49 protein-coding genes (2 of these 49 cut by a window edge) are annotated in these 57,671 nt (G+C 57.6%); 28 read left to right on the forward strand and 21 right to left on the reverse strand.

Features of this window, described 5'->3' with window-relative positions; genetic code table 11:
* Positions 1 to 460, forward strand: the 3' end of a protein-coding gene (locus HNQ64_RS21740) for a sialate O-acetylesterase (RefSeq protein WP_184212753.1). It extends 1,253 nt beyond the left edge of the window; only the last 460 of its 1,713 coding nucleotides appear in the window; its start codon lies beyond the left edge, outside the window; its stop codon occupies positions 458 to 460.
* Between the two features lie 47 nt (positions 461 to 507).
* A complete protein-coding gene (locus HNQ64_RS21745) occupies positions 508 to 1,011 on the forward strand; it encodes a hypothetical protein (protein ID WP_184212754.1) in 504 nt (167 codons plus the stop codon).
* Here the strand turns inward: HNQ64_RS21745 and bioF are convergent.
* Together bioF and HNQ64_RS21755 are read right to left on the reverse strand one after the other, a co-directional pair.
* Entirely contained in the window at positions 1,000 to 2,142 is a 1,143-nt protein-coding gene (gene bioF / locus HNQ64_RS21750; protein WP_184212755.1) for an 8-amino-7-oxononanoate synthase, read from the reverse strand. The two genes, HNQ64_RS21745 and bioF, sit on opposite strands and share 12 nt — an antisense overlap.
* On the reverse strand, positions 2,139 to 2,933 hold the full coding sequence (locus HNQ64_RS21755; protein ID WP_184212756.1) for a tetratricopeptide repeat protein: 795 nt from the start codon (positions 2,931 to 2,933) through the stop codon (positions 2,139 to 2,141). The genes bioF and HNQ64_RS21755 overlap by 4 nt, the downstream gene beginning before the upstream one ends.
* Positions 2,934 to 3,068: 135 nt before the next feature.
* On the opposite strand from HNQ64_RS21755, the gene lexA reads away from it, so the two are divergent.
* On the forward strand, positions 3,069 to 3,698 hold the full coding sequence (lexA, locus tag HNQ64_RS21760; protein ID WP_184212757.1) for a transcriptional repressor LexA: 630 nt from the start codon (positions 3,069 to 3,071) through the stop codon (positions 3,696 to 3,698).
* A 5-nt stretch (positions 3,699 to 3,703) separates the two neighbouring features.
* On the opposite strand, the gene HNQ64_RS21765 is transcribed toward lexA, so the two are convergent.
* Genes HNQ64_RS21765 through HNQ64_RS21775 form a run of 3 tightly spaced genes read right to left on the reverse strand, consistent with a single transcriptional unit; the run spans position 3,704 to position 11,141 of the window.
* Positions 3,704 to 4,336: a thermonuclease family protein gene (locus HNQ64_RS21765; protein ID WP_184212758.1), complete on the reverse strand. Its 633-nt coding sequence runs from the start codon at positions 4,334 to 4,336 to the stop codon at positions 3,704 to 3,706.
* A gap of 38 nt (positions 4,337 to 4,374) precedes the next feature.
* On the reverse strand, positions 4,375 to 4,962 hold the full coding sequence (locus tag HNQ64_RS21770; protein ID WP_184212759.1) for a hypothetical protein: 588 nt from the start codon (positions 4,960 to 4,962) through the stop codon (positions 4,375 to 4,377).
* A complete protein-coding gene (locus HNQ64_RS21775) occupies positions 4,959 to 11,141 on the reverse strand; it encodes a tetratricopeptide repeat protein (protein WP_184212760.1) in 6,183 nt (2,060 codons plus the stop codon). Before HNQ64_RS21775 ends, HNQ64_RS21770 begins: the two co-directional genes overlap by 4 nt.
* A 274-nt stretch (positions 11,142 to 11,415) precedes the next feature.
* On the opposite strand from HNQ64_RS21775, the gene HNQ64_RS21780 reads away from it, so the two are divergent.
* The 6 genes from HNQ64_RS21780 to HNQ64_RS21805 all read left to right on the forward strand — a co-directional run bounded on the left by HNQ64_RS21780 (position 11,416) and on the right by HNQ64_RS21805 (position 16,240).
* Complete coding sequence (locus tag HNQ64_RS21780) at positions 11,416 to 11,847, forward strand: type II secretion system protein (protein WP_184212761.1); 432 nt, start codon at positions 11,416 to 11,418, stop codon at positions 11,845 to 11,847.
* Between the two features lie 56 nt (positions 11,848 to 11,903).
* Positions 11,904 to 13,190, forward strand: coding sequence for an ABC transporter permease (locus HNQ64_RS21785; protein ID WP_184212762.1), 1,287 nt, complete (start codon positions 11,904 to 11,906; stop codon positions 13,188 to 13,190).
* 8 nt (positions 13,191 to 13,198) lie between these two features.
* Positions 13,199 to 14,527 (forward strand): FtsX-like permease family protein, encoded by a 1,329-nt coding sequence (locus HNQ64_RS21790; protein ID WP_184212763.1) that lies wholly within the window; start codon positions 13,199 to 13,201, stop codon positions 14,525 to 14,527.
* Positions 14,528 to 14,585: 58 nt separating this feature from the next.
* Positions 14,586 to 15,488 carry a leucine-rich repeat domain-containing protein gene (locus HNQ64_RS21795; protein WP_184212764.1) on the forward strand — a complete coding sequence of 301 codons (903 nt, stop codon included), beginning with the start codon at positions 14,586 to 14,588 and terminating at the stop codon, positions 15,486 to 15,488.
* 66 nt (positions 15,489 to 15,554) lie between these two features.
* Positions 15,555 to 15,803 (forward strand): hypothetical protein, encoded by a 249-nt coding sequence (locus tag HNQ64_RS21800; RefSeq protein WP_184212765.1) that lies wholly within the window; start codon positions 15,555 to 15,557, stop codon positions 15,801 to 15,803.
* Positions 15,804 to 15,805: 2 nt separating this feature from the next.
* Positions 15,806 to 16,240, forward strand: coding sequence for a PIN domain-containing protein (locus tag HNQ64_RS21805; protein WP_184212766.1), 435 nt, complete (start codon positions 15,806 to 15,808; stop codon positions 16,238 to 16,240).
* 12 nt (positions 16,241 to 16,252) lie between these two features.
* On the opposite strand, the gene HNQ64_RS21810 is transcribed toward HNQ64_RS21805, so the two are convergent.
* On the reverse strand, positions 16,253 to 18,148 hold the full coding sequence (locus HNQ64_RS21810) for an AsmA-like C-terminal region-containing protein (RefSeq protein WP_184212767.1): 1,896 nt from the start codon (positions 18,146 to 18,148) through the stop codon (positions 16,253 to 16,255).
* Between the two features lie 196 nt (positions 18,149 to 18,344).
* Between HNQ64_RS21810 and HNQ64_RS21815 the strand changes: the two genes are divergently transcribed.
* Together HNQ64_RS21815 and HNQ64_RS21820 are read left to right on the forward strand one after the other, a co-directional pair.
* Entirely contained in the window at positions 18,345 to 19,226 is an 882-nt protein-coding gene (locus HNQ64_RS21815) for a GH25 family lysozyme (protein ID WP_184212768.1), read from the forward strand.
* Positions 19,227 to 19,295: 69 nt separating this feature from the next.
* A complete protein-coding gene (locus HNQ64_RS21820; RefSeq protein WP_184212769.1) occupies positions 19,296 to 19,904 on the forward strand; it encodes a hypothetical protein in 609 nt (202 codons plus the stop codon).
* Between the two features lie 26 nt (positions 19,905 to 19,930).
* Here the strand turns inward: HNQ64_RS21820 and hflX are convergent, their stop codons facing one another.
* The gene (hflX, locus tag HNQ64_RS21825; RefSeq protein ID WP_184212770.1) at positions 19,931 to 21,247 is read right to left on the reverse strand and encodes a GTPase HflX; all 1,317 of its coding nucleotides are present in this window, start codon (positions 21,245 to 21,247) and stop codon (positions 19,931 to 19,933) included.
* 81 nt (positions 21,248 to 21,328) lie between these two features.
* Between hflX and HNQ64_RS21830 the strand changes: the two genes are divergently transcribed.
* The 7 genes from HNQ64_RS21830 to HNQ64_RS21860 all read left to right on the forward strand — a co-directional run bounded on the left by HNQ64_RS21830 (position 21,329) and on the right by HNQ64_RS21860 (position 27,320).
* Positions 21,329 to 21,844 carry a hypothetical protein gene (locus tag HNQ64_RS21830; protein WP_184212771.1) on the forward strand — a complete coding sequence of 172 codons (516 nt, stop codon included), beginning with the start codon at positions 21,329 to 21,331 and terminating at the stop codon, positions 21,842 to 21,844.
* An 80-nt stretch (positions 21,845 to 21,924) separates the two neighbouring features.
* Positions 21,925 to 22,923: an alpha/beta hydrolase family protein gene (locus tag HNQ64_RS21835; RefSeq protein WP_184212772.1), complete on the forward strand. Its 999-nt coding sequence runs from the start codon at positions 21,925 to 21,927 to the stop codon at positions 22,921 to 22,923.
* 96 nt (positions 22,924 to 23,019) lie between these two features.
* The gene (locus HNQ64_RS21840) at positions 23,020 to 23,973 is read left to right on the forward strand and encodes a hypothetical protein (RefSeq protein WP_184212773.1); all 954 of its coding nucleotides are present in this window, start codon (positions 23,020 to 23,022) and stop codon (positions 23,971 to 23,973) included.
* An 86-nt stretch (positions 23,974 to 24,059) separates the two neighbouring features.
* A complete protein-coding gene (locus HNQ64_RS21845; RefSeq protein ID WP_184212774.1) occupies positions 24,060 to 25,331 on the forward strand; it encodes a hypothetical protein in 1,272 nt (423 codons plus the stop codon).
* A 20-nt stretch (positions 25,332 to 25,351) separates the two neighbouring features.
* Positions 25,352 to 26,002, forward strand: coding sequence for a methyltransferase domain-containing protein (locus tag HNQ64_RS21850; RefSeq protein ID WP_184212775.1), 651 nt, complete (start codon positions 25,352 to 25,354; stop codon positions 26,000 to 26,002).
* 42 nt (positions 26,003 to 26,044) lie between these two features.
* Positions 26,045 to 26,818, forward strand: a complete 774-nt coding sequence (locus tag HNQ64_RS21855; RefSeq protein ID WP_184212776.1) for an HpcH/HpaI aldolase family protein — start codon at positions 26,045 to 26,047, stop codon at positions 26,816 to 26,818.
* On the forward strand, positions 26,787 to 27,320 hold the full coding sequence (locus HNQ64_RS21860) for a hypothetical protein (protein WP_184212777.1): 534 nt from the start codon (positions 26,787 to 26,789) through the stop codon (positions 27,318 to 27,320). Before HNQ64_RS21855 ends, HNQ64_RS21860 begins: the two co-directional genes overlap by 32 nt.
* Before the next feature lie 28 nt (positions 27,321 to 27,348).
* Here the strand turns inward: HNQ64_RS21860 and HNQ64_RS21865 are convergent, their stop codons facing one another.
* The 7 genes from HNQ64_RS21865 to HNQ64_RS21895 all read right to left on the reverse strand — a co-directional run bounded on the left by HNQ64_RS21865 (position 27,349) and on the right by HNQ64_RS21895 (position 33,408).
* Complete coding sequence (locus HNQ64_RS21865) at positions 27,349 to 27,987, reverse strand: 3-keto-disaccharide hydrolase (protein WP_221305530.1); 639 nt, start codon at positions 27,985 to 27,987, stop codon at positions 27,349 to 27,351.
* A gap of 13 nt (positions 27,988 to 28,000) precedes the next feature.
* Positions 28,001 to 28,858 (reverse strand): TIGR03915 family putative DNA repair protein, encoded by an 858-nt coding sequence (locus tag HNQ64_RS21870; protein WP_184212779.1) that lies wholly within the window; start codon positions 28,856 to 28,858, stop codon positions 28,001 to 28,003.
* Between the two features lie 55 nt (positions 28,859 to 28,913).
* On the reverse strand, positions 28,914 to 29,351 hold the full coding sequence (locus HNQ64_RS21875) for a putative toxin-antitoxin system toxin component, PIN family (RefSeq protein ID WP_184212780.1): 438 nt from the start codon (positions 29,349 to 29,351) through the stop codon (positions 28,914 to 28,916).
* Positions 29,348 to 29,587, reverse strand: coding sequence for a hypothetical protein (locus HNQ64_RS21880; RefSeq protein WP_184212781.1), 240 nt, complete (start codon positions 29,585 to 29,587; stop codon positions 29,348 to 29,350). Before HNQ64_RS21880 ends, HNQ64_RS21875 begins: the two co-directional genes overlap by 4 nt.
* Positions 29,588 to 29,656: 69 nt before the next feature.
* The gene (gene queC, locus HNQ64_RS21885; RefSeq protein ID WP_184212782.1) at positions 29,657 to 30,346 is read right to left on the reverse strand and encodes a 7-cyano-7-deazaguanine synthase QueC; all 690 of its coding nucleotides are present in this window, start codon (positions 30,344 to 30,346) and stop codon (positions 29,657 to 29,659) included.
* Positions 30,347 to 30,358: 12 nt separating this feature from the next.
* Complete coding sequence (gene queF, locus HNQ64_RS21890; protein ID WP_184212783.1) at positions 30,359 to 30,817, reverse strand: preQ(1) synthase; 459 nt, start codon at positions 30,815 to 30,817, stop codon at positions 30,359 to 30,361.
* 5 nt (positions 30,818 to 30,822) lie between these two features.
* Positions 30,823 to 33,408 carry a DEAD/DEAH box helicase gene (locus HNQ64_RS21895; RefSeq protein ID WP_184212784.1) on the reverse strand — a complete coding sequence of 862 codons (2,586 nt, stop codon included), beginning with the start codon at positions 33,406 to 33,408 and terminating at the stop codon, positions 30,823 to 30,825.
* 59 nt (positions 33,409 to 33,467) lie between these two features.
* On the opposite strand from HNQ64_RS21895, the gene HNQ64_RS21900 reads away from it, so the two are divergent.
* The 8 genes from HNQ64_RS21900 to HNQ64_RS21935 all read left to right on the forward strand — a co-directional run bounded on the left by HNQ64_RS21900 (position 33,468) and on the right by HNQ64_RS21935 (position 43,805).
* The gene (locus tag HNQ64_RS21900) at positions 33,468 to 34,295 is read left to right on the forward strand and encodes an alpha/beta hydrolase (RefSeq protein ID WP_184212785.1); all 828 of its coding nucleotides are present in this window, start codon (positions 33,468 to 33,470) and stop codon (positions 34,293 to 34,295) included.
* Between the two features lie 103 nt (positions 34,296 to 34,398).
* Complete coding sequence (locus HNQ64_RS21905; protein ID WP_184212786.1) at positions 34,399 to 36,879, forward strand: glycosyltransferase family 2 protein; 2,481 nt, start codon at positions 34,399 to 34,401, stop codon at positions 36,877 to 36,879.
* A gap of 65 nt (positions 36,880 to 36,944) precedes the next feature.
* Positions 36,945 to 38,504 (forward strand): FAD-dependent oxidoreductase, encoded by a 1,560-nt coding sequence (locus tag HNQ64_RS24210; protein ID WP_184212787.1) that lies wholly within the window; start codon positions 36,945 to 36,947, stop codon positions 38,502 to 38,504.
* Positions 38,505 to 38,671: 167 nt separating this feature from the next.
* Complete coding sequence (locus HNQ64_RS21915; RefSeq protein WP_184212788.1) at positions 38,672 to 39,880, forward strand: DUF3592 domain-containing protein; 1,209 nt, start codon at positions 38,672 to 38,674, stop codon at positions 39,878 to 39,880.
* Positions 39,881 to 39,965: 85 nt separating this feature from the next.
* Positions 39,966 to 40,154, forward strand: coding sequence for a hypothetical protein (locus HNQ64_RS21920; protein WP_184212789.1), 189 nt, complete (start codon positions 39,966 to 39,968; stop codon positions 40,152 to 40,154).
* Between the two features lie 58 nt (positions 40,155 to 40,212).
* Positions 40,213 to 41,412: a glycosyltransferase family 4 protein gene (locus HNQ64_RS21925; RefSeq protein ID WP_184212790.1), complete on the forward strand. Its 1,200-nt coding sequence runs from the start codon at positions 40,213 to 40,215 to the stop codon at positions 41,410 to 41,412.
* Positions 41,413 to 41,448: 36 nt separating this feature from the next.
* Entirely contained in the window at positions 41,449 to 42,441 is a 993-nt protein-coding gene (locus HNQ64_RS21930; RefSeq protein WP_184212791.1) for a type II secretion system F family protein, read from the forward strand.
* 89 nt (positions 42,442 to 42,530) lie between these two features.
* Positions 42,531 to 43,805, forward strand: coding sequence for a PQQ-like beta-propeller repeat protein (locus HNQ64_RS21935; protein ID WP_184212792.1), 1,275 nt, complete (start codon positions 42,531 to 42,533; stop codon positions 43,803 to 43,805).
* 4 nt (positions 43,806 to 43,809) lie between these two features.
* Here the strand turns inward: HNQ64_RS21935 and HNQ64_RS21940 are convergent, their stop codons facing one another.
* On the reverse strand, positions 43,810 to 47,367 hold the full coding sequence (locus HNQ64_RS21940; RefSeq protein ID WP_184212793.1) for a serine/threonine-protein kinase: 3,558 nt from the start codon (positions 47,365 to 47,367) through the stop codon (positions 43,810 to 43,812).
* A 106-nt stretch (positions 47,368 to 47,473) separates the two neighbouring features.
* On the opposite strand from HNQ64_RS21940, the gene HNQ64_RS21945 reads away from it, so the two are divergent.
* The gene (locus HNQ64_RS21945) at positions 47,474 to 48,211 is read left to right on the forward strand and encodes an RNA polymerase sigma factor (RefSeq protein WP_184212794.1); all 738 of its coding nucleotides are present in this window, start codon (positions 47,474 to 47,476) and stop codon (positions 48,209 to 48,211) included.
* Between the two features lie 6 nt (positions 48,212 to 48,217).
* Here HNQ64_RS21945 and HNQ64_RS21950 read toward each other — a convergent pair whose 3' ends face one another.
* Positions 48,218 to 49,357 carry a hypothetical protein gene (locus HNQ64_RS21950; protein WP_221305532.1) on the reverse strand — a complete coding sequence of 380 codons (1,140 nt, stop codon included), beginning with the start codon at positions 49,355 to 49,357 and terminating at the stop codon, positions 48,218 to 48,220.
* A 35-nt stretch (positions 49,358 to 49,392) separates the two neighbouring features.
* Positions 49,393 to 49,794 (reverse strand): prepilin-type N-terminal cleavage/methylation domain-containing protein, encoded by a 402-nt coding sequence (locus tag HNQ64_RS21955; RefSeq protein ID WP_184212796.1) that lies wholly within the window; start codon positions 49,792 to 49,794, stop codon positions 49,393 to 49,395.
* A 218-nt stretch (positions 49,795 to 50,012) separates the two neighbouring features.
* Here HNQ64_RS21955 and alaS point away from each other — a divergent pair, with 218 nt between their 5' ends.
* The gene (alaS, locus tag HNQ64_RS21960; RefSeq protein WP_184212797.1) at positions 50,013 to 52,775 is read left to right on the forward strand and encodes an alanine--tRNA ligase; all 2,763 of its coding nucleotides are present in this window, start codon (positions 50,013 to 50,015) and stop codon (positions 52,773 to 52,775) included.
* Positions 52,776 to 53,163: 388 nt separating this feature from the next.
* Here alaS and pelA read toward each other — a convergent pair whose 3' ends face one another.
* The 4 genes from pelA to HNQ64_RS21980 all read right to left on the reverse strand — a co-directional run.
* Complete coding sequence (gene pelA / locus HNQ64_RS21965; RefSeq protein ID WP_221305533.1) at positions 53,164 to 54,087, reverse strand: pectate lyase; 924 nt, start codon at positions 54,085 to 54,087, stop codon at positions 53,164 to 53,166.
* Between the two features lie 239 nt (positions 54,088 to 54,326).
* Positions 54,327 to 55,655 (reverse strand): sialidase family protein, encoded by a 1,329-nt coding sequence (locus HNQ64_RS21970; RefSeq protein ID WP_184212799.1) that lies wholly within the window; start codon positions 55,653 to 55,655, stop codon positions 54,327 to 54,329.
* A gap of 22 nt (positions 55,656 to 55,677) precedes the next feature.
* Positions 55,678 to 56,127, reverse strand: coding sequence for a nuclear transport factor 2 family protein (locus HNQ64_RS21975; RefSeq protein ID WP_184212800.1), 450 nt, complete (start codon positions 56,125 to 56,127; stop codon positions 55,678 to 55,680).
* 12 nt (positions 56,128 to 56,139) lie between these two features.
* Positions 56,140 to 57,671: the 3' portion of an SUMF1/EgtB/PvdO family nonheme iron enzyme gene (locus HNQ64_RS21980; protein ID WP_184212801.1), read on the reverse strand. The gene runs 487 nt beyond the window's last position; only the last 1,532 of its 2,019 coding nucleotides appear in the window; its start codon lies beyond the right edge, outside the window; its stop codon occupies positions 56,140 to 56,142.

Genomic DNA, 57,671 nt, shown 5'->3' on the forward strand with positions numbered 1-57,671 from the left:
CGTCAAGTTTGAAGACGGTAGCGCCATCCTCACCTTTGACCATGCCGAGTCTGGCCTGCGCGTGGTGGATGTGGATGAAGTGCGCGGTTTTGCCATCTGCGGTGAAGACCGCCAATGGGTGGCGGCGGATGCGGTGATCCTGCCTGACAACAAACAAAGCCCCCGCACTCCACGGGGCAACCAGATTGCCGTGAGTAGCAAACAAGTGGCCAAGCCTGTGGCCGTGCGTTTTGCCTGGGCGGACAATCCCGTGGCCAATGTGTATTCCGCTGAAGGCCTGCCTGTAAACCCCTTCCGCACCGATGACTTCCCCATGATCACGGATCCGGCGAACCCCAACAGCACCGCCGCTCAGGCTGCAAAACGCATGGAAGAAGTACGCCTCCGCTCGGAAGCCACGAAAAAGAAGTTAGAAGCAACTAAAAAGCAGGTCGAGGCCCTCAAGAAAAAGACTCTCTGAGAGGTTTCGTTTGCGTGCTGGCGTTCGTGTTTCACTCTCGCAGTCATATGTCTCGTCTTGCTCACCTCTTTCTGCTGGGTTTGACTGTTGCCCTCACGGCCTGCAGTTCTTCCACCAGCCCACGCCAGCAGCAGCTCATGGATTATCGGCGCATGGAGATCGCTGCCGAGACTCCTGGCGACTACTACATCGCCCGGCGCTTTCACATCGAGCGCACGCACATCTGGGGTTACGTGCGCAAGCCGGGGCAGCCCTGGCATGAGGCCAAGCTGGTCATGATGAATGAGAAGATCACGCGCCAGCCAGACCGCTACCCTGAGCTCCCGCAGGGGGATGGCCCTGCCTTTGGCAGCGACCACAATCGTGAATATCGTCTCTGGGGCTATTTCTCTGGACGCCGGGTGTATGACCCGAACAGCAACCTGTCCCTACCCGAATTTGTGCTCCAGCGTTACGAGGTGAAAAACACCTCTCCCGGCTGGCTCTTCCACCCGGGTGAACGCTTCAATGGCAAGCAGCTTCTGCGCGGCGAGCCAGGCTCAACGCCCTAATTTTTTAAGCTGCTGGATCAACTGAGCCACCTGCTCCGGCTGGTGGCCTGCGGAAAGCGTGATGCGCAGCCGGGCACTGCCCCTAGCCACGGTGGGGTAACGGATGGCGGGCACCATCAGCCCCGCTGCCCGGAGATGTGCACTTGCCGCCATGGCTGTGGTTTCATCTCCCAGGATCAGCGGCAGGATCGCGCTGGAGGAGGTGTGATCCAGCCCGAGCGCGGAGCGCACTTCGTCCGCATGTGCATGAAGCACGCTGCGCAGGCGATCCCCCTCGGCACTGCGAATAAGCTCCAGAGCACGGAGTGCGGCATGGGCCACGGCTGGCAAGGCGGCGGTGGTGTAGATAAAACTGCGGGCACGATTGATCAGCAGATCAATCACCTGCCGAGAAGCAGCTAAATAACCGCCACTGAGGCCTAGGGCTTTACTGAGCGTGCCCATTTGTAATTCGATGCGCCCTTCCAAACCTAAAGCAGCGGCGAGCCCCCTGCCCTGTGGGCCGAGAACACCGACGGCGTGCGCTTCATCCACCAGCAACCACGCGCCGTAGCGATCTTTCAGCTCCACGATTTCACGCAGCGGGGCAGCATCCCCATCCATGCTGAAGATGGACTCCGTGATGATGAGCACCCTGCCCGTGGCGGTTTGCAGAAGGCGCTCCAGCTTGCCCAGATGATTGTGAGGGAAAATGCGCAAAGTGGCCCCGCTGAGACGCGCCGCATCCACCAAACAGGCATGGCTCAGCTTATCCATGAGGATGGTATCGCCAGGGCCTAACAAGGCAGGTAGAGTACCCATGGGCACCGCGAAACCACTGGAGAAAGTCAGCGCGGCTTCCGCCCCTTTGAAATCCGCCAGTGCGGCCTCCAGATCCGCATGGGGCCGCAGGCTGCCACAGACAAGACGTGATGCGCCTGAGCCGGCACCATAAAGCTCTACCCCCTCTTGCAAGGCCGCCTTCAGCTCCGAAGAAGCAGCGAGCCCAAGGTAGTCATTGGACGAGAAATTGAGAAGCTCCCGCCCCTCATGCGCTAGCACGGCACCTTGCGGTGAATCCAGCGTCCGCAGCTCCCGCCACAGCCCTTCTCCACGGAGCTGATCCAGTTGTGGCTGGATCTCCCAACTCACTCCTTCAGCCTCCGCTCCACGATCTCATCCTTTTCCACTCCGAGAGCCACAGCTTTTTCATAGTGGCGCTTGGCCAGTTCAATCGCTGGGGGTTTCTGGTCCAGGTAAAGCAGGGCCAGATTAAAATGGGCGATGCCATACTGAGGGTTCAGCTCGATGGCGCGCTGGAGTTCATTTTGTGCGGCATCAATCCAGCCGAGATTTTTGGCCGCAATCGCCAAGTAGTTGTGCGCTCGGGCATCCGCGGGCTCTTCATGAATAGCCCGGGTGAAACAAGAAATGGCGCGGTAGGTATCGCCATTCGAGGAATAGATGAGGCCCAAGGCGCTCCAAGACTGCGCAAGGTTAGGATTGATGAGGACCGATTTCTCAAAGCATTCCAAGGCCTCCTTGGTCTTGCCCGCCTGCTGCTCCACAGCACCCAGATTGGCCCAGGCCAGGGCATTGCGCTCATCCAGCTTCAGCATCTCTTCATACGCCGCGCGGGCCTCCTCCCACTTTTGTTCGCCAAAGGCCGTGGCGGCACGCTGGGCAAGAACCGTGGTATTATCGGGCAAACCGCCCGTCTTTCCAGGAGGCACCAAAGTCATCGCGGGTGCCGTGGCAGACGGTGCGGGTGACGCGGGGGGCACCACTACTGGCGGCGTAGGCGCAGTCACTGCCGCAGGAGCAGGCTTTGGAGGCAAAGTTGTGGGGACCGTCGGTTCCTGGGCCATCAGGCTTAATGCAGCACTCGATAGCAAGAAAAGACAACGGATGGGGTGGAGGGCAGGCACGGGTGAAAGATTCATGCAAAACGTCACAGGTGCAAAGAATCCATGCACCGGATGTGCCAGATGCCGAAGATTCCTGGCGAAAGAAGGGCCAGGAAATCTTCTTGCGTCTCGCGCTGTTAGGATTGAGTGTTCAGGCGAACAAACATTCCTATGTTCGACCTAAACACAAAACTCACCGACCGCCAGCGCGAACTGCTGGACTATCTGCGCCAGTACCAGCGCGAAAACGGTGTCATGCCCAGCACGCGTGACATCCAGCGGCACTTTGGTTTTTCCAGCCAGACTGCGGCGATGAGTCACCTCCGGGCCTTGGAGAAAAAGGGTGTCATCCAGCGCCACTCTCACAAAGCCCGCGCTGTGGTGTTTCCCGAAGATCTGGAACGGGCCGAGATCATGGACATCCCTCTTTACGGGATGATTCCTGCCGGCTATGCCAGCCCCCAGGAACAGCAGGCGGATGGCTCCATTGCAGTGGATGTAAATACGCTGGGCCTAGGTCGCAATGCCAAAGCCTTCGCTCTGAAAGTGCGTGGAGAATCCATGATCGGGGCCAACATCTGCGATGGCGACATGGTGATCTTAGAAGCCAAAGAACCCCGCCCGCGCGACATCGTGGCGGCGCTCATTGATGGTGAAACCACTCTGAAGCGTTTCCTCATCAAAGACGGGCGGCCGTATCTCCAAGCGGAGAACCCTGACTTTCCAGACCTCATTCCTGCCAATGAACTGCTGATCCAGGGCGTGATGCAGGCGCTTATCCGGCAGGTGGGTCGGGACTGATCCCATCACCGTGCCCAGCCACCACGTCCGGCAGCCCGTGCCTCCGCCTCCAGGGCACGCAGATAGCGTCCATACTCGGCGGCGCTGCGGCCACCGGGCAGCGTGGTGCCCGTCGTGTGGATGCGGGCCAGTCCCTCGCGCACCAGCTTGGCGGAGAGATCCTCCCCATCGGGAAACACCACGAAGGCATAATGGCGGCCACTGTCGAAGACGCCTTGCCACTTCGTGTAAACTGTAAACGAGCGCTCCTCCAACCACTGTTGCGTAAAGGCCTGCGCTTGCTGCCCTAGAGCCACAGTTCGCGCCTCACTGAGACCGCCAAAATACTGCCCCTGCTCTCGCAGACGATCGCCATTGTAGGCATGCCGTCGTTTTTCTGCACAGTCCGCAAAGTACAGTCTCCATTCGTGCACCTTGCCGCGATAGGTCATCTTAAAACTATCGCCATCGTTGTTCCGGTCCTCGATCAAGCGCGCGTCATACATCACTTCAAAGACCTTTGCCGCCTTGCCCGACCTCGCCTCTGGGATGGAAGGCGGTGCCTTCTTGGTCTCGTTCCAAATTTGGGTACCAAAAGCCAGCAGAATGAGCAGGCCCAGCCAGGAAAATGGGCGTGAACGACGACGGCGGCGACGCATGCTAGTCACGTGAGGGAATACGAAAGCAGAGCCGCCCCTTAACGGCCTAACAAACGACGCACCTGCTCCTCCGTGTAGGCAGGATCACGCTTTTGTTCTTCGAGCTCCACAAACTTGGGTCGGTCATTCTTTTGCTGACTGCGCAGAGCATCCCGAGCGGAGCCTGTTTTGAAGACATCCTCCGATCCCGAAAACATCTGCTGATCTTCTCGCGCTTTTTGAGAGCCTAACGAACTTTGTTTGGTGGTGAAACTGTCATCCGCCACGGATGACATCTTCCCCGCTTGGGCGAAGGATTGACGCCCCATGTTACTCTTGCTGCTGGCCCCGGAAAAGTAGCCTGTCTTGAAGTCTTTGGTATTCGTGTAGCCCTTGCTGCCAGAGAAAGGATTGGACTTGTAGCTTTTGCGGCCCAACCAACCGCCTGTGTCCTTGCCATGGGTGATGGTGGACTGCATGGCCTTGTCATAGATGCTGCGGTCATTCTGGTCCTGCATCCGCTTGCGTGAAGAAGCGATGCGGTCAGACATGCGCTGAGACATGACTGGAGGCGCAGCTTCCTGCTTCGCTGAAGAGCAGGCAGCAAGCAAAGCCGTGAGGAAAAGGAGACAGAGACGAAGCGTCATGGCAGGGGTGTGGGGGGTGGTAGGCCCTGCGCACGGCGGCTGAGAAAAAGCACTTCCTTCTCCACGCCTGCGGGCAGGTGGAACTTCGGCAGCTCCGCCTCTATTGATGCCAGTTTACCCCAGGCTTGGTAAAGCTCAAAAATCAAATTGGCGGAATCATTCACTAACGACCAATGATTCTTCATGAGATAAATCTCTGCCCGCTCAGGCTCCTGATGGCGAATGAGGAAGCGCACCCACGCGGCACTGAGGTCCAGTTGCAGGCTCTGCGTATTATCCAGTTTTTTGAGGGCTTCTTGGTAAAGTTCCCGCGCTAGTCCAGGCTCTCCCACGTCTTCAAAAGCCTGCGCCCATTCCACAGGTTGGGCACCTCCAGGAACACTGCGGCGAATGACTTCAGCAAAGAACTCCTGCACGATCGCACGATCTCCCATGGCGTGTGCCACCTTCACCATCAAAGGAAGTTTCCGCCCATCCAGTCGCAGCGTGGGCAGCTCTTGCAACACTTGACAAGCATCCCACGCCCAGCGTGCTCGACCTTCTTTTAGCAGGGCCTCCGCACCCAGTTCCAGACACACGCGGTCTCCCTCACCAGCCGCCGCCCAGCCAAAAGCGATGTCATCCCCAGCCTTATCTGGCAAGGCCTTTGCTAATGCGCACAAAGCCAGCGCGGCCAGTGGGCGATCCAGCCCGGCGCGTGCCTCGGCACGCAGCAGTTGAATCCAGTTCTTCTGATTCCCCCCCTCAGCTTGTTCCCCCATCCAGTCCGCCAGTTGCTTCAAAGTATCCCGGTCACGACTGCGCACACGGAAGAGCGAGGCCACCTGGGCACGGCCACGCTCGGGCGTCCACGAAGGTTCATGGGCTAAAAGTTTCAGCAGCTCCAACCGCAGGTAAAAACGATCATTGTTTTCCTGCACCCGCCGCTCGCCTTGCGTGAGCAAATTCAGTGCCTCTGTGGCGCGACCGTTTTTGCGCAAGAGCTCTGCCAGATGCGCCATGGCATCCAGCGATTTTCTTTCCACTGCGACGGCCATCAACTCATTGAATTCCTCCCAGCCTCCTTGACTCGCGAGGAGGCTCGCCCGCAGCTTCAGCACCTCTTTTCCCAAAGCACCAGAGGACTCTGTCAGCGGCACAAGACGCAGTGACTCGAGTGCCGCCTTCTCACGCCCCATCTTTTGCAGCAGACGGGCCTGGTGCAGGCAGCTTTCCGCATCGGCCAGGATACCACTTTCCGCATTGGTGGAAAAAGCCAGATGCAGGCGATCCCAGGCGGCGAGCGCTTCTTTGTCCTGGCCTAACCGCTCATGCAACAAGGCTAACTCGCGCAGGTAAGGCACTTCTGGTGGGATGCGCCCTTGCAAGACACGAGTGACCTCTGGCAAAAAGCCACGACGGTGCAATTCAGCGACATCGAAATCCTGCGCTAAAAAGTAAGCGTGTTTTTCCCGCAGCACTTCATTGCCCGGCTGTGGCGGTTTCATCGGTGGCTCTGCCAGCAGCAGTTGCAGCGTGAACTTCAACCCCATTTGGGTTTCGCGGGCGGATTCGCTGGCCCGGATCAGCCATTGCGCATACTCAGGGTTCGCCGGTGCGCGGTCAGGCAGCAGGCGATAAACATCGATGGCTTCACGCGCCATTCCTTGGGACTCCAAACGCCCCCCGAGCTCGCTCAGCGTATCCACCGAGACTTCCAGCCGCATGTCCACGCTGGCCAAATACTCGCGGATCATTCTCAAACGACTGGGGTAATCCACCTCCCGTAATTGACGGGTCAAGTGCCCCAGCCGCCACTCTCCAAACTCCATGCCACTTCGAGAGCTCAGCCCCACCGATCCCCAAGTGGCGGCCAGTCCTTCATTGGCCTGCTGAACCACGCCAGCGAGTCCCTGCTGGACGAAGCTCGCCTGGATTTCCCGCGTTTCCTCCCACAGCGCCCGTAGGTGCATGGGCTCTTCATTGCGACTGGAGCCCTGGGGCATCAGCAATCCCTGGGTCTCCCCCATGCGACGTGCCCCGAGAAAATCACCGCCAATAAAATTCTGCATCTCCATGGCCGCTGTGTCCTGCGCCCCAGCCAGGCCTGCCACTGCGGATTTACGCAGGCGAGTCAGGGCCGAATCCGGGATACTTTGGAGTCGCTTCCAGGCGGCACGGAGAGTCTCCTCACGTTCCTGCCCTGAACTGGCCAGGCGATTCGCCGTACTGAGGCTGTAAAGATAGGGGTCGTAAGTGCCGCGATAAGTGCCTGGCAAAACCGGTCCTCGCACAACCAACCCCAAATATTGACGGGCCAGGTCCCAACGCTCTGCAGACTCGGCAATGCGTGAGAGAAAAAAGGCATAGTCATCCGCCAGAGCCGTCGAATTTCGCCGCAGGCTTTCTCCCAATTCCAGGGCCTCCGCATAACGCTGCTGGTCTTGCAAATCCCGAGTGATCTCCAAGATGGAGGCATTCATGAGCAGGCGCGCCGCCCCTAGCGAGGCGAGCTCACCTTTGTCAAAGCGGAACGAGTCCAGATCCCCCAGCATGGCCACCACCGCCAACAACAAACGCTTGCGCTCATCCATCGCTGGACCCGCAAGTCCTCCCTGGCGGGTCCAGGTCACGGCATCTTCCATGCCATGGGATCGAAGAGTCAGCCACAGCAGGGCAAAGCGTGATTCTAATGTGGGCGTGTCTTTGAAAATCAGGCGTAGCAATGCACGAAACTCTGGGCCAGCCCCGGCATAGTAGTAGGCCCACAGGCGTTCGATCGGCACCCGGGTGGGCTGGCTCCATTCCTTCACCCAGTCCTGCAATGCAGCTTCATCTTTCTGGCGAGCGATCAGCCGACCCAACTCCTCAATGGCCCGTAGCCGCACCAGTTCAACGGGCTCTGGCAGTTCCATGAATTCAGGCCTTGGCAGGTTCAAGTAAGCCCGCAGCCGTCCTAACTCAGGGGTATCCAGTCCTGGCACCGTATCCAGCAGCCCTGTGATCTCCGTCACAGGTCCTGCAGCGCCCGTTTTACGCAGATCTGAAAGCGGTAGCGGCAGCCTTTCGGGGCTTGTCCCTGCGGCTGCATAAGCCAGAGAAACCGTCTTTGATAAAATCTCCTGCAGGTCCTTCGCCGCGGCTGCTTCATCCGCCAGCCGCAGGCTTTTCAATGCAATGCGAAGACGCGAACGTGCATCCCACGGTCTTACGCGCGCCACCTGCTCATAGACCCGTCGCTCAGCCTCATCCTGGCCGGTGGACTTGTAGTGCTCCGCCAAGTTTTCTAACGCCGCCGCATCTTGAGAAAACCGACTTTCCAAACGCCGTCGCACTCGATCTGCCTCCGCAATTTGAAAGGTCTGCTCCAGCAATTCGACCAATCGGCGGGACTCGGCAGCGAGTTCGGCAGCCGGAGCTGTGGCGGCGATTTGTTTCTGAAAATAGATAGCGGCCTTCAAGTCCGAAACACGCAGAGCCGCCTCACGCAATTGGCCTAACGAAAACGGTGTTTCTGGCGAGGTGTAATAAGCCTGCCGCATGGCTTGGAAAGCCCGGGCATCATCCCCATCCCGCTCATACACCAGTGCTAAGGCTTCATGGTAAAAGCCATCAAAAGGATGTTTGCGCGTTTGCTCCGTGAGAGCCTTTTGGAGCAGTTGCAGACGTTCTTTGGTCATCTCTACCGGCAGTTCTCCACCCTCCGCCGACCATAACAAACGATCCGCAAAACGCCGAAAGGCTTCCCGGCGGCGCTTAACGTCCGTCTCACGTTCAACAATTTCAATGTGAACCTGCACATACTCCTCGAGTTTTTTCTGGCGCAGGAGCAGCTCGCTGTATCTTTCCAACAAAGGAATGGCGGCGGTGCCGCTGGCCTTTTTAACGGCCTCTTTCCAAAGTTTCAGCGCATCATCCAGGCGGCGCTGAATGGTGTAAGTCTGGGTCAAAGCGGAAAGCAATTGGTCCGATTCCGGCATTTCCCGGTAGGCGTCCTCCAGCAGCTTCATAGCCTGAGTCGCTGGGGGTAGAACGGGGCCGCTGGGGATCCAACGGGTGTTTTGAGACGCTGCTACCCCCGTCTGTTCCGCCTCCATGAGGAGCTCACTCAGGCGCAAGGTATAACGAACTTTGCCAGCGGCATCCTTCTGCAAAAGACGCCGCAGCACCCGCATGGCCAGGGCGTTGTTCTTATCCGTCATCGCCAGGTCCAAGAGAAGCTTTTCGGCCTCAAGCGAAAGCTCGCGAATGCGACCTGTGGCTGGATCTATCTGTAGGCGTTCGAGGAAGGCATACGCTTCTGTAAGATTCTCTGTGCGAAGAGCCCACCAGGCTGCACGAAAGACTTCTTCATCTCGAAGCACCTTTGTCGGCAGTGGATTTCCGCCGGACTTGGCGGGCACCTCTCCTGAGGTCACGTGACCAAAAAATCGTTTGGCCATGTCCATGACTGCTTCAGGCATGGGGTTATCTTTTTTCTCCTCGGTCGTCGCGCTGGCAAAGCCTTTGCCCGTAAATGCATCGGGCAACTTAAAATCCCCCGCCGTGCCCTGGACCAAACGTACCTCCGCTTTTTGCTCGCCCATCAGAACGGAGAACAGGCGCTCATCCACATCCAGGCGATCTTCGTCACTGGTGCTGGCCTGCCACGCTTTTTCCAGCAGGGTTGCGGCCTCTTCCGCTTCTCCATGTTCCGACAAAAGATCTGCCAGGCGCAGCCATTCCTCACGGCCTGCTCCCGGCTTACCTGCGGCCTCACGCGCCAGCATGATGGCGCTGTCCAGGTCACTACCTGAGGCCAGGAAAGCAGCAGCATCATTCAGCCGACGCTGTTTTTCCTGGTCATTGTTCGCTTGGCTGGTGAATTGACGCAGCAGAGCTTCCGACTTGGCCGTCTCTTTGCGGGCACGATGAAAACCCGCGAGTTCAAACACCGCTTCAGCCTTCGATGGATCACGCGCCACGCGGGCTTTCAGGATCATCTCAATAACGGCATCCAGCGCCCGGGTTTGTGCAAAATTCAGCGCCTGTTTTTCCACCTCTTGCGCCTGCCCCTGAGCGCCTAACAACTGTTGCAATCTCGCCGTCGCTTCTGCCGGTTTCCCCTGACGCAGGTCCGCCTCACACCGCAAAAACACAATGGCAGGCAGGTCACTGCCATCCCCCTTCATGCGTTCATCCAGCAAAGCGGCCGCCTCAGCCGCCCCATCGTGATCCAGAAGTGCGCGCACCAGTTCCCAGCGGTAATCTGCCACCTGCGGCACTTCCTTGACCAGGGTGCGAAGGGCACCGAGTTGCTCATCCAGATCCACCGTGATCTCGTAAAACTGCGCTAAGTTCCTCCAAGCTGCTTCACTGACAGGCTTTCGGTTAGCCTCCGTTTTTAATTGTTGGCGAAGATCATCCAAATTGCCAAAACGCTCATGCAGCCGCACGCGTCGCCGAAAGAACTCTGCGTAACGTCCATCATGGAAATCCAGGAGGGCTAGCCCTTTGAGCAAAGCAGCGTCCGCTTGGGCAAATTGGTCCGCTTGTTCCAGAATGCGGGCCAGATCATACAGAGCATCCAGGCGCTTGGCCGGGTCTCCTTGCTCAGCCAATGTGCTGTAAAATGTGGCCGCCCGATCGGGGAAACCAGCGCGCAGCAGCAGTTCTGCCACTTGCCGGGCCAGATTCGCATCGCTAGGTTTTAAGCGCACGGCTTTCTCCCAGGCCTCGGCAGCTTCTTCGCGACGACCCGCCGCTAAAGCCTGCGTGCCGACTTCGATGTAGGCCTGGGGTTTGGAAGCATCCTCTGCGGTGAGGCTTTCCACCCACCGCTGCAACAAGGTATACGCCAAGGCGGGATCTGCCAGTTCACGCGCCATTTCAGCCCGCGCTCGCAAGGCGATCCCATTTTGCGGCTGCGCTTTCAAGACTTCATCATACAAGGCGGCAGCCTTTTTAAGCTCACCTGCCCGCCGAAACAAATGCCCCTGCACCAGCAGGACGGTAGGGTGAGGCGTTTTTTCAGCTTGGGCGGAAATGTTTTCCAGCAGCAGTGGAGTCTCCCCATGCTTCTCATAAAGAGCCCACAGCAGATCCACCACGCGACCGTATTCCGGCTGCCCGACCAGCAGGGAAAGATACTCATTGGCTAGGCGTGTCTCCCTGGCGGACCAAGTCTTGGGCGATTCTTGAGCAAGGACAGGGAGCGCCAAACACGCCGCACACATGGCCACCCGAAGGAGACGACGTTGATGGGAGTGAAATCGTGGGGAGACCTGCATGGCGCGAGAAATACGAGCATACCACGCTCCATGTTTACCCAGAAGGTAAAAGGCAGGTCAAAGTAGGGGATCACATTGTCCGCAACACGGCGGCCATTCCTCTCATAAATGATAATATAGTGAATCAGGAGTCTCAGTTTTACAAAAACCTGAATTGAGGACTGCCTAAAAATTCTATAATTTCACAGTGTTATCAACATTGCGTATGAAAATCGCGATTCACTCCCCATCCTCCACTTCCGGCTTCAGCCTTTTCGAGATGCTGATGACTGTGTCCATCCTCGCCATCATGAGCACGATGGCTTTGGCGTGGTTCGGTGGAAGTGGCAGCGAAGTCCGGCAGGCACGCGATCAACGCAATGCACAGACCCTTTGCACCCTGTGTCAGGCCGTGGAAGCCGCCGGCATGCCCCTCACAGAGGAAGGCCACAGCCCGATGGACATCGCCCGACGTCTGGTCGAAGGCGTCACCATTGAAACGGGAGCCCTCAAAGGACGCACCTTTCACGTCCCAGGACTGGGGGCAGAGGAATTGCACGGAGCCGTTCGTTTTCTGAGCATTCAGGATGGCCAGATGCGCTATGACGTCAGTGGTCAGGCCCAGGACGGCAAGACCCGCACCGATGGGGAGATCTGAAGCAGGCCAGGAGACTCTTTGACCTTTGCGCTTAGGCCTCCAAAGTGGGCCTGCCCATGGTGAACCGCGCCTCCCTCTTTCTAGCCCTCCGCTACCTGCGCCCCAAACGCTCGTTTGTTTCGGTGATCACGACGATCTCCGTTCTCGGTGTGGCCGTGGGGGTGCTGATGATGGTGGTGGTACGCGCCGTCATGATGGGCTTTGAGGTGGACTTTCGTGATACGCTCATGGGCGCAGAGCCGCATGTGCTGGTGGCGCGGGACACCGCTGCGCAAAATGCTCCACCTTGGCAAGAGGTCCTAAAAATAGCCCGCGCCCAGCCAGAGACCCTGACTGCCGCACCTTATGCGGGGGGTATCCTCTACATGGCGCAAAGGGATAACCAGACGGGGACACTCGTACTCGGTTTATCTCAGGAAGAAGGGACCGCAAACCTCAAAAAACTTACCCGTCACCTGCTGGAAGGAAACCTGGATCTGCCGGAGGACAGCATCGTCATCAGCGATTATCATGCCCAGCAGCTCGGCGTGGGAATGGGGGATGAGATCAGCGTCTATGCCTCTCAAAATGTAAATCATGCCGTGCGTCAATACGGCGCGGCCGAAGAGCAGGAATCTGAAGAAAAAAAGAAAGCTATCCTGGACGCCATCAAGCTGCAGCCACAGCCCCTGCGCGTGACGGGTCTCATCAACTCAGACACGGGCGGGTATAATGGCTACGTCTCTTTAAAGACCGGGCAGAAACTCTTCCAGTTAGGCCAAGAGGTGACAGGCATCGCCATCGAGATTCGCGACCCGCAGCAGGCCAAGGAATTTGCGGACACGCTAAAACCTACCCTCCCAGGCTGGAACTTTACGCTCTGGACCGATGCGGGCGAGTCTCGCCTAGCCGCCATGCAGAATGAGCAGACGATGATGCAGTTTGTCCTCATCATCATCGCCGTCGTAGCGGCCTTCTCTGTGATGAACACCACCATCACGGTCACCACCCAAAAGCGCCGCGAGATCGGCGTATTGGCCGCGCTGGGCAGCCGCCCTTGGCAGATTGTGAATGTGTTTCTCCTCCAGGCGGTCGTGGTGGGTGTGGTAGGCACGCTCATCGGCCTCATCGGCAGCATGATAGTACTGTGGCTGCGCAATGACATCCGTTCCATCTTGACGTTCGCCACCGGGGGGCAAGTGCATGCAGTGGAGGGGGTGTTTCTTTCCACCATTCCTGCCCACATACAGCCCTGGGATGTCACCGTTACCTGCCTCATTTCTGTGGCCCTGTGCATCGTCGCCGGATTGATCCCCGCCTGGTTTGCCTCCCGGGTGGACCCGGCCGTGGCCCTGCGAGACTGACCTTCCTCATGCTTTCCAACGCCCCTCTCTTTCTGGCTCTGCGTTACCTCCGGCCCAAGCGGTCGCTGGTCTCCATCATCTCGCTCATTTCCGTGCTCGGGGTCATGCTCGGCGTGGGTGTCCTCGTGGTGGTGATGTCCGTCTTCAAAGGCTGGCAGGTGGAGTTTAAACAACTGCTTCTTGGTTTTGAACCCCACGTCGTTTTAGTCCAGGACAGCCCCTTTGTGGGGGAGCTTCCTGAGGGTGCGCCCAAACCCTTTCGCTCCAACTGGCGTGATGTGCTGAAGGACATGAAACAGCGCCCAGGCGTGCTTTCTGCCACCCCCATCGCCGAAGGCATGATCGCTGCCCGCAATGGCGATTCCGACCCCGAAGCAGCTGAGCTTTTGGGCCTGCGAGAGGAGGCGGATAACGATCTGCTGAAAAAGCTCTCCAAGCATCTCCTCGAAGGCGAGTTTAACCTCAAGGAAGACAACCTCATCATCACCGACAAGCTGGCTAAAAAGCTAAAGGTCAAGGTAGGAGATGTGCTTTCCATCCTGGCCTCAGACACCATCCGCCAGATGATCCGCAATCTGCGTGAGGCTGAAGAAACGACGGACCCTGAGCAGGCTAAGGCCGCACGCGACGAGATCGTCGTCCTTCCCCGGGATCTCACCGTGGTCGCCATCGTGCGTGCAGATACAGCGGGTGACCGCTGTTATGCGCCGCTGAATGTCGGTCAAGAGCTCTTCAACCTGGAAGGTGATGTGAGTGGCCTAGAGATTGAATTGGCAGATCCAGACCAGGCAGAAGACTTCGTGCAGACACTTTTTCAGGCCAATGCGCTGCCCGTGGACTGGAATGCACGGACGTGGATCAACACCCTCGGCTCCAAGCTGCGGGATGTGGAAAACCAGCAGTCGCTGATGTACTTCCTGCTTTTCTTCATCATGCTCGTCGCCGCGATCTGTGTCATGAATACCACCATCACGGTCACGGTGCAAAAACGGCGCGAGATCGGCATCCTCACGGCCCTTGGCAGTCGGGCTCAGCAGATCATCGGCATCTTCCTCGTGCAGGCGGGCATTGTGGCTGTTTTTGGCATCATTTTAGGCATCATCGGCGGCATGACCGTCCTGCATTTTCGCAATGATCTGCGCGATTGGATTGCTGAAATCACGGGCCGCGATTTCTTCTCCAAAGACATCTATTTCCTCAGTGAAATTCCCTCCCATATCCAGTGGGTGGACCTATCCTTCATCTGCGGCCTGGCCATGGTGCTCTGCCTCATTGCAGCCCTGATTCCAGCGTGGTTTGCTGCGCGGGTGGACCCTGCGGTGGCCCTGCGAGATTAAAGCAGCTTTCTTCTCTCCCGCTGAAATCCCGGCCTGCTGTCTGCGTTCCCCTGTGCTCATGATTCGTCTGCCTTTTTCCACCTGCGCCCTAGCCCTTCTGCTCACTGCCTGCGGTGAAGAAACGAAATTCACGATTACCCCTACAAAGCCCGCGCCTGCCGTTCCGGTATCTCCGGCGCCCGCAACGACACCCCCCGCTGAAACAGCGAAATCCGTTTACTGGACGGCTGAAAAGCTCCACACCGAGATCAAGTACCACAATCACGAATACGCTGGGAATGGCGAGTTCAGCATCGAGGATGGCCAGCCTGTCGCCCTCAGTCTCCGAGAGGCCAAAGTGACCAACCTTGTCTTTCTGGAAAAGTTCAGGCCCCTCGCGCTCGACCTCAGCGGCACACCCATCAAGGACATTCGCCCCCTCCAGGGCATGAAGCTCATCGAACTTTATCTGGAAGATAGCCCTATTACCGATCTCTCCCCGCTGCGCGGAATGCCGCTGCAAAAGATCTATCTCAGCCGTACCCCCGTGGTGGACCTCAGCGCCCTGGAAGGTGCGCCGCTGACGGAAGTGAACATTGTGGACACTAAAGTCACCGACGTGACGCCTCTCTCCAAGAGCCCCATCCAGATGCTTTGGCTCAGCGGCACCCCTGTCGAAAGCATCGCCGGACTGAAAGGCATGCCCCTGGTCTCCCTCACCCTGCATCGCAGCCAGGTGAAGGACCTGTCACCCTTAAGTGGCAGCGCCCTTCAGCGACTGCACATCGGTGAAACACCCGTCACCGATCTTACCCCACTCGCCGGCATGAGCCTCACCCGCCTAGTCTTCACCCCCGCCACCATCACCCGTGGTCTGGATACTGCCAAGGCCCTCCCCCTCAAAGAAATCGGCACCCGCTTTGACGAAACCGGCAGTGACCTCCTCCCGCCCGAAGCCTTCTGGGCCCAGCAGGGGAAATAGTCGGAAGAGCCTACACCCAGCGAGGGCTTGTATTTGTTGTCTTCCTCACGTAAACTACACATTACTATGAAGACACTGGAAGCTTCTGCCCCCCTTGAAAGGCTTGGATTGCCGAGTGGTGACCATTGGGTGCGGTTCCATGTTGAAGGCGGTTTGATCTCCTTCAATGTCGAAGCTTCCGTTCCCCCAACACAGCCACCCTTATCGGTGCGGAAACCAACGGGTTTTGTTCAGAAATGGAGCGGTTCCGCTCAAAAGCTTGAAGACTCCAGCGATCTTTGGCTTTCCCATATCAACGAGAAGCATCTTCGCTGAACATGCGGCTGCTTATAGATGCCAATGTGCTGCTGGATTGTCTAATCCTGGAAGCCTCGGGGCTTCCGAGAACTGGACAGCAGGCTAGCAACAGGGTTTTAGGACTGTGTGACACAAGAATGCACGAAGGTTTGGTGGCTTGGCACACCTTGCCCATCATCGCCTATTATCATGGTCGGCAGCATTCAAAGGAAGAGACGGCAGACATGATGGACATGTTGTTAGGCTTTCTAGAAGTGCCCAATGTCGGCCATACCGATGCAACAAGATGGAGAGAACACGGTATGTCTGATTTTGAAGATGCCCTGCAAATGGCTGCTGCGATTTCGGGAATGGCAGACATCATCATCACTCGAAATATTGCCGACTTTTCCGACTGCCTGATTCCAGCTATGACACCTGAATCATTCTTGACCACTTACTCACAGGTAAAATAGCAAAATTCCCGCTCACTCTCCTGCCTTCTGTTCTCCGAACATGCCCAGAGCTTCGAAGGGTAAGGTGAGACCTTCTTTGAGGACATTGCCACTGAGTTTCACGCTGCCTTTGGCGACCTTTGCCGTGCCCTGAAACAGACCTTTGGCACCTCCGATTGGCCCCTCGGGCGAGACACGGATGTCATCCAGCGGACCGCTGATTTCCATGTCGGTAAAGACATGGCTGAGCGGCAGGGTGATGCGGCCAACGATGCCACGCAGGTTGGCCCGGGCGCGGCCTTGAACGTATTGGTTGACCAAATCCACCGTGCCAGTGGCAGTGACGGTGATGGCTTCACTGCGACCCTTGAAGGGATCAATCGTGGCCACACCTTTATTCATGGAGAAAGTCACCTGAAACTGGCCAGCGCCTGCGCGACCACGGTCAGGCAGCAGTTTGGGAAATAACGCATAAGTTTGCTCCAGCAAGGGGATGTGGACCACTGGCGCATTGGTGAGGATGAGACTGCCACCGCCCGTGGAGCGAACAGGATTGTTGCAGATGGTTCCCTGATAGTTCAGAGACAAGTCCGAGTCCTCCAGGCTATCATTGATTTTACCCAGCCACGGAGTGAGGCGGGCCAGCCGAAGGGACTGGAGCGAGACTTGGGCGTCGGTCAGGATGCGACCATCGTAATTGGCATCCAGTTTGAAACGCCCGTCCAAGAGTTTTCCCTTCAGGTCATTGAAATGCCACAAGTCCTTTTTTCGAGAAACCTGACCCGTGATACCATCCATGGTTAGGGGTTGATCGCGAACCGTGACGACGATGGAGGCGGGTGTGCGCAACTGGGCACTGGCGAGAGTCCACACAGGTGGCTCCTGGCTGAGATCCAAAACAAAGTCTTTGGCCAGGATATCTGGAAACGTTTTGACCGTCAGAGCGGAGGGAAGTTGAGCTGCAAGAAGCGGGTAATTTTGGGCCAGTTCCAGGAGATCCGCGGGGCCACTGAGACGGGCGATGGTAAGCGTGCGTTGGCTGCCCAAATAGGCGGCCTCAAATTCATCGCTGCGATTGGCGCTATCCGTGAGCGTGCCGCTGAGATTGAGCGGGGTCTGAGACCAGCCCTCGCGACTCATTTCGATCAACGCACTGCCTTGCGTGAATTGGAAGTCGCCCGTCAGCCGCAGTCCGCCTTGGGAGACTTGGCCCTCCACCATGGCATTCTTCAAGGGCACACCGCGCCACTCCACGTGCTGGCCGGTTCCTTGAAGGTCTGCATTCCAGATGACCGCGCTGTTTCTCAGATCCACGGCGAACACCCCCGTGATCTGAAATGGCCCGGCCTCTGGATTGAAGCTTAGCGTGCGAAAGACGGAACGCAGAGACTGCCAATCCGGAGAAAATGGCGTCTTGTCCCCGCCCTGTTCTGAAGTGGTAGAGGTGAGAACTTCACCTTTCACATCAACCGTCAAAGCCCCTTGGCCCAATCGCAGGCGAGCCACATCCACTTGGCCTTCACGCACCACGGAATCGAGGGTAAATGGGTTCAGCGTGACGGCTCCGACTTCATCTTGGAGTGTGAGGACGGCATCTTCCGCAAGCCAGCGCGTGATGGCGCTGCGGTGTTCCCAAGACTGGCCCCATTCCACCTCCACATGCAGGGCGCTGATCTGCAGCAGAGGTGGCCTGTTGCCTGAGACTTGGCTCAGAACGGCATCTTGCAACGTGACTCCGCCCCAGAGCGACCAAGACTCACTTTTGGAAGTTAGCAAAAGGCCTCGGGCCGCTAAGCTTTCCTTCACCTGCACCTGCGCACGCCTGACGAGCCACTCGCAGCCGAGCCACAACACCGTCGCCACCACTGCGAGTGCGATGAGCGGCACGCACAGTCGGCGAGCGAGCGATGGAGCAGAGACCGTGGACATGACTCCATAGAAACGAATGCGGATCGTTGGACACGCTTACCAATCTACCGCACAACGCCAGGCGAAATGCCCGAGCCTTTTTCAACTGCACAAATTCTCTCGTGAAAACTCCCTGTTTCCTGTAAAAGGGTGTGTGCTTAGGGAAGTGTGCGGTTCTTTAGATCCACTTTCCTTCCGGCTTTGTTTTCGTCCCTTTATGAACCGACTTTCCCTGCTGCCTCTGATTGTCTTACTGGCCCACTGCACCTCCCCGCAGCCCGGAAGCACCCCCACCAGCCTGCCGCCCAATTCGCGAGGCCTGCCACAGATCGTCAATGTCTCCGCCTACGATCCGAAGGAGCGCCAGCGGGAAGGACGCAGCTACTCAGAGAACGATGTTTCCGCTCTGCGCGCGAATGGAGCCAGCGGCCTCATTGCCCGAGCAGGCAAAGGCGGCAATCTGGACACGAAATGCGCTAATTTCCTGGCCTCCGCCGATCGCCAAGGGATGCTGCTGGGCGTTTACTATCGCCTGCAAACCCATGTGGATGCCGTGGCCCAAGCAGATCAATTTGTGGCCCGTGCTCAGGCCCTGGCGCGCAGCCGCTCCTGGAATGCTTCTTCGCTGCTGCTGTGCGGTGACTTTGATGCGAACTCCCGTCTTTCTGACATCCTGCGTTTCATGGACCGGGTGGAAGCCCGCACGGGGGTGGTGCCTGTGGCCTACCTGGAGAACAGCGCGCATTTAAAAATCCTCCTCGGCAATGCCGATGCGGCCACCAAGGCCAAACTCCGCCGCATGCCTTACTGGCTAGCACTTTACTCCCATGAAAGCGGCGCAGGCCCCCAGTTCCCTGCCCCAGGCAATCCCAAAGGTCTCGTGAATCAATACCGAGTGTGGTCTGACTGGACGCTGTGGCAATACGGCGGGGTGGACTGGGAAGGTGGCCGCTCCCGCCCGAAGGTTTACAATCACGGCCCATGGCGTTTCAGCCCCTACTTTGGCAACCTGGACCGCCCGGTGGAGCGCAATGTCTTCAATGGTTCCCCGGCTGCCCTACAAAGCTTCTGGCAGCGCCATGGCCTGCCGCTGAAGTAGGACGAGAAGAAGCAAAGACTCAGACACTTTGAGCCTGAACTAGCGTTTCTTCCGTGTATAGATGACCCCATGATTCGCTTTCTCCCTTCCTTCCTGAAATCATCGGTCACGATGCGCGCTTGGGCAGTCCTGGGAGTCACCGGGCTGTTAGCCAGTTGCGGCAGCCCCAAGGAAGAAGCGCCGCCAGCCGAAGCGCCAGCAATCGCCACAGAGCCTGCCCCCAAGGTGAGCATGACCGAATGGTCTCTGCTGGAAATGTCTTTTGACGAAGCCAAAGCCCTGAGCCCTCAGCACGCGGAAGTGGGCCAATACCGAGTGGCTGGAGACAGCGTGGAAGTGCTAAAGAAAGACGATGAGGGCAAGGCCCTGAAGGTGAAGGCCAAAGGCCACGTCTTTATCGAAATCAATCTCCCCGACCGCGCCACCGCCCTGTGTGATGAGGCCACCCTCAGCGTGAATGAGGCCATGCTCTACGGCGGCCCCATCATGATGCAAAGCAGCCGCGTGGCCAAGTCCACCTCTGAGTCCACCGCCTTCCGCATCACGGATCACCTCCGGGTCCAGGGCCGATTTGAAATGATCAAACCGGAGGATCTGATGCAAACCATCTTAGCCTCCACGGATGCCATGCCCATCGCTCCCCGCGCCGAGACCGCGAAACCCACCGCCGTCCGCTAACCATAAGGGTGACTAGCACCCCCGACTCATTTTTTGGCGCTCTTCTTTTTCTTCGCCACAAATTCGGTGAAGCGAGATTCAAAGCGCTTGGGCACCACGCACTGGATATCCGCCACACCACGATCATAGGATTCCGTCAGGACTTTCCCTTCCTGATGAGCTAGAGCCACAAGGTCCATGCGGTCCAGAGGGATGCTGAGATCCAGCCGCACCACGCGATCAATCAGCATGTCATGGATGCGGTGAAAAAGGTCATCCAGGCCCTGACCTGTCTTGACGGAGATGAAGATCCCCTCAGGAAATTGACGGCGCAGCTCCATCTGGCGGCTGTCATCGGCCAGATCCACCTTGTTCAGCGCCAGCACCACGCGTTTATCCCCAGCGCCCAGTTCCGCCAGCACCTCCGTGGTGGTTTGGTAAAAACTAAAGGCATGGGGAGAGCTAGCATCCACCACGTGAATGAGGAAATCTGCCAGCACGGCCTCTTCCAGAGTTGCGCGAAAGCTCTGCACAAGATCATGCGGAAGATTGCGCACAAACCCCACCGTGTCCGTGACCAACATGGCCTGCCCATCGGGCAATTCCATCCGGCGAGTGGTGGTGTCCAGCGTCGCGAAAAGTTTGTTTTCCACGTAGGAATCCGCATCCGTCAGCTTGTTCAGCAAAGAGGATTTTCCGGCATTGGTATAACCAACAATGGCGGCATGTGGCAGCGGCACGCGGCTGCGCTCCTTGCGCATGGTGTCGCGCTGCTTCTTCACTTCCTCCAGCTCGGCTTTCACGCGGTCGAGCTTTTTGTAGGCCATACGGCGGTCCACCTCTAGCTGGGTTTCACCCTCACCACGGGCCGCACCGGCACCGCCCACGCCCCCGCCCGCGCCCCCGCCCTGACGGTCAAGGTGGGCCCACATGCGGGTCAGACGCGGAATGGAGTACTCCATGCGAGCGAGCTCCACTTGCAAACGAGCTTCGCGGGTCTTCGCACGCATGTTAAAGATGTCGAGAATGACTTCGTGACGATCAATCACGCAGAGCTTGGACTCACTTTCCCAGGCGCGTTGCTGGCCAGGGGAGAATTCGTTGTCGAAGACAATGCACTCTGCACCCGCATTGCGGGCCGCCTCCATCAGCTCCTGCGCCTTGCCTTTGCCGATGAGGTGGCGGGCGGTCATTTCACGGGCAAAGACCAGTTCACTCCCCACCACTTCGATGCCCAGCGTCTCCACCAGTTCCTTCAATTCCTCCAGCAAATCTGCGGATTCCTGGGCCTTGCGGCGATCAAAATAGGCACCGACCAGAAACGCACGATCCACGTTCTGGGGCTTTTCACGAATATCGAACATCGGCTACTTATAGCAAGGCGGGGCCTCTTGCCAAGCACCGCCAGTTGCTCCCATGCGTATTCCGTGGCAATGACCCGAATCATGATCCGCCGTCTTTTTACCTGCCTCTGTCTTTTCACCCTCGCCGCCTGCGGGCCGGTGGACCGTGAAGGCGTGCGGCTGGACCACTACGAGACCGAATCTACCGAAGACCTGGTGCGCGAAATCATCCGCACCTTGCCCGATCCCAATCCCGGCGTGCCAAAGAGCTACTCCATCGCCCTGGGTGAGATCGTGCCCAACCGAGACTACACCCCGGCCAGCGTCGCCTTTCTCAAGCGTTTCGATGACCTCAAGCTACGTCTCATTAGCGCCAGCGTGCTGACCACCGCCCAGCCGGACAACATGATCGTGGACCCAGACCAACGCATCGCCGTTTATGTCATCCAGGTGCGCTTGATGAAGGCCCTGGCGGCCGATGCCTGGGAATATGAGGCAGGCTGGTCCTACAAAAAGGATTTTCAGCGCAAAAAGTGGCTGGTGAAGCAGGTGGACGGCAAAAATGTGGTCACCGACCAAGGCGTGCTGGATGGCAATTGGAAGGCTCCCACGAACTGATCCGAAGGATCTGCGGCGGTGTTTACACAAAAGAAACGGTGCCTGCCTACCGTTTCCTGGGGCGTTCATCCCTACTGACCATGCGCCCGACTATTCTCACCTTCTGTGCTCTCAGCCTACTGGGCGGCGCACTCTTCGCAGCCGAAACCCCTGCTAAAGCTCCCGCCAAGCCCAAAGCTGCCCAGCCTGCAAAGCCCAAAGCCCCACCAATGCCCAAGCCCACCCTGGCGAATGTGGCCTACGGCACGCATGAAAGGCAGGTGCTCGACTTTTGGAAAGCTGAATCCGCCCAGCCCACCCCGCTGCTTTTTTTCATCCATGGCGGCGGCTGGATGGGTGGGGATAAGGGCCGCGTGGCTAACATTGAGAAATATCTAACCGCAGGCATTTCCGTCGTCTCCATCAACTACCGCTATGTTTCCCAGGCACATGCCGCCGGAATCAAACCGCCCGTAAAAGCCCCCTTGGAAGACGCTGCCCGCGCGCTCCAGTTCGTCCGTAGCAAGGCAGGCGAATGGAACATCGACAAGACCCGTATCGGTGCGTCCGGTGGCTCCGCTGGGGCCTGCTCCAGTCTGTGGCTAGCCTTTCACAACGACTTGGCAGATCCCCAAAGTAGCGACCCGATCGCCCGTGAATCCACCCGTCTCTGGTGTGCCGCCGTCATGGGAGCCCAGACCACTCTGGACCCGCAGCAGATGAAGGAGTGGACGCCCAACAGCCGCTACGGAGGCCATGCCTTTGGGTTCATCTCCCCAGACCCCAAAAAGCGCGACACCCAGTTTGCCGACTTCCTTGCAGCGAGAGAAGGCATCCTGCCTTGGATCCAGGAATACTCCCCCTACGCGAACGTCACCTCAGATGACTGCCCCATTTACCTGTATTACAGCGCCCCTCCCGCCCTGGGCCAAGAGCAGAAAGACCCCACCCACAGCGCCAACTTTGGCGTGAAGCTGGAGGAAAAACTGAAAAGCGTGGGGGTGCCCTGCGAGCTCGTTTACCCCGGCGCCACGGAAGTGAAGCATCCCCAAGCCCACGATTACCTCATCGCCAAACTCAAGGCACCTACGGCCAAGTGAGGTCGAAGCCGAAAGGGACGTTCATTTTTTCATCTGGTCAAAATGAACGCTCCTGCCTAGAAAGGGGACTGTCATGGCTAATAGCCCCCTTTCCCCATGAAAAATATCGTCGTCCCCCTCCTCGGTGCGGTCAGCATCATTTCCACAGGTACCTTAGCTTGGCTCTTGGCCACGCCCCCATCCGTGGATCCTCGGGCGGTGAAGCTAGAAACAGAACTCCAAGAGGCACGCCAGACGATCGCCAAACTGAAAGCTGACTTGGCGCGCAAACCTACGGAGACCAGCCCCACAGCCACCGGCACCGCTAGCACCACCCCCGCCCAGGACCCTGCATCCACTGCCGCCAACCTCCCCGCGCCACCAAATTCAGGCAACCTCCGGCAAATGCTGCGCACGCCTGAAATGCGGCAGGTTCTGGAAAACCAGCAGGCCGCGCAGATCGACCTCGCCTACGGCAAGCTCTTCGAAATCCTGCGCCTGAGCCCGGAAGATAAAGAAAACTTCCGCAAGCTGCTGACCGCACGACAGAAAATGCAGACGGACCTCAGCATGCAGCTCATGGAGCCCGGCCTGACCGACCAAAAACGTCAGGAAATCCTGGCCGAAGCGAAACACCAAAGCTCCGTTTATGAGGCCTCCATCAAGGAATTTCTCAATGAAGAAAATGACTGGAAGACCTTTCAGGAATGGGACTTCACCAAACCGGACCGGACCGTTTATGACACCTTGGGCCGCAATCTCTTTGCAGCATCGTCAGAGCCTCTCTCTGGGTCTCAGGAGCAGGAACTCCTCAAACTGATGGCAGAGGTCCGCACCAGCCCCTCCTCCATCGGTGGGCTGAATGACCAGACAGGGGGCGATCCCTCCAAGATCACCGATCAAGTCATCCAGCAGCAGATTGAGCAACTGGAAACCAACCACCGCATCATCGCCGAACGCGCGGAGGGTTTTCTGACCCCTGGTCAGCGTGAAACACTGAAAAGCTACCTTGCACAATTGAAGACCGTTTCAAAGTCCAGCATGGAGATGTTCCGTGGGATCAATAAATAAACCCGTGCTGCGAATCACTGGCACAGAGACTGAAATGCTCTTAACTCTGGCTGATGATTTTGCTAAAGCCATGTGAGAAAGGGCTGATGGCCCTGGCTATCTGCTCTTTCGCCTGGGCCGCACAGGCGGCCCCTCTCAATGATAACCTAAGTTCATGGGAAGAACTGCCCCCCAGCGGACCTGCCACGCCAGGAAACAATGTGGGGGCGACTCTAGAGACCAGCGAACCTCTGCCGCCTGGATTCACCGCCCAAAGTTACGCCGCCACCTCCTGGTGGGGGCTGGAACTGGCCGCTGCAGACCAAGTCTGGTATGAGATCGAAACGGTCGGCAGCAGCTTCGATACCGTTTTATCTGTGTGGACCGGGGATGACTACACCAGCCCACCTCTGACCCTTGTGCACGTGAATGATGAAGCTGCGGAGGGTGGGGCCAGTCGCATCCGCTTTCTCGCCAATCCATTCACCGTTTATAAAGTCGCTGTCGCAGGGCGTGGCGCAGACCAGCAGGGTAACATCGCCGTACGCGCTTCCGTGGCTGCCACCCCCTTTGCCCGGTTGACGGGTGCCACTTTCAGCCCAGCGCCTGTGGATGTCAGTCAAGCTGCCGCCACCCTGACTGCGACGGTGACCGTGGATGCATCCCAAGAAATCGGTTCGGGCCAGATGGTGCTCTACAATCCCACCGGTGTTCCAGTGGCCACTGCACCTTTCCGGGGTGAAACCCATCGTATCAGCGGCAATATTGCCAGTGGAACTTACCGCATCAGTCTGACCGTCCCCCAGGGCGCCCTCCCAGGCACCTATCGCTGGAATCTTCAAATGAATGGCAGTGGTAACTTCCCCGGTGACAGCTCCTACGGCTGGGAAGCCCTCAGCCCCCTGCCCGCCGGGGCCACTCAGACCATCCAGGTCATCAATACGACCCCAGTAAATACCTACGCTCTCTGGACAGAGGCCAACCATCTCACCGGCCCAGATGCCGATCCTGAGCAAGACTTCGATGGGGATGGTCTGACCAACCTCACCGAATTCGCTCTGGGAATGAATCCCCGCCTCAATTCGCGAGCCAAGTTAGCGACCAGCGCAGGCAGCATCACTCAATTCGGTCTGCCTAACATCACGGTGGTGGGCGCCGGCCAGCAAAAGAAACTGCGGGTGGAGCACGCCCGCCGTGCAGGTGACACCACCCTCTCTTACACCGTCCAATTCAGCAGTGACCTCATCAACTGGACCAATGCCACCCAAGCTGCGACATCCCTGGCCACCAATGGCACCTATGAAGTTGTCGCCGTCGAGGACGTCCCCTTTAACCCGGCCAAGAGTCGCCGATTCGCCCGTGTGCGACTTGTGCGCTGAGGAGGTGCCCCTTTCTTTCCATGCGCATCCGCAGTGTCCAGCCTGAGATTCTCGAAACGCTGGCCAGCGATGATCCAGCCGCCCGACGTGGCCGCCAGGATCTCCTGCTGGTCAATGGCATCATGGGGAATCACCGCTGGATCTCACGCATGATGCGGCGGTATTGCCAGCCCGGCTGGCAGATGACCGAATTGGGCGCTGGAGATGGTGCCTTGTCCCTCAAACTCGCACAACAAGGGCTGTGCCAGACGCATGACCTTCATGCTTTCGATCTAGCTCCCCGCCCAGCCTCCTGGCCTGCGGATGCAGCCTGGACACAGGGAGACTTGTTTGCTCAAAACCTGCCCCCATCGCAGGTGCTCATCGCCAATCTGTTCCTGCACCATTTTGAGGCGGCACCACTTCACTTGTTAGGCAGCCGTATTGCTCCAGAGACGCAGCTCATCCTTGCGGCTGAGCCCGCGCGTTACCGCATCCACACCTTCATGGGTCGTCTTTTTTGCAGTCTAGCCCAGCTCAACTGGGTGACCCGCTACGACATGCAGGTGAGCATCCGCGCTGGTTTCCGGGGGCAGGAGCTTCCCGATTTTCTGGGGCTGGATTCTAGCTGGGAGATTTCCGTCCGGGAGACCGTATTCGGTGGCTACCGAATGATGGCGCGGCGCAAGTAGCGCCCCGTCATTCAGGTCACCATCTTCAGACTCAACGATCCGATGAGAAAATCCAAAATCCGTCAGAAGCTTGATGCCGGGCAAGTCGCCCGTGTGTGTGCCTTGGGGTCCAATATTCCTTATTACCCCCAGATGGCGGCCCACTTTGGTTACGATGCCATCTGGGTAGATGGGGAGCACCGCGTGTGGGATCCTCGTGAAGTCACCGAGCTAGTCACCCGTCATCATTTGGCGGATATTGACTGCCTCTACCGCCCGCCCACAGTGGAAAAAACAGGCCTCTCCCGACTGCTGGAAGATGGTGTGGCTGCGCTGATGATCCCGCAGGTGAACGATGCCGAACGCGCGCGGCAACTGGTGGAAGCCACCAAGTTTCCACCCCTCGGTGACCGGGGGCTGGATGGCTCAGGCATGGATGCCGGTTTCTGGGTGCAGAAGTCTCCTGACTACATCCAGCAGCGCAATCGCGAAACCGTGCTCATCCTCCAGATCGAAACCCCAAAGGCCTTGGAAAACATGGCCGAAATCGCCGCGCTCCCTGGTGTGGATGCCTTGTTCCTAGGGCCGGGAGATCTCTCCCTCCGCCTGGGTTGCACCGCCTCCATTCGCGATCCGCAGATCCATGATGCCGTGAGCCGACTCGCGGCCGTGTGTAAAGCGGCTGGCAAACCCTGGGGCATGCCCGTGGGAAATATTGAAGATGCCAAAACCATCGTGGACATGGGCTGCCAGATCCTAGCCATGGGTAATGAATTCTGGGCCATTCACGATCACCTCAAAGCCCATGGAGAACAGCTCCAAAACCTCCTCGGCTGAGCCCGTCTCCTCGGCGCTGCCGTACATGGACGTGAAACCCGTCGGTGCGGCAGATTTTTACACAGCGGTGAATGCCACGTTTCGTTTTATCGAACGAAAACTCGGCCCGGCAGGATTGCGGCGCTATTGGTTAGACCTGGGGCGTCATTATTACGCTCCCGTGACGCAACGTTGGTTAACAGGCGGTCTCGCTTCCGTGGCCTCACATTGGCGTGCTTTTTTTACCGCCGAGCCTGGAGCTGAGGTGGAAGTCCACGAAACAGATCAGGAAGTGGTGGTCGAAGTTCGGACCTGTCCGGCCATCCGTTTTCTGAGGGAGCATGGACGGGAAATCGTGCCGTGCTTTTGCCAGCACTGCTACCACGTCAACACTGCCATGGGAGAGGCTGCGGGCATCGAAATGCGTCTCAGCGGGGGAAATGGCCGCTGCACCCAGCGCTTTGCCAAAATAGGATATTTTCCTGAAGCCCAGAAAGCGGAAGACATCGCGACGGCAGGCTAATCTCCCGCCGCCGCGACACGGGAGAAGATTACTTCAGCTCCTTGATGCGCAGGTTGCGGAACTTATAAGTCGCGCCCTTTTCACCGTGATGCTGGATGGCGATGACGCCGCTAGCATCGGTGGAGTCTTCAACATCCGTGGTGACCACGCCATTGACCTCGATCTTCAACTTGTTGCCCTTGCAGGTGATGCGGTAGGTATTCCAGTCGTTGCGCTTGAAGGCATCTCCGGCGCGGGCGCGGAAGGCTTCTTCGCTTTCTTTATTGCCCTTGATCGGGCTGATGAACCACATGCGGCGGCCCTCGTCATAGAGTCCACCGGACCACTTACGCTTAGGGTCGCCATCCACTTCGGCCTGGTAACCAAACACTTTGTTCGGCTGCACATGAGCGCGGAACATGAAGCCGCTATTGGCCTGACCTTCCGGCAGGAGGATGTCACCTTCAAAAATGAAGTCGCTGTAGGTCTTCTCCGTGACGACGAAGAATTTCTTCTCTCCCGTGAGGTGGATCTCCCCATTCACGACCTCAATGTTGCCCCACTGATAAGCATTGCGCCAGCCGGTCATGGTCTTGCCATCAAACAGCGGGACAAAACCGTCTTCAGCGGCGACGGAGAAGGTGAAGGAACCCAAAAGGGCAGCGAGGAGGAGAAAGCGTCTTTTCATGGTAGGACTGGGATTATGGACCTTCCCGCCGCTCATGCAAAGAACGGATGTATTCATTATCTGGGATGGGTTTTGCAGGCCGTTCGGGTGTATCCAGCATTTCCTGAACCCGCTCCTGACTGCCGGCGATCAACTCGCGGATGATTTGAGCCTCAGGCAGATTCTTCCAGTATTTCTGGGGCATCTCTGACTGCATCGCCTGCACTTTCAAACGCGCTGGGTTGAAGATGCTGCGATAGTAAGTGCGCCACAGATCATCATGCGCATCCGAGGCCGGGGCCTGACTGCGATCCATCCCTGGGGTGAAAAACAGCCGCTCACCATCCCAATGCGCACATTCATCTGGCGTGAGGATGGACCAATCCATGCCCGCGAAACGTTTTTCAAAAAACGGGATGGCCAACCGAACGATGCGGTAAGTGGGCTCAAACCAGGCCACAAACTGCTCCCGCCCCGTCTGTTCATCCTGACCAATAAGGCGGAAGCGAACAAAGGCATGCATCTTATGAATGTCTCGCCCGATGGCCTTGGCCCAGACCTGACACAGGCGCGTATCAGGATCACTAGGCAGGTGCAGCAGATGCCTCTCTCCACCCAGAGTCAGACGGAATAACAAACGATACAGAATGGCCCAGCGTCTCTCATCAGTATGAGCACACACACTGGCAGCCAGAGATAAAAAATCTGGCGGAACCTTGATTTCCATCGGCACAGCGGTGGCATAAGTTCCAGGGGCTTCTTCCAGCAGTAAACCTGCCCCCTCATTCACATCTCCCCAAGTCACCTGCTCTGGCCGCACCCCCTGCCTCAGCAGCTCACGCGCCTTGCTTCGCCAGGCGGTGAAAGTGGGCTGGATGGAAGCGGTGATCATGAGTCAAAAGACAACCCATTGATTTTTAGGTCGTCACTAGAATAACGCCTGAAAGTTATTCACTGAATGCCTCTTTCGAGCTAATAAACTGAGCAATGAACTCTTCTGGAGAAATGGGCTGCGGTTTGTATCCGCTGCCGATCAAAGGTCGAAAATGAGCATCATTCGTCACGATAAAATCGGCATGAACGGTAATGGCACAATCCGCAAATTTATCATCATCCCGGTCTGCTGAGATAGTGCGAAAGAAAAAGGAAGGGGAAACTTGCTGTATATTTCCGACATATGAAGCGGCAAGATTGAACAACCGTTCCAACGATTGCCAGCGTGCCTGGCCAGATTGTCGAATCACTACCTCCTGATATTCCAGAAGAATGTCCGTGGAAACGGCCCAGATAAATCTGCCTCGATACCAAGCATTCAAAATGCAGGCGAAAGAGTGATCGGGATTGAGGGCCTGAAGAACCACATTTGTATCCAACACGGCGATCATGCAACGTGCTGCTGAAGGTCTCTGCGCACTTCACTGATGACCTCATCCAAATGCTCATATTGCCCTGAAGCCCAATCTTGCGAGAACCCTTCACGCACTTCTTTCCAAAGACGATCCATTTCCAGGCGCGCAAGAAGCCGTTCAACCAACTCCAACTCTTCTGCGGGGAGTTGATCTATCAACTTGTGCAGTTGAGGGCGTTTTTGCTCAGATACTGAAGTGACCAGATCACTCATGATTTAAATATACTTCTTCAATCCCCGTGTGAAACCCAATTTTTGATAAGGCCATAGGGAGTACCCGCATCACGCCCCAGGTGCCTTGGGCAAAGGCCACTCATGCGAATACACGGTGGGGTCTTCGATCCCGGCGAGGATGAAGGCTTCCCGGCGCTCCACGCAGGTGCCGCAGACGCCGCATTGCAGGTCTTCGCCTTTGTAGCAGCTCCAGGTTTTACCCAGGTCCACGCCGAGCTGATGCCCCAGTTTGGTGATGGATGTTTTATCCATGTCAATGAAAGGGCGCAGCAACTCCGTGCGAGCGTAAGTGCCTTCCCGCATGGCATCGCCAATGGCTTTCATGAAGGGCTCGCGACAGTCTGGGTAAATGGCGTGATCCCCTGAATGCGCCGCGATGACGAGGGCATCCACCTTGCGAGATTCCGCGATGCCGCAGGCGATGGCTAGCATGATGCCATTGCGGAAGGGAACCACGGTGCGTTTCATGTTTTCATCCGCGTAATGACCTTCAGGAATCTCACCACCGCTTTTGAGTAGATCCGACTCAAAGAGGTCATTCACAAAAGGCAGGGACACCGTGTCATGCGGGATGCCCATCTGGCGGCAATGCCAGATGGCAAGGGTGATCTCCTTGTCGTTATGCTTAGACCCGTAGTTAAAGCTCACCGCGCCTACCACTTCGTGATGCTGGCGCGCCCAGTAAAGCGCAACGGTGGAGTCTAGACCGCCGCTCAGAAGGATGATGGCTTTAGACATACGCAGAGAAAATCAATGGGCTGTGCTCAGAGATGCCGCGGGCCATTCCAAGGGCACATCGCGTGTGGGATGCCGGGCCTCACAGGTGAGCTGGATGCCTCCACGTGGGACGAATCGGCCACGGACGATGGCCTGCTTCGGCGCACAGGCTGCGACGAGATCATCCAGGATACGATTGACAATGGCTTCGTTGAAAGATGCGTGATTGCGGTAACTGGCGAGGTAGAATTTCAATGACTTGGTCTCCACACAGCGTTCACCGGGAATGTAAAGAATCTCCACATGAGCGGCATCCGGCTGGCCGGTCACGGGACATAGAGAGCCAAAGTCTGGGGCACTGAGATGGATGGTATAATTGCGGCCGGGAGTGCGATTCGGGAAAGTCTCCAGCGCAGCTTCATCTGGAGAAGCAGGCAGTCGGTGCTCGGAGCGGCCCAGTAGAGTGATATCGGCAGTGAGGGAGTCGGACATGAGGCTCAATGTGCCGGAGCCCCGCCTGATGGCAAGTAAGCATCGCCAGCCCCGCCGACCTTCTTTTCATACTCCCGCCACAGGCGCTCGATGGCTTCCTCAGGATCTTCCAGCATGAGACCTTCTTTGATTTTGCTGGCGAAAATGCCAAAGGAAAAAGGGCTCACCACAGGGACTTCGACCAGTCTCCATTCCAACTTAGGAGCAAGCTGGAGGAAATCCATGGCACGCGGTAGGTCCAAGAAGGTGTGGGTGGCCTCGCGGTAGGACTGGACCAGCATGGGGTGGTCGGGCTCATGCTCGGACAACACTCGAAAAAGGATTTCCGAACTCCACCTGAGTTGTTTGATCTTGCGATCCTGTCCTGGGCGGTTGCGTGGCACCATGAGCCCTGTTTGAGCCACCCCACGAAAGTTCCATTTCACCAGCTCGCTGTGTTGCAGAGAGGCCTTCATATCCGCCTCGGCATCGCCATTCTGAAAAATCACTTTCCACTCTTCCAGGCCCAGACTTTGAAAGGAGCGCAGGGTGAGCAAAAAGCCGTAATCATCAATGGTCACCATGGCATTGCCGCCCACGGCTTCTTTGACCCGATAGGCAATGATGCGGCTGAGGGCATCATTGGCACTGCGGCCGATGAGGGTGTGAAAAAAGAACTGCACGAGGTCGGCATCGCTGCCCTCACGGTCATCCACAAAACGCTCAATGAGAAGCGAGTGCTCCGTGGGGATTCGTGAAACACGAAGCTGATTCTGACAATGCAGTACGATCGCTAAAGCATTGCTGTTGGAGATCTCGAATCGCTCGATCAACCATTCGCAAACCTCTTCGTTGCTATCGGTCCCCACCCGCGCAGCCAGCTCCGTTCTTAACCGGGCCACCTCATGAGCCAGACCGGAGGTCAGTGGCATCTTGTTCGCATTCCAGGCGGGCACCGTAGGCAGGCGGCCCATCGCATCTTCCACCTTCGCTTCTCCCACACCGCTTTCCAGCAGACGCACCATGCGACCAGCCAGGACAAAGATGTCGCCGTTTTTCAGCCGCTTGAGGAAACTTTCCTCGATCTGGCCCAGGCGTCTTTTCCCGAGATACACCGTCACCATGCCCTCCGTGTGGATGACCCCGACATTGGCCAGATACTCGCGCTCCACCTTTTTGTTAGGCACCGTGAGGCAATCATCCAGCCAGATGATCTTACCAAAGTTCTCCCGATACTGTTTTTCCAGAGAGCGGCCACCGCCCTCCAGATAGTTTAAGACGCTATCCAGCTCTTCCTCCGTGAGGTCTCGATAGGGAAAGGCAGCGCGCAGAGTGCTCAGCGCCATCTCACGGGTATAGCCACCTTCCATGGCCATGCCCACCAGGTGCTGGGCCAGCACATCCAGCGGCTTTTCCAGCACTCGCACCGCATCCAGTTGCACCGCGCGGGTCATCTCCGCACAAACGATGCACTCCATGAGGTCGTTCACATTCGTGGCCACGAGGATGCCATGGCTAGCCATGTGAATGCTGTGACCGCTGCGGCCGATGCGCTGCAGGGCCCGGCTGATGCCCTTCGGGGTCGAGATCATCACCACGCAGTCCACACTGCCGATATCAATACCCATCTCCAAACTGGTGCTGCAAACGACCGCCCGAAGCTCGCCGTTTTTCAACCGATCTTCCACCTCCAGGCGCACGTCACGATCCAACGACGCATGGTGAGCCTCAATCTTGGGAGCCAGGTCTGGCAAGGCATTCTTCAGACGGATGGAGACACTCTCTGTCGCGCTGCGGGTATTGCAGAAAACGATGACGCTGCGGTTTCTCTCAACGATCTGGGCGATGTCTTGCATGACCCTTTGCGCCGTGTAGCCAGCGGGGGGATAGGGATTCCTTCGCACAGGGGACAGCACTTCCACACGACGCCGACGCTCCATGCGGGCCTCGATGATCTGGCAGTCACGCCTGGTGCCTACCAGCAACTCCGCCAGCAAGGGCAAGGGTGCCGCCGTGGCTGAAAGGCCGATGCGAATGAGCGGGCGTGCAAGACGCTGCTGGAGACGCTCCACACTTAACATGAGATGAGCTCCACGTTTATTTTCTGCCAGGGAATGCAGCTCATCCACGATGACAAAACGCACGCTTTGCAGGGCCTCTGCCCAGCCTGCCTGAGGTAAAAGGATGGCTAGGCTTTCTGGAGTCGTCAGTAGGATGTGTGGCGGCTTGCGCTTCAGCTTCGCACGCTCCGTCGTCGAAGTATCCCCGGTGCGCTGGCCGATGCGGATCTCTTCCACCAAGCCCATGCCCTCCAGCGGGGCCATAAGGTTTTTTTGAATGTCATAAGTCAGCGCCCGCAGCGGCGAGACATAGATGGCATGAATGCCGCTGCCCAGATCCCCAGCCTCATGGGCCCGTACCAGATGGTCCAGGATGCCCAAAAAGCCCGCCAATGTTTTGCCACTGCCCGTCGGCGACGAAAGCAAAACGGAGTTCCCAGCCAGGATGTGCGGCAGCGTCAACTCCTGGGCCTGGGTAAGCTGCCCGAAAGAACCCTCCACCCACTTTTGCACACGAGGATGCGACGCTGAGAGAACGGAAGCCGTCTCCATGAGCGTTGGCTGGTTTTTTGTTTTGTTTCTCTTCCCCGGCACCTGCTTATCATACGCCTGTGAACCTTGTTTCCCGACTACTTCGTTTGATCTTCCTGCTTTTACTGCTGCCTGTTTTGCTCCTGCTAGGCTGCCAGTCGAAGCTGATCTACTACCCTCGGGGTTATGACGAAGGTTATCGACAGACGCTAGCCAGCCACAGCGGCATCCCCCTACCGTATGAGACAAGCCAGGGACGGCAGGTGGCGCATTACATCCCCGCGCGCAATGGAGACCCCTCCCCCAAAAACATCTGGGTGTGTTTCGGTGGCAATGGCACCTTGGCCCTTGACTGGCTATTTTACATGGAGGCCTGGGATCCGAGCTTCGCCTACCTGCTGGCGGACTACCCAGGCTATGGCGACTGCAAAGGTATGCCCAGCCCTCAACGCATCCGCGAAAGCTCGAAGGCTGCCATAGAAACTCTCACCACTCACCTGAAGCTGACCCCGGAAGAAATGCAGCCCCGTCTGCGGGTTCTAGGTCACTCCATCGGCTGTGCAGCGGGATTGATGGCTGCGGATGACTTCCACATCCAAAAGATCTTCCTCATTTCCCCTTTCACCACCCTGACCGAGATGGGCAAGCGCGTCATCGGCTGGCCCCTCTGTTACGTGAATATGCATCGCTTTGACAATCGAAAGCACCTCGCCCACGTGGTGAACCGGGGGGCCAAAGTCGTTATCTTTCACGGCACGGCAGATCCTGTGATCCCCGTGGAAATGAGCCGTGACCTCGCCAGTGCGCACCCAGGCAAAGTTATTCTTCAGGAAAAGGAAGGCTGGGATCACAATGAAATCCTCCAGGGACTGGTGCGCGAGATCGGTGTGACCATGAAGGGCCTGTAACGTCCCTTGCCTTTAACTTGCAGATTACCAGACACAAAATACCCGCCACCCCATGAGGCGAATGGCTTTCCCCGGTCATACGTCCATGCTTGATTCACATTCCATGTCCGCCACCCCTCCTACACCTCCTTTCCCTCGTCTCAAGACGGCTGGGAAATGGCTGCGTGCCGGGGCTGAGAAATGGCAGATGCGTGGGGTGAGTTACGGCCCGTTTAAGCCGAATTCTCTCGGGGAACCCTTCCCTGAGGACTCGGCCCTCGTTGCCGACCTCAGGCACATCGGAGCACTTGGCTTCAACACCGTTCGTTTGTATGAACTGCCGACGCCGCAAGTGATCCATGCCGCGACAAAACTAGGCCTGCGATTATGGGTCGGCATTCCTTGGACAGATCATGTGGATTTCCTCCGCAGCCGAGCCCAGCAAGAGCAGATCCGGCAGACCGTCATGCAGGCCGTCCTTCGGTTGAAGGACGAACCTTGCGTGGCCGGTTTTTTGGTCGGCAACGAGATCGAAAAAACACTCGTGCGGTGGATGGGCCCCACACGCGTACGGGATTTTCTAGATGGCCTCATGGAGAGCGCCAGAGCGGTGGCTCCGCATCAGCTCTTCAGTTACGCCACTTACCCCAGCACGGAGTACCTCATCCCGAATCAGGCCGATTTTTTGGCCGTGAATCTCTACCTGGAACAGCCCGAAACTCTCGCGGCCTATCTTCAACGCCTGCAAAATCTGGCGGGAGATAAACCTCTGGTCATCAGCGAATTTGGGCTGGATGTAGCTGCCCATGGGGAGGCGGCTCAAGCCCAGACTTGGGCCTGGTTTCAGGCCGCCTGTCAGCAGGCCGCCGTGGCGGGAACAGTCTGGTTCTCCTATACGGACGAATGGTTTCGTGGGGGTGAGGCCATCACACAATGGCGCTTTGGTTTGGTGGATTCTGTTAGGCAGGAAAGAGCCATCTGCGGCAGCTTGAAGGAGACAGCCACAGCCCACCGTCCTCACACCCAGCCACGCATCTCCGTCATCGTATGCACTTACAATGGCACGGCTACGCTGAGGAGCTGCCTGGAGTCTCTCAGCCGACTGCGTTACTCAAACTTTGAAGCACTCTTGATTGATGATGGCTCCACCCAAGACATCGCCACCCTCGCCAAAGATTTCCCTCACATCCGCTACGTGCGGCAAGAGCACGCGGGCCTCAGCGTGGCGCGCAATCTAGGGGCCGCTCTGGCCACGGGAGAGATCCTGGCCTACACGGATGATGACTGTATTGTGGATGAAGACTGGCTGTCAAACTTAGTGTTAGGCTTTGACGATCCACAGTGGGTGGCAGCGGGAGGGCCAAACATCCCCCCTTCACCGCGAAACCGCACTGAAGCTGTTGTCGCAGCCGCACCCGGAGCCCCCGCCCATGTGCTGCTCACAGATGTCGAGGCCGAGCATCTTCCAGGCTGCAACCTCGCCATTCGCAAAACCGCCCTGGAATCCATCGGCGGTTTTCGCCCTCAATACCGGGTGGCCGGAGATGACGTGGATGTGTGCTGGCGGCTGCGTGAGGCTGGGGGCAAATTGCACTTTATCTCCGGCGCCATGGTGTGGCATCACCGCCGCTACACCGTGGGTGCTTACCTCCGCCAGCAGCGTGGTTATGGCCGGGCGGAGGCTCTTTTGATGAAGGACCACCCGCAGCGATTTGGGCCACTGGGCGGCGCACGTTGGTTTGGCGGTATTTATGGAGATAGGGCTGCGAGTTTGCATTTGGAAGAGGGCAGCATCTTTCATGGCCCTATGGGAGAAGGCCTTTTTCAAGGCATCTATCGGCAAGGGCCACGTGGTTGGTTAGACTGGATGAGTGGGGTGACCTGGGTGGTGTTATTGCTGGTAGCGCTTGCGCACCGCTCCCCACTTTCAGCCGCTTTGATCCTGAGTTTCTCCTTGCTGCTCGCCGCCTGTCGCTTGCGAAACCAAACCCGCGCACCTTTTTCACTCAGCCTGCTGGAGTCATGCCTTTTGTTAGGTCTATGCTGGCTTCAACCCGTGATTCGGGAATGGGAGCGCGGGCTAGGCATGCTGCGGTTGGGAGCCAGACCTGGGAGGAAGAAAAATGAGACAGCAGCCCAAGGGCTGAAGCGTCCCCGCAAAATCTCCTTCAGCCTGGGGGAGCTAGCCTTCTGGAGTGAATCAGGGGTGGACCGGGCCCGGCTGCTGGATCGTCTTCAAGCGAACCTCACCCGACAGAAGATTTCACTCCGGCCCGATGATGGCTGGAGGCTGTTCGATCTCGAAGCGGCATCACAGTTCGATGTTTCGCCCGCCTTTCTGACCGTCACGGAGTACCATGGAAAGCAGCGCCTGCTGACCCGCGTACGTCTAATGCTGCGGGTAAGTCTGCGGTCGCTGGTGATTCAGGCGCTGATTCTCGCGGTGGTTTCCCTTCCCACACCTCTGCGGGTGATGGCTTTCGATTTCTACACCATCTCGTTCATTGCCGTGGTGACGATTGCCTTTGCTGCCTATCAAAAGCTGAAGCGAGACGTTTTGAAAGCCGCCCAGGAAGCCGGGCTGACCCTGGCCCCTCAAGCCTGAATTTGTCCATGAGCGGAGAATTGTTCTCGGCAGGCAGGCGGGCCTACGTTTAACTTGTTAACACCATGAAACGCCTTGCCTCACTCACCGAGCTTTCTTCGCGGCCAGAGCCTTTTGATATTGTCATTGTGGGCGGAGGTGCCTCGGGACTCGGCGCTGCGGTGGATGCCGCAGTGCGCGGCCACAGTGTGTTGTTGGTGGAGCAGTCTGACTTTGCCAAAGGCACCTCAAGCCGTAGCACGAAGCTGGTGCACGGCGGGGTGCGCTACCTCAAACAAGGCAACGTATCTCTGGTGCTGGAGGCCCTGCGCGAGCGTGGTCTCATGTGCCGCAATGCCCCGCACCTGGTCCATAGCCTGCCGTTTGTCATTCCCAACTACCATTGGTGGGAAGGGCCCTTTTACGGCATCGGCATGAAAGTCTATGATGGGCTAGCAGGCAGGCTGGGACTGGAACCTTCCCGCTATCTGAATCGTGAAGACGTCATCGAGTTGCTGCCTAACATTGAACAGCAAGACCTCACGGGCGGCATCATTTATCATGACGGTCAGTTCGATGACTCGCGACTGGCGATCAATCTCGCCCAGACCGCCGCAGAAAAAGGGGCCGTGGTGCTGAACTACGTGCGATGTGCAGGCCTGATCAAAGAAGGCCCTCACGTGGCAGGCGTGAAACTGCAAGATGCGGAGACAGGTGAGGAAGCCGCAGTCAGAGCCAAGGTGGTGATCAATGCCACGGGCGTCTTTGCCGATGAAGTGCGCCGCATGGATGACCCGCAAGCTAAGACGATGCTGAGCCCCAGCCAAGGCATCCACTTTGTGCTGCCACGCGAGTTTCTGCCGGGCGATACCGCCATCATGATCCCCAAGACGGATGATGGACGAGTACTCTTCGCCGTGCCTTGGCATGGCCGGGTGGTGGTGGGCACCACCGATACGCCCGTGGAAAATGCCTCACTGGAACCGCGCGCGCTAGAGGCAGAAATCGAATTCATCTTTACCCAGATCACCCGCTACCTCACCCGGGATCCCACAAGAGCGGATGTGCTGAGCGTGTATGCGGGTCTGCGCCCGCTGATCAAGTCTGACGCCAGCTCCACCGCAGCCCTGTCACGGGATCACCTCATCTCCATCTCAGACTCTGGGCTCATCACCCTGGCCGGCGGTAAGTGGACGACGTATCGCAAGATGGCAGAGGATGTCATTGATCATGCGGAGATGATCGGTGCCCTGGATCACCGCTACTGTGCCACCCATGAATTAAAGATCCATGGAGCCGAGGTCACCGAGGCCGAAGCCAGCCACCTCCATTACTACGGCAGTGATGCGCCCGGCATCCGCGCCTTGATTCAAAATGACCCTACCCTGGGGGAAGTCCTTCATCCAAAACTGGAGTTCCTCAAAGCCGAGATCATCTGGCATGTGCGGCATGAGATGGCACGCACGGTGGAAGATGTGCTGTCACGCCGCACCCGTGCCCTGCTGCTGGATGCACGCTCCAGCCTGGAGGCAGCCCCCATCGTCGCCCGTTTGATGGCACAGGAATTGGACCGCGATACAAGCTGGGAACAGGCTCAGGTCAGTAGCTATGAGACGCTCGCGAAAGGCTACCTGCTGCCCGCGTGATGCCATCCACGATGATCGCGCCTAACTAAAAGTACGAACCAGCCAGAGAAGGATCACTCAAGTCCTCATTTAAAACCTGAATACTTACCGTGAAACCTGCCTGGCCTTGGTATTTTGAAGAATCCCCAAAAGCAAAATTCAGTTCCGGCTGCGCGGGTCTGTTTTGCATGCCGTTTTTGATCGGGGGCTTGTTCGTGTTATGGATGATGTGCGTGCAGCCAGGCCTGCATTGGCTGAATGCTCGCGACTGGCAAGAGACCGAAGCGGTGATCTTAGAATCAAAGTTGGATGAATCCAGAGACAGCGATGGCAGCACCTATGAAGTGGCGGTGAAGTTTCGTTACCACTTCGGCGACCGCAGTTATGAATCCTCCCGCTATTCATTCAGGATAGGTAAAACCAACATTGCCGTCGAAACCCTGCAGGCAGCGGTAGCGAGCCTTCCCAAAGGCCAAGTGACCACCTGCTGGGTAGATCCAGCCCACCCGGAGGAAGCTGTGCTGGATCGTTCTATGCCTGCATCGGCCCTCTTTGGGCTCTGTTTTTCCGTCCCTTTCATCACGATAGGTTTAGTGGGCCTGGGCATTTTCTTTCATCGCCCTTTGTTCGGTAGAATCCGGCAGTCTCGCCTGGCCCTCATTCGCGAGCTTTGCCGTGAAGGCAGCCTCCCGGCAGAGACACTAGAACGACTCGAAAACCCCGCCCTCCGCAGCGGCGCCCCCATGGTCTGGATCGCCTCAGACCAGCGGCTGCCGAGTGTGGTGGGCTTTCTACTGCTGAACCTCTTTTGGAACGGTATCGTCTCCGTCTTCATTCTCGGGGTCATTGAGAAATGGCGCTCGGGTTCTGAACCGTGGTTTTTGACCCTCTTTCTCGTCCCCTTCGTTGCCATCGGGGCAGGCATTTTTTGGGCTTTCGTCCAGGCTTGGCGTCAACTGGCAGCCCCCGCCTGGGCCATCGCTCTGAAGCCGATACCGGGTGCCAAAGGCGGTGAAATTCATCTCTGGTGCGCCTGGGAAAAAGCCAATCGACTGCCCAGTCTGCCACGCTGCACAGGGCGCATCCTCGCGCTCGCCGCACCCTGGGATGCGGAAAATTCCGCGCCTAGCCAGGAGGCGCTATTGAACCGCCGACACAAACACCGGAAGAATAAGACCGAGCGTGAGCTTCACGTGGCCGATTTCGGCCCCTTGCTCACGGGTGCCATGATCACTGTCCGTTTACCGCCTATCCCAGCTTGCCCAGCCCCTGAGACCAAGCTGGGACTGCGCCTGCACTGGTGCCGCTGGTGGGCGCTAGAGGTGAGCTACCCCGACGGAACGATCGAAAGAGTGAACCTGACCCAGCCTGAGAAAGACCGGGCCACAGAACGGTGAAACTCACGCCGTTCCTGGAAGCGGTGTCTTGATGCTAGCGCCGCTTTTGTCTAGCGCGGGATTTAGAATGGGTTTAGAGGGGCTCATGACAGAATCCGAATTTAAAGCCCGCGTCGCACGTGTTTGCCAGGTGCTTGGCTGTGGCAAAGACCTAGCCACGGATTATGTGGAAGCGATGGGCGACTCGCCCGTGATCGAACATGGCAAAGTCATCGTCCGGGATCCTCAGGGGCACATCATCGCCCGTGTTTCTGCCTCCATCCTGGAGGACTAAACATTCTCCTCTGGAGTAAAGCTTGCGAAACGGCCAGACACGGCAAGGCTGATGGCCGATGTCTCGATTGCGCATCCTGATCCTTGTCGAAAATCTGCCCGTGCCGCTGGATCGGCGCGTTTGGCAGGAAGCCTGCGCCCTGAGAGATGCGGGTCATGAGGTCACCGTCATCTGCCCCCAGATGCGTGGCTACACCGCACCCGAAGAGGTATTGGAAGGCATTCAGATCTATCGCCACTGGATCAGTGCTGAAGCACGCGGCATCCGGGGTTTCATCCTGGAATACACCACCGCTCTGTGGGGCGAACTGGGCTGCGCGCTAAAAGCCTGGCGGCGCAGCGGATTCGATGTGATTCACCTGTGCAACCCTCCGGATCTGCTGTTCCTCATCGCACTGCCTTTCAAACTATTGGGCGGGGTCAAAGTCATCTACGATGTGCATGATCTGTGGCCAGAAATGTTTGAGGCTAAGTTTGGCAAACGTGGCCTGCTCTACTGGGCCGTACGCGTCGCGGAGCGCTGCACCCTGGCCCTGGCTGATGCGGTGATGGCGACGAACCAAAGCGTGCTCTCCACCGTGAAAAAACGCGGGCGCAAAAAAGATGATGAGGTCTTCATCGTACGCACCGCACCGAACAAGCTGCCCACCGATCTACCCGCAGACCCAAAGCTGAAGAACGGGCGGCGTTTTCTCGTCGGTTACATCGGCGTCATGGGTAATGCAGATGGCGTGCATTACCTCATCGAGGCCGCTCATCACATCGTCCATGAGCGTGGGCGGCAGGATGTGCAGTTCGTCCTCATGGGCAGCGGCCCCGAATATGCGGAGCTGGTGAAACAGCGCGATGAACTGGGCCTGCAAGAGCAGGTAGCGATGCCGGGCCGGGTCTCGAACGAGTTCCTCTTCACCGCCTTAAAAACCATGGATCTCGGCGTGGCCTGCGACCCCATCAACGACTACAACGACCACTGCACGATGAACAAAACGCTGGAATACATGGCCTTTGCCAAAGCCCAGGTCATGTTCGGCACACGTGAAGGGCGCTACTCCGCTGGAGATGCCGCGCTCTATGTGATGGAAAACTCCGCGAAGCGTCTAGGAGATGCCGTTTTGGAACTGCTGGATGATGAACCCCGCCGAATGGAGATGGGACGGATCGGCCAGGAGCGGCTGACCACGGAGCTGAGCTGGGAACGCAGTGTGGTGCAGCTCCTCCAGACCTATGAAAGGGCCATGACGGACACTGCCAGCGTTTAAGCTCGCTTCTGCGTTCGCTTCGTGGATGATGCGCCGATGAAATCTGCGGAAAAGACCGCTCTCTACCGCGAACTGGCCAAGCTGACTCAGGCGGACTTTCACCTCGACCGATCCCTAACCCTGCTGCTGTCACAAAAGAGCAGTCCTGGCAGACGAGCCTATCTGGAGGGCATGCAACGAGGCTTGGCGGAAGGGAAAAGTTTGGCCGAATCCATCCAAGAGCATAACCAAAAGCTCGTCACTGGCCTGGAGGTAGCCTTGATCGAGGCGGGTGAGCGCAGTGGCAAACTGAACGCAGCCTTCAATCACCTCGCACGTTATTTTGCCTCTGCAGACGGGGCTGCACGGCAGATGCGTGGGGCCATGATCTACCCCATGGTGCTGCTGCATCTGGCCATCGTGCTGCCAGAAATTCCCACCGCCTTTGTCGCCACTGAGGGGCCAGGATTTTTCAGCCGGGTATTGCTCTGGTTTTTACTTTTGTGGGTGGTCTTGGCAGCCTCTTATTTTCTCTGGCACTGGCTCACGCAAAAGGGGCTAGAGTCGGCAAAGGTGGATCGGGCGCTGAAACGCCTGCCGTGGATCGGCCCGGCGCGGCAGCACTGGGCTCTGGCGCGCTTTTGTCAGGTCTTTCATGCTGGCCTGCTGGCCGCCCTCCCCATGTCCGCCATCTGCCGTCTAGCGGGCGAGGCCTCGCAATCCGGCAGCCTCAAAAAAGCCGCCTTCGCGGCGGCGGGTCGCATCGAAACGAAAGGCGAATCACTGGCCACTTCCTTAGCGCAGGAAGAAGGTTTTGATCCCCTATTCTTAAACATGCTCGCCACGGCGGAGGAAGTGGGCCAACTGGATGAAGAAATGGCCCGTTGCGCCAGCGCGGAAACACTCAGCGCGGCCGAGGCGATGGAGCGCGCCACCCTGTGGTTGCCAAAAATCGGCTACGCCATCGTGGTCCTCTTTGTGGTCAGCCGCATCATTACGATGTTGCAGGGTTACTACGGGGGCATGTTGCGGCAACTGGACAGCTTGTGAATTTCACAGGTCTTTGCTTGCCGTGAGGGCTGGCTTTCGCAAGACTCACGCGTGCTTACCCGTTAGACAGGGTCCTGCATCTTCATTCTATGAATCGCTCCACCCTTACCCTCGTCAGTGGTTCGCTCCTCACGGCAGCCAGCCTTTCCGCCCAGACCCCAGGAGAATGGGGCCAGTTCCGGGGTCCTAACAGCAATGGCACCGCCCCTGCGGCCAAAGTCAGCAACTGGAAGGCAGCCAACATCAAGACCCTGTGGAAGACGGAGACCCCCACGGGCTTCAGCTCCTTTGCCGTCGCAGGGGCCAAGGCCTTCACCATCATCACCGGTGAAACCGATGGCAATACCGGCGAAGTCTTGGTGGCTCTGGACGTGCGTAGCGGCAAAGAAGCTTGGAGAAAACCCCTGACCGTGATCGGCAAATACGATGGCGGTGGGAATGACGGCGCTAAAGACAACAAAGGCGGGGATGGCCCCCGCTCCACCCCCGTGGTGAATGGCGACAAAGTGTACGCCATTGATGCCAACCTGGGCGTGTTCTGCTTTGAAGCTGCCACGGGCAAACCCGTGTGGAATCACGATGTGATGAAGGACAACGCCGGCGTGCAGATCAAATGGCAGAATGCCGCCTCTCCCGTCATTGATGGCGATATTCTGCTCATGTGCGGTGGCGGTGAAGGCCAGGCCCTGCTGGGTCTAAACAAGAACACTGGAAAAGTCGTCTGGAAGGGTGAGAACGACAAAATGACCCATGCGACGCCCGTCATTGCCGACATCCACGGCGTGCACCAGGCCATCTTTTTCACCCAGGTGGGCCTCGTGGGTGTGAATCCTGCGGATGGCAAAGTACTGTGGCGTGGGGACTTCCCTTTTAAAGTCTCCACAGCGGCGAGCCCGGTGGTGTATGAAGACATCGTCTATTGCTCTGCCGGTTACGGTGTCGGCGCAGGTGCTTTCAAGATCAGCAAGAGCGGCAGCGACCTGAGCGCGGAGCAAATCTGGCGGCGCGAAAATGAATGCTTCAATCACTGGAGCACGCCCGTGGTGAAAGATGGCTACCTCTACGGCATGTTCAGCTTCAAAGAATACGGCAACGGCCCTCTGGCCTGTGTGGACATCAAGACAGGTAAGGATGTCTGGAAGGAAGCCGGATTCGGCCCTGGCCAGGTCATTCTCTCTGGCGATAAAGTCATCGCCCTCAGCGACAAAGGCGAAATCGTCGTCGTAGAAGCCAATCCCGAAAAATACGTGGAGCTCAAGCGCGAAGACGTTCTGGCTGGTAAGGTGTGGAGCTACCCTGTCCTGGCTTATGACCGCCTCTTTGCCCGCAGCACGGAAGAGGGTGTGTGCTTGGAGATTCAGTAAATCTTTACTCCAGACTTGGAGACGGAATAACCCGCGTCGTATTCGGCGCGGGTTTTTTTTGGTCGGCCGCTGGGGCCTGAAATCCTCTCGCCTCCTGATTCAGCCCTAAAACTTCATATCGTCGCAGAAGCAGAGCCTCCAGCGGCTGACGCAATTCGGGCTTCAACGCCGTGGCCATCATGTCCCAGGTTGCTTGATTTTTTACGCCACTCCAGAGAGTGAAGAACTGCATGAGAGCCACCTCGGAAAACTCTCGTTTGCAGAAAGCCGCCACCACTTCTTTCGCGCTGGCTCGCACTTGAGGATGTTCCACGGCCCAGTCCGTTCCCTTGGCAAAAAGACTGGTGAGGACCAGTTCCATGCTTTCATAGGCCAGATCTCGCGCAGGCCGTGTGCGCAAGATGTAATCCTTCGCAAAACGCTGCCCGCGCTCACTCTGCAAAATTTCGTTCAGCGTCTTCGCGAGTACGTTCCCCGCCAGAGCATGGACGATGGGCCCGATCCACTTATCCCGTGAGACGAGAGGCCGGGCTTTGCCAAAAAGCGCCGTCAGCCACTCCGTTGCCTGCGCTTGAGTCCAACTCTGTGCCAAGCTGCGCGCGACGAATTCCGAATGCAGTTTTTGCTGGGTGTGGTCAGCCACCCCGTCGTGGTTCTCCAAAGCTTTGACCGCCTCCTGCCACATCTTTTGCCGTGCTGATGGCGTTTCCTCAGCCATGCCAGCAACCAGCCATACCTCAATCTTGTGCCTAAGCAAAAGTCCAGAGTCTTCTTGGAGCGATTCTAACAGCTTGGCCTGAGGTTGTTCTAGAGGCGGGCGCATCCGTAGCTTCTGCCGCACTAACTCGAGAATAGGAATGGCCCGCGTGGGCTGCTGACTAGCCTCCAAAGCTTGAGCCCAGGCGACCACCGTCGCACGCAGCACCGCATCAGTCTCTGCCCCTCCCAGGGCCGCCCATTGATCGAGACAGACCATGGTGGAATTGATTTCCGCCTCTGGCAGGCCCGCCGTGGGCTGCACCTGAGTGACCGCCTGGGTCAGTGACTGCCGGGCCTGGTGGTCATGCCCGGCAAAGTGAAAGGCCATGGCTGTGCGCACGGCTGTGTTGCGATCATCCGCACCCAAAAAATGCTGCACCCGCACAGCACGGTCCAGGTCTGGGATGTCCTCAGGCCGCACTTTGAGGCAATTCAGGCTTCGCGTGATGGGCAGATAGTGCTGATTTAGCAGCAACCGATCTCCCGTGGCCATACCCGTGCGCACGATCTCCGGCGGGCGGTTAGCCATCATGAGATCAAACCAAGCATTCGCATGCTCCATATCCCCCAAGGTCAGATGCCCCCGCCACAATTGGAACATGGCTAGGCTTTTCCACGGTTCCGCTGGATTGCGCGCCACCTGTTCCCAGGTGGTGAGAGCATCTTTCCTTTTTTGCAGCGCCTCCAGACAAGCTGCATATTTATAAAGGCACTCCGCTTTCACATCCGCCCGGTTGAGGTATTTCTCATAGATCGCCAGGGCTTCCGTGGGCTTACCCACACTAAAAAAGTCATCCGCCTTGGCCAAAGGTGTGGCAGGCGCTTTCACATCCCGTTCACGTAATTCAAAGCGTGCGAGGCTGGACTCGACAGGCAGCAGCAGGCTAAAACGGGCCTTCGACAAAGTGCGAGTCAGCTCAAAAATACGTGTGTAATTCAGTGGGTTGCTGCCATTGAGGCTGAAAGAAAGATCCCCATTTTCATACCGACAGCGAAGCGTCAGGTGGGGGCTGCGGCGGACTTCCAGGGGAACCAGAGCGTAGGCTAAGGGCACGTCTTCAGACATGATGGTCATGACCTGGACCTTTTCAGGATTTTCAAAATCAGGTTGATACTGCCGAAAGCGCTCCGCCTGGAAAACGCGAAACTGCACATCCTCAAGCTGGGGGATGATGAGGGTAAGCCCAAAGGCCTTCGCCTCCTGCCAAGTCTCATGCAGCTCCATTTCTAATTCCACAGCCCCTTCCACATCCAAGGGACTGAAGAGGGTGCTCCACGTTTGACCTGCGACAGCAGGCACCGCATGCAATTCCCCGAGCTTGGCCACCCAGCCCTTGGTCTGGAAAATAACCTGTGCAGACTCTGGCGTGATGGGCCCGTGCAGGCTGGCCACCGTCTGCCAGGCTGCCTCCCGCGCCCGCCAACGGTTCAATAACAGAGAGCTATCTGGATGTTTTTTCGAGATGAGAGCCCGGATCAAAACCTGGATCCTTTTGGAGTCAGCTTCACTCAGTCTTGGGGCTTCCAGCAGATCCTCGACCGTATGATACGTGCGTTTGAGCACATCTTCCCGGAGGTAACGCTCCAGCACGGTATCCACTCGATGCATTTGATCCAGCAAACCATCCGTCAGCGCTAGCCGATCCGGTGTCCATTCTTCCGCTGTCAGTTGACGATTGATCTGCGAGAGTAGGTTTGACTTCTTTTTGCTCCACTGCATGCGGCTGGTGGTCCACACGGAAATACTCAGAGCCAAAAGCGCTACCGCAGCGGCACCGAGAGCCCAGGGATAACGGCGGAAGTAGAGGTAACAGACTTCCAGGAGATCTGGATTCTTGGCCCGAATCGGGCGGCCATCCAGAAAACGCTCCAGATCTTCCGCCATGGAGGTGCCATTCGCATAGCGGCCTTCTGGGGTCTTCTGCATAGCCCGCCAGCAGATGGCATCCAGTTCCTTGCGCGGAGACTTCACCACGGTGGACAAACGGGGCGGTAGGTCATCCTCATGGAGGCGGGTGATGATCTGGGAGGCCAATCCCGTGCGCGGCAGGCGGCCAGAAAGCAGCTCAAACAGCATCACTCCGCAGGCATGAACATCCGTCGCTGGGGCTGGTTCTCCCAGGGTGGGGTCCACCTGTTCAGGTGCAAGGTAAGCCACTGTGCCAGCTAGCTCCCCATCATGCGTCAGGCGGATGTCCTGCTGCCAAGCCTGATTTTGCGCTAAGCCAAAGTCCAGCAGGATAGGCTCGTCACCTAGCACCATAATGTTACCCGGTTTCAAATCCCGGTGCGTGATGCCGGAAGCATGCGCCACCCCGACTGAGCGAGTGATCTTGGCCATCATCTGGGCGATTTCCGTGGGCTTTCGCGATCTTTCCTTCGCCCAAACATGAAGCGGCACCCCGTCTAAAAAATCCATGACCAGCCAAGCCAGATCCCCCTCACACCCAAAGTCATGGACTGGGACAATGTTCGGGTGGCGCAACTGAGCCATCACGGTGGCCTCGTTTTGAAAACGCGCCATCGCTCGGGGATCGCAACACAATTTGGGAGCGAGAAACTTGATGGCGGCCCAGCGCTGCAGCTCGCGATGCCAGGCTTTGTACACCACGCCCATTCCTCCTGTACCTACGAAAGCCCAACGTTCGTATTGAGGAAGAATTTTTTCCAGAACCTCCTTTGAAATCCATCCACCCTCAGGTAACCGACCCGAGCCAGCTTCATTGGGAGTTAAATCTTTTTCAACGATGGCCTGAAAAGAGGGTATCCCATCTTCGTTGGGAGGTAACGGCTCTGGGTTCATTCTGTTAAGAGGGACGTAGGTATTCCGTAATCCTTAGCAGAAAAACTGTATCATTCTTGCATCAATCCGGTATTCCCCTTTGATTACGCCAATTTAGTTCCCCCCAATGTCCATCTTTCCCGTCAACGATGGTTTTCCTGAGACCAGCCTCACTCTCGTGGGGAGGTTACGCAGTACTGATGACTCCCTGAGAGAAGAAGCTATACGCCTCGTCGCCAGGCGCTACTGGCTTCCCCTTTATGAATTTTCCCGTAGAACGGGGCTCAATGAGCATGCATCAGCCGATGCAGTGCAGGATTTTTTCCAACACATCCTCACCAATGCGGAGGGCTTCGCCACCTACGATGGTCAGCAGGGACGTCTGCGCACATGGATCATCACCATCTTCCGCCGCCGGGTTTCCAGCAGCCTCGCCCGCCAGCACACCCAGAGTCGAGGGGGCGGCATTGAGCACGTGCCGCTGGACTTCGTCTTGGCGGAATCCACCTACTTGGAGCATGCGGATCAGGACCAAGACGATCCCGAACGCGCTTTTGACCGCAGCTTTGCCCGCCAGCTCTGGCAACAGGTGCTGGATACCCTGCGCTGCTCATATTCCTACCGCCAGCGGCTCCAGGTTTATGAAACCCTACAACCGCTCATCCTGAGCGAAATCAAAAATCAGCCCCTCTCCTCGCTGGAGCTTACCCAAAAGGCAGGCCTTTCCAGCGTCACGGATTTTAAGGTCAGCCTGCACCGTCTGCGCAAAGAAGCTGCGCATGAGTTTCAGCGCCTCGTCCAGCAGACGGTGGAGGGAGATGAGTGGCAGGAAGAAGTGCGTTACCTGCTGCGGCTGGTGAGCTAGACCCGCCTAGGCCAATACGGGGGGCTTGGAATATCGGTAGTCCAGCCAGTCGCTCGGGCTGCCGGTTTGACCATCTTCGGCAGCGTGGACCAGATTCACCAGCTCACGGGCGGTGACGAAGTGGTAATGAAACCCCGGCGTGGAACGCGCCATCTCTGCCAGGCCCTGGTAAAACTGCTGCGCTGCTTTCCCCAAAAGAGCACGGTAATTCTTGGGGATGCCCGCGTGGGTATGCAGCTTGATGAAGACCCAGGGAGCACCGTTTTTCACCCGAGGGCAAAGCTCCAGCCACAAACGCGCACGGGCCGCCGTGGGGGGATTTGCCCCGGTGAGATCACCATTTTCCAGTCGAGGCAGCAGGCCCCATTTCCTGCGGCCCCAGTTCAGTCCTAGGGGGCCCTGGATGAGGAGCAGATGATCGTCTTTTTCCCGCAAAGGTGCTGTTTTACCCGCCTCCACGACTACCCCGGTGTTGTGCGATTTAGCGCAGCCATCTTCCCGGGCGTAATAGACAGAATTGATCGTCCTCGTTTGGCAGGGGTCCGGCGCACTGGGCATCGTCAGGTCGGCGTAACAGCCCGTGCGCTTCAGCACGCTGAGTTCATTGGAAACCCCACACCAGCGGCCATCGGGTCGGGAATTGTCCAGCGCCCAATTACCGTGGATGAAAGCGTAACGTGGACGGCCATCTGACCCGCGTGTGAGCAGGCCATGGCTGGCTAGGTCGCGCACGCCATCCAGCAGCAGCTTTGTCACGCTCGCCTCGGTGTCGTTGTCATGATGCAGGTGGATCTCCACCTCACTGCCCGTTTGGGCGCATAGGCTGGCCACAGGCGCGAGGAGGTCCGCATCGTATTGTTCCACCGGGAAAAAAAAGGTGTGCCGGGGACCGCGCCCCCCACTGTCTGGGTGAGATTTCACCAGCTCAGGCCAGGCGGCCTGCCAGTCCCCGATGGCCCGCAGAGCCCCCGCTTTATCGGTGTGATGCAGCGGCTCAAAATGATCGCACACGGCGATGCAGGCATGCAGGGGCTGCCCCGGTGAGATCCGGCCTGAGTGCCGTTCACGAGTGAGGTAAGACCAGAGCCATTGTTCAGCACCACGAAGCATGGCTGTGCTGATGCCGCCAGATGCCCCTTTCTGCAAGCCGTCGCAGGAAAAATCGAGGGCAGGCTACCGCCTCATTCTGACACCTGATGATAAACCAATTCACTCCCCTTCAAGTGCAGGTAACGGATTGCCCCTTGGATGTCGTGGCTCGTCATTGAGGGGAGCTGGTAAACGTGGCCTTTGAAGATCCCCGAGGATGGGCTGCAGCCATCGCGCAAATTTTCCACCGAGGCGGTCTTGTCCCCTGGCACGGCAAAGTCCGCATCCGCCGCACTGGCCACGGCTGCCAGACTGGCGATGTTTTGGGCATTGCGCTTGTCCTTTTCATTTTCAGCCCCTTCACGCACGCCGCCAAAGGCGATGATGACCATGCTGCTCATGATCCCCAGGATGGCGATGACCATCAGCATCTCCACCAAGCTGAAACCAGCCCGGCGCAGAGGTGTCGTGGAAGGATGGAAACCGATATTCACTCTGATAATTCTAATTAAACTCAGTAATTTTACAAGTTTTTTACGTCCCTAAGATTCAAAACCTGGATTTTTTCCCTTCCACTTGAGGATTTAGGGACTTTCCAGCCTCCTCATAGCCAGTCCTCCAGCGTTTTTATCCAGACCACCCTTCCCACGCCGCCCCCTTCTTTTCCGTGGTCAAGGCTCAATCCTCCGCCATAGTGCGCGCCCTTTCTGCCATGTCCGCCGTCCCTACCGCCGCCCAGATTCGCCAGACGTTCCTCGACTTTTTCAAGTCCAAGGATCACACCATCGTCCCCAGTGACAACGTGGGCTACACCAGCCGCGACGGCGCACGTATCTTTACTAATGCGGGCATGAACCAGTTCGTCCCCATCTTCCTGGGCGAGCGCAGTGCCGATGTGGACACCTGGCCAGGCGTGCTTTCCAAAGGCCTGCCCACCCGTGCTGCCGATACGCAGAAGTGCATCCGCGCCGGCGGTAAGCACAATGACCTCGAAGACGTGGGCCTGGATACCTACCACCACACTTTCTTTGAAATGCTGGGGAACTGGTCCTTTGGCGACTACTTCAAAAAAGAGGCCATCTCCTGGAGCTGGGAGCTCATCGTCGAGCGTTTCAAATTCCCGCCGAGCCGCGTCTTCGCCACCATCTACCAGCCTAACAAAGAGAAGGGTGATCCGGCGGATCGTGACCAGGAAAGCTGGGACCTGTGGGCTGAAAAATTCCGCTCCGTGGGTCTCGACCCTGAGATCCACATCGTCAACGGCAACAAGAAGGACAACTTCTGGATGATGGCCGATACCGGCCCCTGCGGCCCGTGCACGGAGATCCACATTGACCTCACCCCCGGGCCGATTGAGCTCAGCGAAGAACGCCAGCGTGCCGGGGCCAAGCTGGTCAATGGCAGCGACGCGAGCTGCATCGAAATCTGGAACAACGTTTTCATTCAGTACAACGCCAACCCGGACGGCACTTTCACCCCGCTGCCTGCGCAGCACGTGGATACCGGCATGGGCTTTGAGCGCCTGACCTCCATCATCCAGGGCACAAAAAACTTCACGGACTTTGAGACCGCGAAGATCAGCAACTACGACACGGATGTCTTCAAGCCGATCTTTGATGAACTGACCCGCCTGAGCGGCAAGCATTACCAGAGCACCCTGCCCCTGCCCAATGAACAGGGCCACGTCATCCCCGTGACGGAACAGGAGAAAGTGGACGTCGCCTTCCGTGTCATCGCCGATCATCTTCGCACGCTCAGCTTCTCCATTGCCGATGGCATCCAGCCCGGCAACAGCGACCGCAACTACACCCTCCGCCGCATCCTGCGCCGCGCCGTGAAGTATGGCCGCACCCTGGAATTCAAAGAGCCCTTCTTCTACAAACTCGTGGACGTGCTAGCCCTGCACATGGGCGATGTCTTCCCCGAACTGCGCGCACGCAAAGATCAGATCAAAGCGGTGCTGAAGGTGGAAGAAGAGGCGTTTAACCGGACGCTGGATCGCGGAATTGCCTTGTTCGAATCGGAGGCGTCTAAAGGATCTTCTATTACGGGTGACTTTGCTTTCCAACTTTACGACACCTTTGGTTTTCCCCTCGACCTCACGGAGCTTCTCGCTCGCGAGCGCGGCCTAACTGTTGATACAGAAGGCTTCGAGAAACTCATGACCGAACAGCGCGAGCGCGCCCGTTCTGCCATGAAAAAGAACGTCGTCTCCGTCAGCGAAATCGAAACGAAAGAGCCCACCAAGTTCATCGGTTATGACGAACTGGAGACCGAAGCCAAGGTGCTGGAAATCGTAGCAATGAAAGACAAAACGGCCATCATTCTTGATAGCAGTGTTTGTTATGCCGAGATGGGCGGCCAGATCGGCGACAGCGGTCAAATCATCTTGGGCGCTAATACTTACCCAGTTTCCAGTACGACCAAGGTGGGCAATACCTGGTTGCATTTCATCGAAGGTGAAGAAGCTCCTGCTGAAGGGGCTCTCGTGCGTCTAGCTGTGGATGGTCCGCGTCGTCACGCTATTGAGCGCCACCACACGGCCACGCATTTGCTCCACTGGGCCCTGCATGAAGTCGTGAACCAGGAGGCCACTCAAAAGGGCTCCAACGTCACAGCGGAAAAGCTGACCTTTGACTTTAACAATGCTGCCCTCACTGCGGGCCAGCTCGCGGATATCGAGAAGCTGGTGAATGAGCGCATCGTGGCGAATGACTCCGTTTCATGGAACGAGATTCCGTATGCGGAGGCCAAGAACAACACGGGCATCATGCAGCTCTTTGGTGAGAAGTATCCGGAGAACGTCCGCGTGGTGCAGATCGGCGGCAAGCCGCTGGCCCTGGATGGTTACAGCATGGAACTCTGCGGCGGTACCCACACCCGTCACACAGGCGAGATCGGCCTGTTCCGCCTGATTGGCGAAGGGGCAGTGGCTGCTGGCGTGCGCCGCATCGAAGCCATCGCCGGACTGGAAGCCTACCACGCTGCCCGTGCCGATGCCGACCTGCTGAAGCTGCTGGCGGGCAAGGTCAGCGCCCAAGGAGTGAGTGATCTGGAGAAGAAGATTGATAACCTTTTGGCCCAACAAAAAGAGCTGGAAAAAGCCCTCAAGGCCGCCCAGCAGCGCGAAGCTTCCGGCAAGGCGAAGGAACTCCTTGCGACGGCTGAAAACAACGTTCTCATCGCCAACCTCGGGGATGTTGATGGCGACTATGCCATGGCCGTGAACGATGCCCTCAAAGGCGTGTTTAATGGTGTCATCGTCCTGGCCTCCATCGGTGGCGGCAACGTGACCCTCATGGCCACCGTTTCCAAAGAGCATCAGGCCAAGGTGCAGGCCGGCAAGATCATCCAGACCATTGCCCCCATCGTCGGTGGCAAAGGTGGTGGCAAACCCGACTTCGCCCGTGGCGGCGGCAAGGACGTCTCGAAAGTGGACGCCGCCCTCGCCGAAGCCCGCAAGCTGGTGGGTTAAATCCCCCGCCCCGCCGCACGGAGCGCGAGTATGCTGAGCGTAGCGATGCTACTCGCCTCTTTTTGTGGTCTCGCTTCTCCAGCGGCCAAGGCCACTTCCTCATCCCCCACCTCACAGCCCTTTCCGGTCTTCAACACACTAGGAAAGTTAGGCGAGTAAAATACTCGCGCTCCCACAAGCCCTCGCTGCATGGAGCGCGAGTATGCTGAGCGCAGCGATGCTACTCGCCTCTTTATGTGGTCTTGGGTCTCAATCGGCCAAGGCCACTTCCTCATCCCACACCGCACAGCACTTTCCGGCCTTGAACACACTAAGAAAGTTAGGCGAGTAAAATACTCGCGCTCCCCCGCAGAGAAAAACTCAATGCGCTAAAACAGTCTAATCCTCTTCACTTGAAACCCTGTTTAGATTGCCACTTGGGGTAATCATCTTCCAATAAGGAGGCTGGCCAAGTGCCGTAATAGGCATAACCATTGCGGCGTTCGAACTCGATCTCCCCGATGCTGTAGTGAAAAACGGAGTCACGTCCCAGGAAGAGAGGGCGATGTGTTTTCAATTCATAAAAGCGCGCCCACAATGGGCTGGCTGTGGCATCCCCCACAACCCGACGGTCTTGTTTACCTTCGGCATTTTTAAAAGTTTCTAACCGGACTCCTTTAATAGCGGCGGCCTGAAGCCAACGGATGGCTGCTTCAATGGATGCGATTATTTCAGGCGTAGGTTTTTCGATTTCCATGAGGAAACGAACCACCCCGACACTTTCGCTACCAGAAAGGGAGGGCGGCTCATACTTTCGTGCCCAAGCTGGCTCCAGAGTCGCCTCATGGTGCTGGGCACACCAGACGGTAAGCTTGCCATTTTCTCGAATCTGAGTTTTCAGAATGCAACGGATCCCCTTTTCATTTGCCTGAGCGGCTTTTTCACGATGCAAATCATCCACGAAAGTAAAAGGAGGCCGACCGCTTGCAACGTCCCGCAGCAGCTCGAGGGCGCTAATCATGGCGTTGTCGTTGTAGGTGATATGGGAGTAATATCCGGAAGGGCGGAGAGGATAAAACTGCGGGAATCCCCCATTCTCGTACTGTGAGTCTAACAAATAATCTATTCCTTTGATGACTGCCTTCTGATACGACTCTCCACCCCCGGCTTCGGTTATCAAAGCCAGAAATCTTATGGGGGCAGTTGTCGAGCCGTTATCAATGGTATTGCCTTTTTCTTTTTGAATCTTGGCGAGTTCTTCTGCCGAAGAAGGAGGCTTCAGTAAATCGTGATTTTTTGGCCACGCACCTTCCGCAGATTGGTAGAGCAACACCGTTTGAGCCGCAGCACGAGCTTCGGCCCCAGCATACCAATCGGGTTTTTGTTTGAGCAGCTTGGTGCTCCATGAGTTCGTGGCATCGGCGGCATGGGTGCATTGTAGCAGGGCAAAAAGTGTAACTAAACACCCCGTGAAGCTTGAAATTTTCATTTTGGAAAGTGGCGCGTTGTTTAGATGAAACTGCCTTCATCCTAAAGGTGCAAATCGCTGTAACTTTCTTTAAATTCAGTCATTCAGTAAATGAGATCGCGAAATTTCCTCACCCGATGAAAGAGGATGAGATTGCCATTGTGGGCGGAGCGGGCTTTTTCATTGCCACTGCGACTGAGGATGCAGAGGTCCTCCCCATCCAGGCACATGCTGGCGTAGTGGCGGGATTCCTTGGGTGAAGCACCCGCGCAGACGAGGCCCGCAAAGCACCAGTCCACCATATTTTTGGAGAAGTGCAGCACCAAACGATGGCGTTCATTATCAGGCGTGCCCCAACGTTCGGTGGACATGCGATCTGGCCGTACCATGGAGTCCGTGGACTGGGAGCCGAGCATCCAGTAGAGCTTGGTCTTTTCATCCCACAAGATGTGGAAGCGCATCTGCGCACCAGGACAGGGCACGTAGAGCATGGTCTGGCCTGCGGGTGATTTCACCAGCGAGGTCGTCATGCTGCCGTCATCGTTTTCCTTCACCTGCGCAATCGCAGCATAGTTAGTTAATCCGGTGTGGGCACGCATCCAGAGATGGAAGGTCTTTCCCTGCGGATCATGCCAGATGTGATCTGGGTCTGTGAACTGGACAACATTCGTTTCCAACCAACCTAAGGGGGCGATGCTGCGGCCTTTAGGCGGCACAAGGAACGTGGCTTTTTTGCGATCCACCGGATGAAAGGGCAGGCCAAAGTAGTTGCTCTTCTCCGCGTCCCAGATGTCTTCAAAAACGAGCTCGCTGGCGAAGGTCCAGTTCTTGGGTTCGGTGAGGTCTGAATCCGCTTGGGCGCGCATGAGCACAGGGGCGAGATCTCCCACCTGCCAGGACTGGATGCCGCGCTTCGGGGCGTGTTTCTCCATGACGAGATAGACATTCCCCTTGGCGAAATGAACGTTGCAGGCGGACTGGTGCCAAATGCCGACATCATTTAAAAAGACGCGCGGACTCCATGTGACACCGTCATCATCAGACCGGATGATGCCCACCTTTTTGCTGCGCCCCAGGATGTAGAGAGATTTACCCGCGACAAAAGGGCGGGCAAAGCTCATGTCGAAATGGGCGCGTTGCGTCCAGGTCTTACCACGATCGTCACTGGTGAGGATGCGGGCCTCGTGCAGCGGCTTGCCCTCAGGACCGACGGGCTTACCCGTGGAGGAGACTTCATGTGTGGCGACCAGACGCCCTGATGACAAGCGGCAAATGCCAGGAGTATAACCATAAATGTTGCGGGGATCTGGCGATTCCCACAGCGTCACTTCATCCTGGGCGAGTGGCCGCACAGGCTGACCCACCGCCTGGGCCTGAAGGCAGACGGGGAGGCTGAGCAGGCCCAAGAGGAAAAGATAGCGCCCGTGCATCATGGTGGAGGCCCTCAGCGCAACATCACTTCGCCGGGCTAGCAGGAGGTAGCTTGCAAGACTGCCAAGCGAGGAACCGCCATTCGCCTTTCTCCAGCCGCCACACGCCTAAAAAGCTGAGCACGCTGTCCATCCTGCCTTTGTCCGTGATGGCCTGGATGCGGGCACGGCCAGTCATGAGGGCGATACCAGGGGCAGGAAAGGTGAACTTCCGCTCTTCATAGTCATAACCTGCGTATTTGGTGCGGCCCTCGGTGAGGATGTCCATGAAGCTCGCCTTGGTATCCACGACGCCATTGGAATGCGCATAATTGAGGTCATCCGAAAAGACGGAGGCCAGCTTTTCACGCTGTGGTGATTTCATGGCTGCCACGCGGGCGTCATCGGCAGCGGTGACAGCGGCGAGGGTGGCCTCATCCGCCAGGGAAAGAGAGACTATGAGACAGGAAAGGAGGACTAACCCAAAGGATTTCATGGTGGGGATGACTTATTGTGAGACGGTGGGCAGGGCCTTGAGCCAAGCGGTGTTAAAGACGTAGTGATTCTTGCTGCTCACAAGCTGGATGTTGCCATCCCGTGTCTGCGTGACGGCCAGGTAACCGCAAGGTTCAGCCAGGGTATCGCTCTGGGTGAACTCCACGCGGTCAATGGTGTTGACGCTTTGTTTCTTGCCACCTGCCGTCACCAGCCGCCGCACGGGCCAGGTCTGGCCTTCATCATAAGACAGGGCGGCGAAAAGACCGTAGCCTGTGAACTCACCCTCCGTGCTTTTGAAGGTGATGCCCTTGCGGTTCTTCCAGTCGCTCCATTGATCGGTAAAACTGCAGATGAGGATGGCCCCATCAGCCAGACGCATCATGGCGGCGCGCTGCACGGTGCTGATGGCAGGAAATTCAGAGGCGGCGTAGGTCCAGGTTTTTCCCAGATCGGCGGTGTAACTCACGGGGGTTCTGAACTGGAACTTAGCCTGATCTTCAGGCAAGTCGTTGCGACTGATGGCCATGATGCGGCCGTCTTTGAGCTGCACCATAGGCGCATGGATGCCGGGGTAACGGAAGCCCTGGCCGCCGGGGCGGAAGTCGCTGGCCTGCTTATTGACATCGTTGAAGGCCCATGTTTTCCCTGCATCTCGGCTGAAGACGAGACTGATCTGACGTGAGTCATGCCCTAACACCAAAGTACTATCGGCCAAACGTAGCACCTGATTGCCAAACTCACCTGGAAGCGAAATGATCTGCGCCTTGGACCAAGTGGCCCCGTTGTCCGTGGAAGTGCGCATGAGGTTTTCACGCAGGCCACGCACGAAGTTGTAGATCGTTTTGTCACCATCCCACCAGATCTTGGGCGCGTGGTCGTTCACATCCGGCCCATCCCAAAAGACGGAGGCAGGCTCCCACTCCTGGGCACCCCGGCGTAGGCGACTGGCCACGTTGCTAAGTTCAGCCCCGTCTTCATTGGCGCAGGAGTACCAAACAGCCAGGAGATCGCCATTCGGACATTCGGTGATGGAGGGGCTGTGATTGTGGCGGAAGAATAGCGGGCCAACTTCGCCGGGCTGGATTTTCACATACGGTTTAGGGCCGATGAATACGGCGCGATCCTCAGGGGTCGCCTGCATTTTGGCGAGACTCTGTGAGACAGCCTGGGCATTCAAAGGGGGCTCAGGGGCTGGACTGAATACCCCCACTGATGGCCCTGCCTGGACGATGCGAAAACCGATGCGGTCACTGCGTGACTCTGGTAACCAAGCCCCGCGATTGGCAGAGCGCAGCACTCGACTGAAGATGGAATGGTGGCCGCCACGAAAGACGCGGAAGTCGCCCGCTGCCGGACCGCGTGCATCCATCTGCGCGGCGACGGTGTAGGGAGCATGCCAGTCAGCACACCACTCGGCCACATTGCCGTGCATGTCATGCAGGCCCCAGGCATTCGCCGGGGTGAGGCCCACACGCAGGATCTCGTCCCGGGAGACCTGGGCGCGGTATTCGGCAGGCAGCGGTTTCCCGGCGAAATAGCGGT

Source organism: Prosthecobacter dejongeii (assembly GCF_014203045.1).
Classification (GTDB): domain Bacteria; phylum Verrucomicrobiota; class Verrucomicrobiia; order Verrucomicrobiales; family Verrucomicrobiaceae; genus Prosthecobacter; species Prosthecobacter dejongeii.

Coding starts and splice junctions, on each gene's coding strand:
- HNQ64_RS21745 (WP_184212754.1), top strand. CDS start 508: ATGTCTCGTCTTGCTCACCTCTTTCTGCTGGGTTTGACTGTTGCCCTC.
- HNQ64_RS21755 (WP_184212756.1), bottom strand. CDS start 2,933: ATGAATCTTTCACCCGTGCCTGCCCTCCACCCCATCCGTTGTCTTTTC.
- lexA (WP_184212757.1), top strand. CDS start 3,069: ATGTTCGACCTAAACACAAAACTCACCGACCGCCAGCGCGAACTGCTG.
- HNQ64_RS21765 (WP_184212758.1), bottom strand. CDS start 4,336: ATGCGTCGCCGCCGTCGTCGTTCACGCCCATTTTCCTGGCTGGGCCTG.
- HNQ64_RS21770 (WP_184212759.1), bottom strand. CDS start 4,962: ATGACGCTTCGTCTCTGTCTCCTTTTCCTCACGGCTTTGCTTGCTGCC.
- HNQ64_RS21780 (WP_184212761.1), top strand. CDS start 11,416: ATGAAAATCGCGATTCACTCCCCATCCTCCACTTCCGGCTTCAGCCTT.
- HNQ64_RS21785 (WP_184212762.1), top strand. CDS start 11,904: ATGGTGAACCGCGCCTCCCTCTTTCTAGCCCTCCGCTACCTGCGCCCC.
- HNQ64_RS21790 (WP_184212763.1), top strand. CDS start 13,199: ATGCTTTCCAACGCCCCTCTCTTTCTGGCTCTGCGTTACCTCCGGCCC.
- HNQ64_RS21795 (WP_184212764.1), top strand. CDS start 14,586: ATGATTCGTCTGCCTTTTTCCACCTGCGCCCTAGCCCTTCTGCTCACT.
- HNQ64_RS21800 (WP_184212765.1), top strand. CDS start 15,555: ATGAAGACACTGGAAGCTTCTGCCCCCCTTGAAAGGCTTGGATTGCCG.
- HNQ64_RS21805 (WP_184212766.1), top strand. CDS start 15,806: ATGCGGCTGCTTATAGATGCCAATGTGCTGCTGGATTGTCTAATCCTG.
- HNQ64_RS21810 (WP_184212767.1), bottom strand. CDS start 18,148: ATGTCCACGGTCTCTGCTCCATCGCTCGCTCGCCGACTGTGCGTGCCG.
- HNQ64_RS21815 (WP_184212768.1), top strand. CDS start 18,345: ATGAACCGACTTTCCCTGCTGCCTCTGATTGTCTTACTGGCCCACTGC.
- HNQ64_RS21820 (WP_184212769.1), top strand. CDS start 19,296: ATGATTCGCTTTCTCCCTTCCTTCCTGAAATCATCGGTCACGATGCGC.
- hflX (WP_184212770.1), bottom strand. CDS start 21,247: ATGTTCGATATTCGTGAAAAGCCCCAGAACGTGGATCGTGCGTTTCTG.
- HNQ64_RS21830 (WP_184212771.1), top strand. CDS start 21,329: ATGATCCGCCGTCTTTTTACCTGCCTCTGTCTTTTCACCCTCGCCGCC.
- HNQ64_RS21835 (WP_184212772.1), top strand. CDS start 21,925: ATGCGCCCGACTATTCTCACCTTCTGTGCTCTCAGCCTACTGGGCGGC.
- HNQ64_RS21840 (WP_184212773.1), top strand. CDS start 23,020: ATGAAAAATATCGTCGTCCCCCTCCTCGGTGCGGTCAGCATCATTTCC.
- HNQ64_RS21845 (WP_184212774.1), top strand. CDS start 24,060: ATGGCCCTGGCTATCTGCTCTTTCGCCTGGGCCGCACAGGCGGCCCCT.
- HNQ64_RS21850 (WP_184212775.1), top strand. CDS start 25,352: ATGCGCATCCGCAGTGTCCAGCCTGAGATTCTCGAAACGCTGGCCAGC.
- HNQ64_RS21855 (WP_184212776.1), top strand. CDS start 26,045: ATGAGAAAATCCAAAATCCGTCAGAAGCTTGATGCCGGGCAAGTCGCC.
- HNQ64_RS21860 (WP_184212777.1), top strand. CDS start 26,787: ATGGAGAACAGCTCCAAAACCTCCTCGGCTGAGCCCGTCTCCTCGGCG.
- HNQ64_RS21865 (WP_221305530.1), bottom strand. CDS start 27,987: ATGAAAAGACGCTTTCTCCTCCTCGCTGCCCTTTTGGGTTCCTTCACC.
- HNQ64_RS21870 (WP_184212779.1), bottom strand. CDS start 28,858: ATGATCACCGCTTCCATCCAGCCCACTTTCACCGCCTGGCGAAGCAAG.
- HNQ64_RS21875 (WP_184212780.1), bottom strand. CDS start 29,351: ATGATCGCCGTGTTGGATACAAATGTGGTTCTTCAGGCCCTCAATCCC.
- HNQ64_RS21880 (WP_184212781.1), bottom strand. CDS start 29,587: ATGAGTGATCTGGTCACTTCAGTATCTGAGCAAAAACGCCCTCAACTG.
- queC (WP_184212782.1), bottom strand. CDS start 30,346: ATGTCTAAAGCCATCATCCTTCTGAGCGGCGGTCTAGACTCCACCGTT.
- queF (WP_184212783.1), bottom strand. CDS start 30,817: ATGTCCGACTCCCTCACTGCCGATATCACTCTACTGGGCCGCTCCGAG.
- HNQ64_RS21895 (WP_184212784.1), bottom strand. CDS start 33,408: ATGGAGACGGCTTCCGTTCTCTCAGCGTCGCATCCTCGTGTGCAAAAG.
- HNQ64_RS21905 (WP_184212786.1), top strand. CDS start 34,399: ATGTCCGCCACCCCTCCTACACCTCCTTTCCCTCGTCTCAAGACGGCT.
- HNQ64_RS24210 (WP_184212787.1), top strand. CDS start 36,945: ATGAAACGCCTTGCCTCACTCACCGAGCTTTCTTCGCGGCCAGAGCCT.
- HNQ64_RS21915 (WP_184212788.1), top strand. CDS start 38,672: ATGCCGTTTTTGATCGGGGGCTTGTTCGTGTTATGGATGATGTGCGTG.
- HNQ64_RS21920 (WP_184212789.1), top strand. CDS start 39,966: ATGACAGAATCCGAATTTAAAGCCCGCGTCGCACGTGTTTGCCAGGTG.
- HNQ64_RS21925 (WP_184212790.1), top strand. CDS start 40,213: ATGTCTCGATTGCGCATCCTGATCCTTGTCGAAAATCTGCCCGTGCCG.
- HNQ64_RS21930 (WP_184212791.1), top strand. CDS start 41,449: ATGAAATCTGCGGAAAAGACCGCTCTCTACCGCGAACTGGCCAAGCTG.
- HNQ64_RS21935 (WP_184212792.1), top strand. CDS start 42,531: ATGAATCGCTCCACCCTTACCCTCGTCAGTGGTTCGCTCCTCACGGCA.
- HNQ64_RS21940 (WP_184212793.1), bottom strand. CDS start 47,367: ATGAACCCAGAGCCGTTACCTCCCAACGAAGATGGGATACCCTCTTTT.
- HNQ64_RS21945 (WP_184212794.1), top strand. CDS start 47,474: ATGTCCATCTTTCCCGTCAACGATGGTTTTCCTGAGACCAGCCTCACT.
- alaS (WP_184212797.1), top strand. CDS start 50,013: ATGTCCGCCGTCCCTACCGCCGCCCAGATTCGCCAGACGTTCCTCGAC.
- HNQ64_RS21970 (WP_184212799.1), bottom strand. CDS start 55,655: ATGATGCACGGGCGCTATCTTTTCCTCTTGGGCCTGCTCAGCCTCCCC.
- HNQ64_RS21975 (WP_184212800.1), bottom strand. CDS start 56,127: ATGAAATCCTTTGGGTTAGTCCTCCTTTCCTGTCTCATAGTCTCTCTT.